Annotated in this window: 51 protein-coding genes (1 of these 51 running past the window's edge); 44 read left to right on the top strand and 7 right to left on the bottom strand. The window is 66.4% G+C overall.

What is annotated here, in order from left to right; genetic code table 11:
- From ligA to VGL40_13795, 6 genes are all read left to right on the top strand, one after another.
- Positions 1-1,869, top strand: the 3' portion of a protein-coding gene (gene ligA / locus VGL40_13820; protein HEY3316342.1) for an NAD-dependent DNA ligase LigA. It extends 333 nt beyond the left edge of the window; the window shows 1,869 of its 2,202 coding nt (coding positions 334-2,202); its start codon lies off the left edge, out of view; the stop codon is at positions 1,867-1,869.
- Positions 1,870-2,125: 256 nt separating this feature from the next.
- On the top strand, positions 2,126-3,931 hold the full coding sequence (locus VGL40_13815; GenBank protein ID HEY3316341.1) for a methyl-accepting chemotaxis protein: 1,806 nt from the start codon (positions 2,126-2,128) through the stop codon (positions 3,929-3,931).
- Between the two features lie 283 nt (positions 3,932-4,214).
- Complete coding sequence (gatC, locus tag VGL40_13810) at positions 4,215-4,517, top strand: Asp-tRNA(Asn)/Glu-tRNA(Gln) amidotransferase subunit GatC (protein ID HEY3316340.1); 303 nt, start codon at positions 4,215-4,217, stop codon at positions 4,515-4,517.
- Between the two features lie 3 nt (positions 4,518-4,520).
- Positions 4,521-6,068, top strand: a complete 1,548-nt coding sequence (gene gatA, locus VGL40_13805; protein HEY3316339.1) for an Asp-tRNA(Asn)/Glu-tRNA(Gln) amidotransferase subunit GatA — start codon at positions 4,521-4,523, stop codon at positions 6,066-6,068.
- On the top strand, positions 6,065-7,501 hold the full coding sequence (gatB, locus tag VGL40_13800; GenBank protein HEY3316338.1) for an Asp-tRNA(Asn)/Glu-tRNA(Gln) amidotransferase subunit GatB: 1,437 nt from the start codon (positions 6,065-6,067) through the stop codon (positions 7,499-7,501). Before gatA ends, gatB begins: the two co-directional genes overlap by 4 nt.
- Positions 7,502-7,566: 65 nt before the next feature.
- Positions 7,567-8,307 carry a type II CAAX endopeptidase family protein gene (locus VGL40_13795; protein ID HEY3316337.1) on the top strand — a complete coding sequence of 247 codons (741 nt, stop codon included), beginning with the start codon at positions 7,567-7,569 and terminating at the stop codon, positions 8,305-8,307.
- Positions 8,308-8,433: 126 nt separating this feature from the next.
- Here VGL40_13795 and VGL40_13790 read toward each other — a convergent pair whose 3' ends face one another.
- The gene (locus VGL40_13790) at positions 8,434-10,446 is read right to left on the bottom strand and encodes an EAL domain-containing protein (protein HEY3316336.1); all 2,013 of its coding nucleotides are present in this window, start codon (positions 10,444-10,446) and stop codon (positions 8,434-8,436) included.
- A 739-nt stretch (positions 10,447-11,185) separates the two neighbouring features.
- On the opposite strand from VGL40_13790, the gene VGL40_13785 reads away from it, so the two are divergent.
- Positions 11,186-11,884: a hypothetical protein gene (locus VGL40_13785; protein ID HEY3316335.1), complete on the top strand. Its 699-nt coding sequence runs from the start codon at positions 11,186-11,188 to the stop codon at positions 11,882-11,884.
- 563 nt (positions 11,885-12,447) lie between these two features.
- Here VGL40_13785 and VGL40_13780 read toward each other — a convergent pair.
- Positions 12,448-12,972: a class I SAM-dependent methyltransferase gene (locus VGL40_13780; protein ID HEY3316334.1), complete on the bottom strand. Its 525-nt coding sequence runs from the start codon at positions 12,970-12,972 to the stop codon at positions 12,448-12,450.
- A 212-nt stretch (positions 12,973-13,184) separates the two neighbouring features.
- Between VGL40_13780 and rlmD the strand changes: the two genes are divergently transcribed.
- The 3 genes from rlmD to VGL40_13765 all read left to right on the top strand — a co-directional run bounded on the left by rlmD (position 13,185) and on the right by VGL40_13765 (position 16,482).
- Positions 13,185-14,681, top strand: coding sequence for a 23S rRNA (uracil(1939)-C(5))-methyltransferase RlmD (gene rlmD / locus VGL40_13775; GenBank protein ID HEY3316333.1), 1,497 nt, complete (start codon positions 13,185-13,187; stop codon positions 14,679-14,681).
- Between the two features lie 5 nt (positions 14,682-14,686).
- On the top strand, positions 14,687-15,577 hold the full coding sequence (locus VGL40_13770; GenBank protein ID HEY3316332.1) for a hypothetical protein: 891 nt from the start codon (positions 14,687-14,689) through the stop codon (positions 15,575-15,577).
- A gap of 68 nt (positions 15,578-15,645) precedes the next feature.
- Positions 15,646-16,482: a DegV family protein gene (locus VGL40_13765; protein HEY3316331.1), complete on the top strand. Its 837-nt coding sequence runs from the start codon at positions 15,646-15,648 to the stop codon at positions 16,480-16,482.
- Between the two features lie 72 nt (positions 16,483-16,554).
- On the opposite strand, the gene dat is transcribed toward VGL40_13765, so the two are convergent.
- Entirely contained in the window at positions 16,555-17,391 is an 837-nt protein-coding gene (dat, locus tag VGL40_13760; protein HEY3316330.1) for a D-amino-acid transaminase, read from the bottom strand.
- An 87-nt stretch (positions 17,392-17,478) separates the two neighbouring features.
- Between dat and VGL40_13755 the strand changes: the two genes are divergently transcribed.
- The 5 genes from VGL40_13755 to VGL40_13735 all read left to right on the top strand — a co-directional run bounded on the left by VGL40_13755 (position 17,479) and on the right by VGL40_13735 (position 21,273).
- On the top strand, positions 17,479-17,970 hold the full coding sequence (locus VGL40_13755) for a DUF5063 domain-containing protein (protein HEY3316329.1): 492 nt from the start codon (positions 17,479-17,481) through the stop codon (positions 17,968-17,970).
- The gene (locus tag VGL40_13750; protein HEY3316328.1) at positions 17,951-19,255 is read left to right on the top strand and encodes a hypothetical protein; all 1,305 of its coding nucleotides are present in this window, start codon (positions 17,951-17,953) and stop codon (positions 19,253-19,255) included. The genes VGL40_13755 and VGL40_13750 overlap by 20 nt, the downstream gene beginning before the upstream one ends.
- A 293-nt stretch (positions 19,256-19,548) precedes the next feature.
- Positions 19,549-20,220, top strand: a complete 672-nt coding sequence (locus tag VGL40_13745; GenBank protein HEY3316327.1) for a hypothetical protein — start codon at positions 19,549-19,551, stop codon at positions 20,218-20,220.
- 161 nt (positions 20,221-20,381) lie between these two features.
- On the top strand, positions 20,382-20,774 hold the full coding sequence (locus tag VGL40_13740; GenBank protein HEY3316326.1) for a hypothetical protein: 393 nt from the start codon (positions 20,382-20,384) through the stop codon (positions 20,772-20,774).
- A 40-nt stretch (positions 20,775-20,814) separates the two neighbouring features.
- Positions 20,815-21,273, top strand: coding sequence for a hypothetical protein (locus VGL40_13735; protein ID HEY3316325.1), 459 nt, complete (start codon positions 20,815-20,817; stop codon positions 21,271-21,273).
- Between the two features lie 50 nt (positions 21,274-21,323).
- Here VGL40_13735 and VGL40_13730 read toward each other — a convergent pair whose 3' ends face one another.
- Together VGL40_13730 and VGL40_13725 are read right to left on the bottom strand one after the other, a co-directional pair.
- On the bottom strand, positions 21,324-23,327 hold the full coding sequence (locus VGL40_13730) for a DUF255 domain-containing protein (GenBank protein HEY3316324.1): 2,004 nt from the start codon (positions 23,325-23,327) through the stop codon (positions 21,324-21,326).
- A gap of 127 nt (positions 23,328-23,454) precedes the next feature.
- Entirely contained in the window at positions 23,455-23,685 is a 231-nt protein-coding gene (locus VGL40_13725) for a hypothetical protein (protein HEY3316323.1), read from the bottom strand.
- A 157-nt stretch (positions 23,686-23,842) separates the two neighbouring features.
- Here VGL40_13725 and VGL40_13720 point away from each other — a divergent pair, with 157 nt between their 5' ends.
- Positions 23,843-24,955 (top strand): aldo/keto reductase, encoded by a 1,113-nt coding sequence (locus VGL40_13720; protein ID HEY3316322.1) that lies wholly within the window; start codon positions 23,843-23,845, stop codon positions 24,953-24,955.
- A gap of 49 nt (positions 24,956-25,004) precedes the next feature.
- Here the strand turns inward: VGL40_13720 and VGL40_13715 are convergent, their stop codons facing one another.
- The gene (locus VGL40_13715; GenBank protein HEY3316321.1) at positions 25,005-25,448 is read right to left on the bottom strand and encodes a DMT family transporter; all 444 of its coding nucleotides are present in this window, start codon (positions 25,446-25,448) and stop codon (positions 25,005-25,007) included.
- A 53-nt stretch (positions 25,449-25,501) separates the two neighbouring features.
- Here VGL40_13715 and VGL40_13710 point away from each other — a divergent pair, with 53 nt between their 5' ends.
- From VGL40_13710 to VGL40_13695, 4 genes are all read left to right on the top strand, one after another.
- Positions 25,502-26,605: an aldo/keto reductase gene (locus VGL40_13710; GenBank protein HEY3316320.1), complete on the top strand. Its 1,104-nt coding sequence runs from the start codon at positions 25,502-25,504 to the stop codon at positions 26,603-26,605.
- A 71-nt stretch (positions 26,606-26,676) separates the two neighbouring features.
- The gene (locus tag VGL40_13705; GenBank protein ID HEY3316319.1) at positions 26,677-27,147 is read left to right on the top strand and encodes a hypothetical protein; all 471 of its coding nucleotides are present in this window, start codon (positions 26,677-26,679) and stop codon (positions 27,145-27,147) included.
- A gap of 19 nt (positions 27,148-27,166) precedes the next feature.
- Positions 27,167-27,841 (top strand): DUF3786 domain-containing protein, encoded by a 675-nt coding sequence (locus VGL40_13700; protein HEY3316318.1) that lies wholly within the window; start codon positions 27,167-27,169, stop codon positions 27,839-27,841.
- A gap of 188 nt (positions 27,842-28,029) precedes the next feature.
- On the top strand, positions 28,030-29,496 hold the full coding sequence (locus VGL40_13695; protein HEY3316317.1) for a tetratricopeptide repeat protein: 1,467 nt from the start codon (positions 28,030-28,032) through the stop codon (positions 29,494-29,496).
- 94 nt (positions 29,497-29,590) lie between these two features.
- Here the strand turns inward: VGL40_13695 and VGL40_13690 are convergent, their stop codons facing one another.
- A complete protein-coding gene (locus tag VGL40_13690; GenBank protein HEY3316316.1) occupies positions 29,591-30,067 on the bottom strand; it encodes a hypothetical protein in 477 nt (158 codons plus the stop codon).
- A 198-nt stretch (positions 30,068-30,265) separates the two neighbouring features.
- Between VGL40_13690 and VGL40_13685 the strand changes: the two genes are divergently transcribed.
- The 24 genes from VGL40_13685 to VGL40_13570 all read left to right on the top strand — a co-directional run.
- Positions 30,266-31,189 (top strand): DMT family transporter, encoded by a 924-nt coding sequence (locus VGL40_13685; GenBank protein HEY3316315.1) that lies wholly within the window; start codon positions 30,266-30,268, stop codon positions 31,187-31,189.
- A 48-nt stretch (positions 31,190-31,237) separates the two neighbouring features.
- On the top strand, positions 31,238-32,218 hold the full coding sequence (locus tag VGL40_13680) for a DMT family transporter (GenBank protein HEY3316314.1): 981 nt from the start codon (positions 31,238-31,240) through the stop codon (positions 32,216-32,218).
- 195 nt (positions 32,219-32,413) lie between these two features.
- Positions 32,414-32,776: a hypothetical protein gene (locus VGL40_13675; GenBank protein ID HEY3316313.1), complete on the top strand. Its 363-nt coding sequence runs from the start codon at positions 32,414-32,416 to the stop codon at positions 32,774-32,776.
- Positions 32,777-33,147: 371 nt separating this feature from the next.
- Positions 33,148-34,416, top strand: a complete 1,269-nt coding sequence (gene serS / locus VGL40_13670; protein ID HEY3316312.1) for a serine--tRNA ligase — start codon at positions 33,148-33,150, stop codon at positions 34,414-34,416.
- Complete coding sequence (locus tag VGL40_13665; protein HEY3316311.1) at positions 34,413-35,180, top strand: PHP domain-containing protein; 768 nt, start codon at positions 34,413-34,415, stop codon at positions 35,178-35,180. Before serS ends, VGL40_13665 begins: the two co-directional genes overlap by 4 nt.
- 36 nt (positions 35,181-35,216) lie before the next feature.
- Positions 35,217-36,395: an ATP-dependent 6-phosphofructokinase gene (locus tag VGL40_13660; GenBank protein ID HEY3316310.1), complete on the top strand. Its 1,179-nt coding sequence runs from the start codon at positions 35,217-35,219 to the stop codon at positions 36,393-36,395.
- 112 nt (positions 36,396-36,507) lie between these two features.
- A complete protein-coding gene (locus VGL40_13655) occupies positions 36,508-37,035 on the top strand; it encodes a hypothetical protein (protein ID HEY3316309.1) in 528 nt (175 codons plus the stop codon).
- 68 nt (positions 37,036-37,103) lie between these two features.
- A complete protein-coding gene (locus tag VGL40_13650) occupies positions 37,104-37,805 on the top strand; it encodes a response regulator transcription factor (protein HEY3316308.1) in 702 nt (233 codons plus the stop codon).
- Entirely contained in the window at positions 37,802-39,301 is a 1,500-nt protein-coding gene (locus tag VGL40_13645; protein ID HEY3316307.1) for an ATP-binding protein, read from the top strand. The genes VGL40_13650 and VGL40_13645 overlap by 4 nt, the downstream gene beginning before the upstream one ends.
- 460 nt (positions 39,302-39,761) lie before the next feature.
- Entirely contained in the window at positions 39,762-40,493 is a 732-nt protein-coding gene (locus tag VGL40_13640) for a GntR family transcriptional regulator (GenBank protein HEY3316306.1), read from the top strand.
- A 196-nt stretch (positions 40,494-40,689) separates the two neighbouring features.
- The gene (locus tag VGL40_13635; protein ID HEY3316305.1) at positions 40,690-43,287 is read left to right on the top strand and encodes an FAD-linked oxidase C-terminal domain-containing protein; all 2,598 of its coding nucleotides are present in this window, start codon (positions 40,690-40,692) and stop codon (positions 43,285-43,287) included.
- A complete protein-coding gene (locus tag VGL40_13630) occupies positions 43,284-44,642 on the top strand; it encodes a (Fe-S)-binding protein (GenBank protein HEY3316304.1) in 1,359 nt (452 codons plus the stop codon). Before VGL40_13635 ends, VGL40_13630 begins: the two co-directional genes overlap by 4 nt.
- The gene (locus tag VGL40_13625) at positions 44,632-45,864 is read left to right on the top strand and encodes a M20/M25/M40 family metallo-hydrolase (GenBank protein ID HEY3316303.1); all 1,233 of its coding nucleotides are present in this window, start codon (positions 44,632-44,634) and stop codon (positions 45,862-45,864) included. Before VGL40_13630 ends, VGL40_13625 begins: the two co-directional genes overlap by 11 nt.
- Positions 45,865-46,065: 201 nt before the next feature.
- Positions 46,066-47,364, top strand: a complete 1,299-nt coding sequence (larA, locus tag VGL40_13620; GenBank protein HEY3316302.1) for a nickel-dependent lactate racemase — start codon at positions 46,066-46,068, stop codon at positions 47,362-47,364.
- Between the two features lie 53 nt (positions 47,365-47,417).
- Positions 47,418-48,566, top strand: a complete 1,149-nt coding sequence (locus VGL40_13615; protein HEY3316301.1) for a M20 family metallopeptidase — start codon at positions 47,418-47,420, stop codon at positions 48,564-48,566.
- A gap of 20 nt (positions 48,567-48,586) precedes the next feature.
- Positions 48,587-49,846, top strand: coding sequence for an ArgE/DapE family deacylase (locus VGL40_13610; GenBank protein ID HEY3316300.1), 1,260 nt, complete (start codon positions 48,587-48,589; stop codon positions 49,844-49,846).
- Positions 49,847-50,025: 179 nt separating this feature from the next.
- Positions 50,026-51,216 (top strand): ABC transporter substrate-binding protein, encoded by a 1,191-nt coding sequence (locus VGL40_13605; GenBank protein HEY3316299.1) that lies wholly within the window; start codon positions 50,026-50,028, stop codon positions 51,214-51,216.
- Between the two features lie 88 nt (positions 51,217-51,304).
- Positions 51,305-52,174, top strand: coding sequence for a branched-chain amino acid ABC transporter permease (locus VGL40_13600; protein HEY3316298.1), 870 nt, complete (start codon positions 51,305-51,307; stop codon positions 52,172-52,174).
- 23 nt (positions 52,175-52,197) lie between these two features.
- Entirely contained in the window at positions 52,198-53,172 is a 975-nt protein-coding gene (locus tag VGL40_13595) for a branched-chain amino acid ABC transporter permease (protein ID HEY3316297.1), read from the top strand.
- Positions 53,173-53,178: 6 nt separating this feature from the next.
- Entirely contained in the window at positions 53,179-53,958 is a 780-nt protein-coding gene (locus tag VGL40_13590; GenBank protein ID HEY3316296.1) for an ABC transporter ATP-binding protein, read from the top strand.
- Positions 53,942-54,652, top strand: a complete 711-nt coding sequence (locus VGL40_13585) for an ABC transporter ATP-binding protein (protein ID HEY3316295.1) — start codon at positions 53,942-53,944, stop codon at positions 54,650-54,652. The genes VGL40_13590 and VGL40_13585 overlap by 17 nt, the downstream gene beginning before the upstream one ends.
- 37 nt (positions 54,653-54,689) lie before the next feature.
- The gene (locus VGL40_13580; protein HEY3316294.1) at positions 54,690-55,865 is read left to right on the top strand and encodes a M20 family metallopeptidase; all 1,176 of its coding nucleotides are present in this window, start codon (positions 54,690-54,692) and stop codon (positions 55,863-55,865) included.
- 449 nt (positions 55,866-56,314) lie between these two features.
- The gene (locus tag VGL40_13575; GenBank protein HEY3316293.1) at positions 56,315-56,554 is read left to right on the top strand and encodes a hypothetical protein; all 240 of its coding nucleotides are present in this window, start codon (positions 56,315-56,317) and stop codon (positions 56,552-56,554) included.
- 475 nt (positions 56,555-57,029) lie between these two features.
- The coding region (locus VGL40_13570) for an ABC transporter substrate-binding protein (GenBank protein HEY3316292.1) at positions 57,030-57,671 on the top strand (642 nt) is incomplete at its 3' end.

Raw genomic sequence — 57,671 nt, 5'->3', positions numbered from 1 at the left:
GAGACCGTGGAGTACGTGGCCGAGCTGAAGATCGACGGGTTGTCGGTGGCCCTCCGCTACGAGAACGGGCGCTTCGTCCAGGGGGCCACCCGCGGCGACGGCGAAGTGGGCGAGGATATCACGGCCAACGCTCGGACGGTCAAGACCGTCCCTCATCGCCTCAAGCCCCTCAGGGAACTGGCCAAGAAGCTGACCAAAGACCCCGACCTCTTCAACCCGGAACCGACCCCGGCGGGGTGGACGGTGGCGGTCCGGGGCGAAGTCTTCATGCCGGTGGCCGCGTTCGAGAAGGTCAACCAGGCCCGCGGGGAGGTCGGTGACCCGTTCTTTGCCAACCCGCGGAACGCCGCCGCAGGCTCCCTGCGCCAGCTCGACCCGGCCGTCACCGCCGGTCGGGAGCTCGACGCCTTCCTCTACGAGATCATCTACAGCGAACCGGCCGAGGTGGCCCCGGCCACCCACTGGGAGACCCTGAAGTTCCTCGGAGCCCTGGGCTTCAAGACCAATCCAGAATCTCGCTTCTGCCCGACCATCGCCGAGGTCGTCGCCTACTGCCGGGACTGGGACGAGAAGCGCTGGGACCTGCCGTACGAGATCGACGGGGCCGTCGTCAAGGTCAACTCCCTCGACCAGCGGGTCCGCCTGGGGGTCAGGTCGAAGAGCCCGCGCTGGTCGATCGCCTTCAAGTACCCGGCGCAGAAGGCCGAGACAGTGGTCCGCAACGTCGCCGTCAACGTCGGCCGGACCGGCATCCTCACTCCCGTGGCCGAGCTCGAGCCGGTCCGCCTGGCCGGCTCGACGGTCAGCCGGGCCTCGCTGCACAACGAGGACATCGTCCGCGACAAGGACGTCCGCATCGGCGATACCGTCGTCATCCAGAAGGCCGGGGAGGTCATCCCCGAGGTCGTCGAGGTGGTCAAGGCCAAGCGCACGGGGACCGAGCGGGTCTTCGAGATGCCCAGCCGGTGCCCGGTCTGCGGGGCGCCGGTCGTCCGCGAGCCGGGCGAGGCCGCCCACCGCTGCACCAACGGCCTGTCCTGCCCGGCCCAGATCTGGGAGTCCCTGATCCACTTCGGGTCGCGCGACGGGATGGACATCGAGGGGTTCGGCCCGAAAATCATCGACCAGCTCTTGAAGACGGGGTTGATCCACGACCCGGGCGACATCTATGCCCTGACCGTCGAGCAGCTGGTTGAGCTGGAACGGATGGGGAACAAGTCGGCCCAGAACCTGATCGAGGCGATCGACGCCAGCCGACGGCAGCCGTTGAATCGGCTCCTCTTTGCCCTGGGCCTGCGCCACGTGGGCGACCGGGCGGCCTTCCTCCTGGCCCGTCACTTCGCGACGATGGAGCGGCTGGCCGCGGCCTCCGAGGCCGAGCTCCAGCAGGTCCCCGAGATCGGCGAAAAGATCGCCGCCAGCGTGGTCGAGTTCTTCTCTCAGGAGATCAACCGGGGACTGATCAGGCGGCTGGCCGAGTCGGGGGTGAACATGACCATGCCTGGCGCGGCCGGGGTCGCGGGAGAACCGGGCGAAGCCGGCCCGGGTGCGGGCGAGGCCGATGCCGGCGCCGGGCCGGGTCGGGCTCTCGGGGAACCGCTCCCTGGACCGGCCCATCCCCTGGCCGGGGTGACCATCGTCCTCACCGGCACCCTGGCCACCCTGGAGCGTCGGGAGGCCGAGGAGATCATCCGCAACTTCGGCGGGCGGCCTTCCTCGAGCGTTAGCAAGAAGACCGACTACGTGGTGGTCGGGGAGAACCCCGGTTCAAAACTGGAGAAGGCGCGCGAACTGACCGCCTCGGGGCAGGCCCCGGACCTGAGGATCATCGACGAAGACGAGTTCAAGCGGCTCATCGGCCGGGCCTGAGGGCTGCCCGCGGGACTTGGGTGACCCAGGGGAGCCGCGGGGACCGGGCGGATCGGGCGAGTCGGCCACGGCGTCGGCCCAGCGACGGCCAATTGTCGGAGTTGCCAGATATGAGCGACTAAAATGTTGGCCCGAGATCGCCGATTCCCCCAGAAGGGAAAGGGACTTCGGGCCTGTTTCTTTCCCTTGCGTCCCCGGGCACCGATGACCGGGGGACCGTGAGAAGGACCCCTGAATTCCAGCGGGGGGCGAGAACTTGTTCAAGGGCATCTTCAACGTGTGGCATAACGCCAGCTCCAAGGTCAAGGTTGCGGCTCTTGGCCTGATCATGCTGAGCATCCTGGTGACCGTTGCCCTGAGCGGCTTGATGGGGATGAGCGACCTGAAGGGGATCATCTCGGCGCTCTACCAAGGACGCGTCGCGGACCTCGTCCAGGTCAACACGGTCGTCAGTGAGCTGGCCAAGTACCGGCCCCTGACCCTGGGGACCGAGGTGGTCATGCGCGGAGGCAATGAGTCGTCGATCCAGGTGGCCCTCCAGGCGGTCGAGAAGAAAGCCACCAGACCCGAGGAAATCCAGGGCCTCAAGTCCACCAGGGAGGCCTTCGAGAAGTTCCAAAAGAGCGGTACCGACGCCGACCACCGGGCCGTCCTCGACCAGGCCCACCAGTTGGTCGTGGTCTCGCAGGCCGCGGCCAACGAGGATGCCCTGCAGTTCGACCGGATCTACCGCTCGAGGGAGATGGCCGCCGGCGCCCTGTTCATCTTCGGAGCCCTGGTCATGGGCGCAATGGGCCTGGCCGTGGCCAGGACGGTGACCAAGCCGGTCGGCCTCCTCAAGGCCGCCGCCGAGGAGGTGGCCACCGGCGACCTGACGGCCATTGATCGCCGCCAAATCATTGTCAACAAAGATGAGAGTGGGCGGCTGGGAGTCGCCTTCAAGCACATGGTCCAGTCCTTCCGGGGGGCCCTCGCCGAGGTCGCGACGGCTTCCGGTCAGGTCCGGGAACGCAGCTCCGTGGTCTCCAGACTGGCCGCCGAATCGGCCGACGAGGCCAAGGAAATCAACGACGCCATCGTTGAGATCGCCAAGGGCTCGGCCGCCCAGTCCAAGGCGGCGGGGGAGGGGGCGACCCTCATCGACACGCTCCGGAAGTCCATCGAGCAATTGTCGCAGGGGGCCGCCCGCCAGGCCGAGGTGGTTTCCAAGACTTCGCAGCTGGTTGCCGAGGTGGCCAACGCGATGCACGGTGTAGCCGAGAGCGCCCAGAGCGTCGCCCAGGCCTCAGCCGGCACCCGGGAGGCAGCCAAGAAGGGCGGCGCGGCCGTCGACCGGACGGTCAAGGGTATGGAGCGGATCAAGGACCGGGTCTACGCCTCGGCCGCCGCCATTAGGGAGCTCGGCCGGCACTCCCAACAGATCGGCGAGATCATCCAGGTGATCGAGGACATCGCCGGGCAGACCAACCTCCTGGCCCTGAACGCCGCGATTGAAGCCGCCCGAGCCGGCGAGCAAGGTCGGGGGTTCGCCGTCGTCGCCGAGGAGGTTCGCAAGCTCGCCGAAAGGTCGAGCCGCTCGACCAAGGAGATTGCCGGCCTCGTCGAGACGATCTGGAAGGTGACCGACGAGGCGGTCAAGGCCATGGAGGCGGGGACCCAGGAGGTCGACGTCGGGTCGGAACTGGCCGAGGCGGCGGGGCGGGCCCTGGGAGAGATCCTCGAGACCGCCGGGACCACCGACGACCAGATCCAGACGATTTCGTCCGCGGCCCAGCAGGTCCTGGCCTCCAGCGAGCAGTTGGTCGAGGCGGTCGAGGCCATGGCCCAGGTCACCGAGGCCGGCAACGCTGCGGCGACCTCGATGGCGGGCGACAGCGCTAAGGCCACCCAGGCGATGGAGTACATCGCCAGCGTTTCCGAGGAGAGCGCGGCTGCCAGCCAGCAGGTCACCTCGTCGACCCAGTCGGTGGCGGCGGCCGTCGGCCAGATGGCCGGTGCCGCGCAGTCGCTGGCTGAAGAGGCTGAGCGCTTGGTGGGGTTGGTCGGTCGGTTCAAGGTCTGAGCTTCAAGGCCAAGGCCCCCGGTCAGAGTCGCGGTCGGTCTCCGAGGCCCGGCCCGGGGATAAGCAAAGGAAGGGGCGTCGCGCCCCTTCCTTTGCCGCAAGATGGACCCCCGGCTGGTGGTCGGCCAGACCACCACGAAGTCGCGCTCGCCCGACCTCCAGGCCCCGCCATTCGTGGCAGGGCGGTGGGAAAGATGGTATACTAAGGCTTGTACGTATGGGGGGCAGGGCTCGCTGGCCGGAGTAAGCCCGCCGGTCCCGGCCCCGACAGGAGGAGAACACCATGCCCATCACCAAGGAAGACGTACGGCACGTCGCTCTCCTGGCCCGACTGGAACTCGACCCGAAGGAAGTCGACCGGTTGGCCGGCCAGCTTGGGCAGATCCTCGAGCACATCGCCAAGATGGACGCCCTCGATACCAAGGATGTCGAGCCCACCTCGCATACCCTGCCGTCGATGGGCAACGTCCTCAGGCCGGATGAGGTCCACCGCGGACTCGATCGGGAGGCCGCGCTGGCCAACGCCCCATCGCGCGAGGGCGGCTTCTTCAAGGTGCCAAAGGTCATCGAGGAGCAGGAGGGTTAAGTCTTGTCGCTGATCGGCTCGACCGCCCACGTCCTCCAGGAACGGCTGGAGCGGGGGGAGGTCACTGCGGAGGAACTGACCAGGGCCTACCTGGAGCGCATCGCCGCGGTCGAGGCTCGGGTCAAGGGCTTCATCACCGTCACCCCTGAGGCTGCTCTGACCCAGGCCCGCATGGTGGACGAGGCCAGGCGCCGCGGGGAGAGACTCTCGCCGATGGCCGGCATCCCCGTTGCGGTCAAAGACAACTTCTGTACCAAGGGAGTGCCGACCACTTGCGGGTCGCGCATCCTCGAGGGTTTCGTCCCGCCTTTCCAGGGCACCGTGGCCGGCCGGTTGGCCGACGCCGGCGCGGTCATCCTCGGCAAAACCAACATGGACGAGTTCGCCATGGGTTCATCCACCGAGAACTCGGCCTTCTTCCCGACCCGGAATCCCTGGGACCTGGACCGCGTGCCCGGCGGATCGAGCGGCGGTTCAGCCGCGGCGGTTGCCGCCGGCGAAGCGGTTATCGGTTTCGGCTCCGACACCGGCGGTTCGGTTCGCCAACCGGCCTCCTTCTGTGGAGTGGTCGGCCTGAAGCCGACCTACGGACTGGTCTCCCGGTTCGGGCTGGTCGCCTTTGCCTCGTCCCTCGACCAGATCGGCCCGCTCGCCCTCGACGTCACCGACGCGGCCCTAGCCCTTCAGGTCATCGCCGGCCACGACCCCCTCGACTCGACCTCGGCCCGCTACCATTCCCCCGACTACCGGGCCGGCATCGACCGCGGGGTCAAGGGCCTGAGGATCGGCGTGCCCAAGGAATACTTCGGGCCTGGCACCGAGCCGGCCGTGGAATCGGCCGTCCGCGAGGCCATCGACCGCCTGGTCACCCTGGGAGCCGAAGCCGAGGAGTGCTCGCTGCCCCACACCGATCACGCCCTAGCGGCCTATTACATCATCGCCCCGGCGGAGTGCTCGGCCAACCTGGCCCGATACGACGGGGTCCGCTACGGGCTCAGGGCCGCCGGCGCCGAAACCCTCGGGGAGATGTACGCCAAGACGCGGGCCCAGGGCTTCGGGGCCGAGGTCGAGCGGCGGATCATGCTCGGCACCTACGCCCTCAGTTCAGGGTACTACGACGCCTACTACCTGAAGGCCCAGAAAGTCAGGACCCTCGTCCGGCGCGACTTCCAGCGGGCCTTCGAGAAGTATGACCTGCTGGCCGCCCCGACGTCTCCGACGGTGGCCTTCAAGCAAGGGGAGAAGACCGACGACCCGCTGGCCATGTACCTGGCCGACGTCTGCACCATCCCGGTTAACCTGGCCGGCTTGCCCGGTCTGTCGCTGCCCTGCGGCGAGGCCGGCGGGCTGCCCATCGGCCTCCAGTTGATCGGCCAGCCCCTCGACGAAGCCACCCTCTTCCACGCGGCCTACGCCCATGAGCAGGCCTCCGGGTTCAAGCCGCGGGTGGCACCGCTGGCCGGGACCGGGGGAAGCGCGGGCCTGGACGCCGCGGAACGCACCGGCCAGGCCGTCGCGGAACGTACCGGCAAGAGGGGTGAGCGGGCATGACCGCCGAACTCGAGACGGTCATCGGCGTGGAGGTCCACGTCGAGTTGTCGACCAAGACCAAGATCTTCTGCGGGTGCCCGACCACCTTCGGGGCCGAGCCCAACACCCATGTCTGCCCGATCTGCCTGGGCATGCCGGGATCGCTGCCGGTCCTCAACGAGGCCGCCCTCGAGGACGCGGTCAAGGCCGCCCTGGTTCTCGGCTGCCAGGTGGCCCAAAGGACCAAGTTCGACCGGAAGAACTACTTTTACCCGGACCTCCCCAAGGGTTATCAGATCTCCCAGTTCGACCAGCCCGTGGCGACGGGCGGCCTGGTCGAGTTCGAGGTCGACGGCGAACCCCGCGAAGTCCGCATCCACCGCGTCCACCTCGAGGAGGATGCCGGCAAGTCGCTCCACGACGCCGCGGGGGACTCGACCCTGGTCGACTTCAACCGGACCGGGGTCCCGCTGATCGAAATTGTCTCCGAGCCGGACCTACGTTCGCCCGAGGAAGCCCGGGTCTATCTGATCAAGCTGAAGAGCCTGATCGAGTACACCGGGGTCTCCGACGTCAAGATGGAGGAAGGGTCGCTTCGCTGCGACTGCAACGTCTCCGTCCATTCGCCGGGGACTGAGTTCGGCACCCCGGTCGAGCTCAAGAACCTGAACTCCTTCAGGTCTGTCAGGCTGGCCTTGGACTATGAGGTCGAGCGGCAGAAGAAGGTCATCGCCGAAGGCGGCACAATCATCCGGGAGACCAGGCTATGGGACGAGCGGGCCGGCCAGACCCGGTCGATGCGGGCCAAAGAGCAGTCCCACGACTACCGCTACTTCCCCGAACCGGACCTAGTCCCCTTCGTCATCGACCGGGCCTGGGTGGAGAAGGTCCGCCGGGGTCTGCCGGAGATGCCCGCCGCCAAGCGCGACCGCTACGTCCGCGATTGGGGCCTGCCCCCGTATGACGCCGGCGTGATCACCGGCTCCCCGATCCTGGCGGCTTACTTCGAGCGCTGCGCGACCCTGGCCAAGGAACCCAAAAAGGCGGCCAACTGGATCATGGGCGAGCTGATGGCTCACCTCAACGCCAAGGGCCTGGGTTTCGGGGAAATCCCCATCAGCCCGGAGCACCTGGTCGGCCTGATCGACTTGATCGACCGGGGGGTCATCAGCGGGACCATCGCCAAATCCATCTTCCCCGAACTGTGCGCAACCGGCCGGGAGCCAGAGGTGATCGTCAGGGAAAGAGGACTCTCGGTCATCAACGACGAAGGGGCCATCGTCGAGGCCGTCGAGCGGGCCATCGCCGACAACCCCAAGGCCGTCGCCGAGATCAGGGGCGGTAAGGACCGGGCCATGGGCTTCCTGGTCGGCCAGGTGATGAAGGCCACCAAGGGACGGGCCAACCCCGAACTCGTCAACAAGCTGGTCCGCGAGAAGCTCAGCCAATCCTAGAGGAGCTTTCAACGACCGGCCGGCCCAGAGCGATCGGCCGGTGGCCATAGAAGGGAGTCCGCGCGTTGTCCACGGAGATGAAGATGACGGAGGGGCCTTCCCGCCCGGCCCACGGGGCCAGGTGGAACCTCATCGAAGTGCTCCTCGTCTATGCCGCCATCTACGCCCTCGGTTTCGGCTACAATATTCTCGTCAATTTCATGTTCGATCGCTTTGGTGAGAACTGGCCGGATAACGCCGGGACGATGTTCTTCGTCGCCTCCATCGTCGTCGAGGCGACCCTCCTCCTGGTGGCCCTATGGTACGTGGTGGTCGTCCGCCACCGCGGCCGGCTCAGCGAAGTCGGCTTCACCGCCAAGGCTTGGCCCCGTCAGATCATCACCGGCATCCTGGCCGGTCTGGCCATCTTCATCGTCGTCTACGCCGCCGACACCTTGACCTTCTGGCTCACCGGCCCGCGACAGGCTCCCAACCCCCTGGTCGACCTGGCCGGCGCGGCCCGCGCGCCGCGCGAGCTCTTCCTCCCGCTCTTCCTCGGTTCGCTGCTCGTGCCGATCAGCGAGGAAAGCTACTTCCGGGGCTTTGCCTACCCGGCCCTGAGGGACCGGATCGGCAAGCCTTGGGCGATGATCCTGGTGACGGTCTTCTTTGCCCTGATCCACCTGGACCCGTGGGGCCTGCCGGCCCTCATCCTGGCCGGCTTCGCCCTGGTCTGGCTGTACGATCGGACCCAGTCGATTTGGCCGCCCATCATCGCTCACGCCATTTGGAACGGCCTGGTGACGGCCCTCGTCTATCTAGGTTGACGTCGCCCGTCGACCGCGCCATCGGCCCACCCCGTGGTAAGGGAAAAGCGCCCGTCCGCCTGAAGCGGTACGGGCGCTTGATTCTTGCCGGCCGCAGTGACTGAGAGGGACCTTCGCCTCGGGTCATCAGGCCCCGTGGCCCGGGCAGCCGTGGACGGCGGCGCACCCGGCGCAGTCCTGGCTTTGGTTTTCGACCCGGTACGGCGCCGGTTTTCCCAGGTGATAGCCCTGGGCGTAGTCGACCCGTAGGTCGCGGAGGATTCCGAGGACGGCTTCGTTCTCGACGAACTCGGCGACGGTCTTCTTGCCGAGGGTGTGGGCGATCGTATTGATGGCATCGACGAAGGCCCGGTGGGTCGGCTCAGTATCCATGTTGCGGATGAAAGCCCCGTCAATCTTGACGTAGTCGACAGGAAGCAGCCGCAGGTACGAGAAGGACGAGAAGCCCGAGCCGAAGTCGTCCAAGGCGAAGCGGCATCCCAGCTCTTCGAGGCGCCGGATCCAGGTCTCGGTGCTGGCGAAGTCTCTGATCGCCGCGCTCTCGGTGATCTCCAGGCCGAGCCTCGAGGGGCTGACGCCGCTGGACTTGATGGCTTCCTCCAGCCGGGCCAGGAGTTCCTCGTCGGCCAGGCTGGTGGCTGACAGGTTGACGAAGAGGCCGATCTTGGGGTTTTCCTTCAGGGTCCGGAGGGCCGACTCGACCACCCACCGGTCGATCTGGGACATCAGGCCGAAGCGCTCGGCCACAGGAAGGAATCTCCCCGGCGGGATCAGGTCGCCGCCCTCGTCCTGCAGGCGGATGAGGGCTTCGTGGTAGTCGATCTGACCACCCTGGATCCTGACCACCGGCTGATAGTGAAGGATGAAGCGGTCTTCGCGGAGGGCCGTCTTGACCAAGGCGGCCATTCGGGCGGCCTCAGACAGCTCCAGCGTGGCCGGATCGTCCGGACCCAGGAAGACGACCCGGTTTCGCCCACGCTCCTTGGCCGCGTGGAGGGCCGTGTCGGCGGTGATGAGGATCTTATCGGCGGCCATCGCCCCGTCGATGGCCACGAGGCCGATGCTCAAGCTGACGTCCACGGTCTGCTGACCGATGACGAAGCGGTGATCATCGACGGCCGCTCGGAGCCGCTCAGCGACGACCTTGGCGGCCTCCAGGGACGAGCGGTCCAGGAGGACGGCGAACTCATCCCCGCCGAGGCGGGCGATCAGGTCCTCGTCGCGCAGGTTGCGCCGGAAAACGCCGGTGAGGGTCGCCAGCATCTCATCCCCGGCGGCGTGGGTGAAGGTGTCGTTGACCAGCTTGAAGTTGTCCACATCGATGAACAGGAGGGCGCTCGGGGTGCCCCGCCTGGACGCGGCGACGGCTCGCCTGAGCATTATCTCCAAGACATAACGATTGGGGATGTCGGTCAGGAAGTCATGGGTGGCTAGGTGGCGAAGTTCGACTTCCTCCCGACGCTGCCGGAAGAGCACCGTCCCCAGCATCAGGACGCCCGACACGGTCATCAAGGGGATGGTGGGAACCCGGTAGGGGGCGACCAGGGTCGGCCAATCCGCGGCGTCGATGTCCAGGCCGAGGGCGGCCACCACCTGTCCGCCCGGGCCCAAAATGGGGACGAGCCCGGAGACCCAGGTTCCCCAGTCATCCCGCATGGGCCCCTCGGTGAAGCCTTGACCGCTCTGGAAGACGGCCTTCAATTCGGGGGATGCCTCTTCATAGACCTCGCCGGGCGCGGAGTAATCCTCGGAATTCGCGGGCTCGGCGTCGGCCAGGAAGACCACCTGCCCGTCCTTCATCCCCAGCAAGTAGGCGAAGCGGCAGTCCTTGTTGACTGAGTGGACGGCGATCAGGCGGGCCCGGACGTACTCGAAGGTCGGGCTACCCTCATCCTCGGGTCGGCCGGTCAAGCCGGCGACCATCGCCGGATCGAGGGCCGCGGCCGCCCCACCGGTTCGCATGAGCAGGCTCTGCCTGGCCTCTTTCTCCGCTCGACGGGCCGACAGGTAAGTCGTACCGGCCCCCGCCAGGACCAGGATGAACATGGCGGCCAGCATGGCCCAGACCGTGAACCATCGTTCTCGCCGCAAAGGCGGCGGGCCCCTGAACTTGAATGACCTGCGGGACAATCTCTCCATTGATGAACCCCCCGAAGCGGGGCACGGATCAGATGATCCGAAACCTCTCTTCCACGGTTATCGTCAAGACCGCTCTCACCCTTCACTCACATTTTTGGGCGGGTGAGCCCGGTTGATGGGCTGCTCGGTCGGCCCCCGGCCGGGTCGAAGCCGACAGGATTGCGCCGCGGCGGTCGAGAATCCGTCTCCTGGCTGCGGACCAAGCTACTGGACACCGACGGCCCAGGTGATGGCGGAGGCCCAAACCCAACCCCAAGCCGAAGCGCAACTCCAACCTACCCGGCCGCTCGAGCGGGCCTGCCCGTCTCGGCCTTCTTCCTTGGTCAGGTCTTGGCGGCCACGCCGGCGGGCTTCCTGGCTGACCGCTGGGGGACCCGAGTCACCCTTCCCCTGATGGTCCTAGCCCTGGCCGCCGTCCGTGCCGCCGCCATCCGGCGTCGGAGGCCGTTGGTCACCAGATGAATCAGGGTCCCAGGCGACCAGCTCCGGTCATTCCGACCGGGGCTGATTCCGTTTCCAGCGGGACCCGCCATTCCCAGCCGAGCCCGCCGCTTCCAGGCTGAACCCGTCCCATCCCAGAAAGTCACTGACCGACCATTTTTGCCCTCCCTTGCCAACTGCCCTCACCGTCAGACGGCCGAGCACATATTCTGTAAACAGGGCTGGGAGCCTCTCTCAGTCCGGGCGAGTCAACGCAACCCGGTTCGCCATACCAACCCGAAAGGAGGTGCAACCAAGAGTGCTTGACCCAATGTTTCCGATCGCCGGAGGTCAGCCGATCGTCCCCGGTCCGTGCACCCCGACGCCCTGCCCCCCGATCACCGAGATCGTCTGCGTCGACGTGAATAAGGTCTTCGACTCGTGCTCCAACGCGGAGTGCACCGAGTTCTGCGTGCCCCTGACGAGTACGACCATCACTCCAGCCGTGCCGGCCCCGGTGCCGCCGTTCACCTTCGTCAGCTGCACGGCCGGCCCGGCTACGGTGGGGCCGATCACCATCGTCGCCGTTCCCGGACAACCGCTCCTGCAGCGAGTGATTGCTCAGATCTGCGGCCCAGCTTCGGTGACCTTCACCGATAGCCTCGGCAACACCTTCACCGCTACCATCGCCGCCGCGAACCTCTGCTTCAACAAGGATGTCCTTCTCTTCATGCCCAACCCGAGCATGATGTTCGGCAAGATCGAGGTCGTCACATTCGCCTGCCTCGGCGCGCGGTTCGCGACCATCAACAACATCCCCAATGTCTGCGTGACCATCGGCCTGCGGGCGATCGTCAAGAGCGAGGGCCAAGTCCAGCTGATGGTCGGAGCTTTCGGCTATTGCCCGGTCCCGCCGACCTGCCGCGAGCTTGGCACCATCTGCGAAGGCTTCATCGCCGCTCCGTTCCCGAGCGTCTTCCCGCCGGAGATCTTCCAGGTGCCCCCGACGGTCATCTAGAGGCCCGGAGGCCCAGAGCGACCGCCGAAAAGGGCATGAGCCACGACAGAGCGAGCCCGCGAGGGCCCGCTTTTTTTTGCGACTGGCAGTCACGTCAGCCTGGAGGTGAAAGTCCTGCCGCACACCGCATTCAGTCGGAAGTGCCAGCAGAAGGGCAGGGCGTCACTGCGAAGTGGGGTCAACCCCAAAGGGGAAGATTGCCTTGATGGGCCCGAGAGGCGACAGCGGCGGAGGGGGTTGTGAGCCCCGGGGAACTGGCCCACGTCATTCACCTGTTCCGCCAGGGCTGGGTTGGTTACTTCGGCAAGGGGCAGAGCAAGAAACGCTTTGAGGGAATCGACGCCTGGCTGCGGCGACGGTTTGGGGGATGGGAAAGGGGAGAAGCTGGTAAGCTTCTCCCCGCATCGATGGCGCAACTCCAGGTGCCTGATGGTTCATGCCGCCCGGGACACTCGGCGGCTCAAAGCGGTTGGTTTCGCCGTGTGCCTGGCCGGTACGCACGGTTCCGGGAGAGGGGCGGGAACCCGCCCCTACTCAATCATACCTGGATTCGACAATCCAACTCACCGAGGGCTCGGAATCGTCGGGCACCGGGCGACCAGCCCGGCCACGCGGCCGTTGGCCGTCAGCCGCCAGTCGGCCCCGGCGGTCGCCAAGTGCGCCTGGATCCAGCCGGCCTTGAGAATCAGCACTTCCGAACGCCAACTGGCGAGGAAGAGGAGGGCCCCCCCGGGGCGGGTCACCCGCAGCATCTCCGAGACGACCCGACCTGGATCAGCGAACCCGCCCAGGCTATTGAACTCGCCGGTCGCGTCGAAGAGCTGGTCGGGGAACTCCAGGCGGTGGGCGTCCATCACCAGGAGGGAGACCGCCGGTCCCGGCAACTTCGGACGGGTGGTGATCAGGCTCCTCGGATCCCGGTCGATGCCGACCACCCGTCCGAAACGCCGGGCCGCTATGACGGTCAGGCGGCCCTCGCCGACCCCCAGTTCGAGGAAGGAAGCCGACGGGTCGATCTGTTCCAGGAAGGTCCACAGGGATCGATCCAGAGGGGAGCAGTCCTCGCTTGGCAGCACCCTGGGCGGCATGGCCTCGTCTCCTGTCTCTGTCGAAAAACCGGTCCCCTCGTTCGACAGTAACCTTTTCGCCCCGAGGCCTGGGAATCCTTCCGGTCGGCGCCGGCCGCCGGACCGGGCCGTTTCGACTGACTTAGACCCGCTTGGGCGGGGCGCCAAACCCCCGTCTGGGGAGGAAAAGCCCCGGCTTTGGGGAATCCTTACCAACCAGGGAGGGGCGATGCGTGATGACCGATCGGGACAAGGCGGCGGTCGCCACCAACAGCCGAGGCCCCCGCGGACGGGACAGGCCCGATGGTCCAGGGGCCGGGGACGGTCGTGGGGGTATTCCCCTGGCTAAGGGGCGGACCGTCCGCATCCAAATCGCCGGACTTTCGCACAGTGGTGAAGGGGTCGGACGGTTCCGCAACTTCACCATCTTTGTCCCCTATGCCGTGCCGGGGGACACCGCCGACGTGCGCATCGAGGAGGTCCACACCAACTATGCCCGCGGGGAGCTGGCTTTCGTCCGGTCGCCTTCCCCGAACCGGGTCCAACCTCGTTGCGGCCTATTCTACGATTGTGGCGGCTGCCAGCTCCAGCAGGTCGACTACCGGACGCAGCTGGTTCTGAAGACGAAGGTCGTCGAGGACGCCGTCACCCGGTTGGGCCGGCTGGAAGGGGTCGACGTCAAACCGTGCCTTGGGGCCAAGGATCCATGGTACTATCGCAACAAGGTCCAGTTCCCCGTGGGGACGACCGAAGGACGCCTGATCGTCGGTTGCTATGCCAAGGGCACCCACGAGATCGTGCCGGTCGAGGAATGCGCCATCCAGCATCAGACGAACAACCGGATCATGCGGGAGTCGCGGATCCTGGCCGAGAAGTACAACCTACCGCCCTATGACGAGGCCACCGGGAAGGGCGTCCTCCGGCACATCCTCAGCCGGGTGGCGGCCAAGACCGGTCAGGCCATGGTCGTCTTCGTCACCGCCACCAGGGACCTCCCCCAGGGCCGCCAGATCGCCGATGAGCTGATGCTGCTCCTTCCCCAGGTGGTCGGGGTTTTCCAGAACATCAACCCGGCCCGAACCAACGTCATCATGGGCCCCGAGACGCGTCTCCTGGCCGGCCAGGAGAGTATCGAGGACACCATCCACGTCGGCGGGCTTTACGAAGACCTGCGTTTCAAGATCTCGCCGCAATCCTTTTATCAGACCAACCCGGAGCAAACCGGGCTCCTCTACCGGCAGGTCCTGAAATACGCCGACCTGACTTACCGGGAGACGGTCATCGACGTCTATTCGGGGATTGGGACGATCGCCCTTTTCCTGGCCCAGCGGGCCCAGAAGGCCTACGGCATCGAGTCCGTCGCCGAGGCGGTCAACGACGCCAAACGCAACGCCCGTCTCAACCGGATCGAGAATGCCGAGTTCCTGGTCGGTGAGGCCGAGAAGATTATGCCCCAGATGAGGCAGGGCGGGGTGACCCCCGACCTCATCGTCGTCGACCCGCCCCGCAAGGGTTGCGACGAGCGAGTCCTCAGGGCGATGGCCGAGATGCATCCCAAGCGGATCATCTATGTCTCCTGCAACCCGGCCACTTTGGCCCGTGACCTGGCCGCCCTGGCGCGGCTGGGGTACCGAACGACCGAGGTCCAGCCGGTCGACATGTTCCCGATGACCGGACACGTCGAGAGCATAGCGCAGATGCGGCAAGAAGAGATTAAGAAAGTGGGGTGAAGTAAGTGTCTAAACAACAGCGCAATTGTCGCCCGCAAGCAATGAAACAAAGTCTTGCAAGGATATTGGATAACAACAAGAGGCTCGGCATTGCCGCAATATGTATTGTCTTGTTAGCGATTACAGTCACCGCGTGCAGTCAACCGCAAAATAACGAACCTTCTGGAAGTAACCCGCCCAATGATGCCCAGAAGCCGGTTAAAGCTTGTGATCTTCCGCGGATAGAGGGCTTACTCGGGGCACTGGCGGACAGCCATATCGCCGGAGATGGCCGCATCGACATCACCGTCGATATTAAACGGCAATTCAACCAAATGGGTACGGATTACCGTTTCTTCTTCATGCCTGTGGTAAATTGGTATGATTTCGAGTCCACCGGGACAGCTTTGGCCTATTTGTTCTTTACATGGACCGGTGACTTTGGGACTTTCCCTGAGAGTATCCCCAAGAATGAGGCTGAAGCACGACTGCGCAAGATCTTTGCCGCACCCAACAATGTGTATCCGCAACTTGAGCATCAACCTTACCGCAAGAGTGTGATGTTTGACGGCGAAGCATATACCCCTTGGCCGGAAAGCTATAATGATAGCACCATGATCTATAATCTGGTAGACTTGAGGGTGCGGCAGGATGGGGATTACACCTACTATGCCGCCTCTGCCGATGAATATCAGTTTGATCTAGCCGGTCACTATGAGCCGGGGGAAAATGAGAAATTCCTCTTTGCTCGGGCTGAGACTCTGGGACTGGATTATCCCGCGACTCTGGCCAAGCTGCTGGAAACCGGGGAAATCAGCGCCGCCCATAAGAGCAGAACTTATGCCATAGAGTTCCGGATTGAGGGCAGTAATACCGTCCCGATGTTTGTCTCTGTCGATAAGCTCGAAAACGGATAGTCATTGCTTTGGGGGGGCTCAATCGCCGGCTCCCATGACCAACACCTGAAGCCGAAGGCGGGGGTGCAATGAGCGTGAAAGTGGTCGCCGACAGCGCGGCCGACCTGCCCCGCGAAATCGTTGAAGGATTGGACATCCGAATCGTCCCCTTGACCGTCCGCTTCGGGGATGAGGAGTTTGTCGAAGGGCGGGATCTCGACCCGGCCGAGTTTTACCGGCGGATGGAGGCCAGCCCGAGCCTGCCCAAGACGGCCCAGCCGACGCCGGCCCAGTTCGCCAAGGCCTTCACCGAGGCCCACGAGGCGAGCGGGGGCGACGGCGTCTTCTGCGTGACCATCTCATCCGGCCTCTCTGGCACCTACCAGTCGGCCAACCTCGGCAAGGAGATGTCCGGCCGGCCGGTGGTTATCCTCGACTCGCTGGCCGCCTCGCTCGGCGAGGGCGTCCTGGCCTTCCGAGCGGCCGAAGCCGCCCGCGACGGGCTCAGACTCCAGGCGCTGACGGGCCTTTTGACCAAGCTCCGCGACGAGCTGACCGTCCTCATCGGTCTGGAGACGCTGGAGAATGTGGTCCGAGGCGGTCGGTTGAGTCCGGTCAAAGGCTTCGTGGCTCAGCTCCTGAACTTCAAGGCGATCCTTCACAACATCGACGGCCGACCGGTTCCCCTTGAACGCGTGCGGGGGACAAGGAAGCTCCTCGAGCACCTGGTTGAACTGGTCGGCGAGCGCGGGCGGGACTTGGCCGACAAGGTCATCGGCATCACCCATGCCGACAACCTGGCCGCCGCGATTGAGCTTCGCGACCGGCTGATGGAGCGGTTCCGGCCCGGGCGGATCATCGTCAGCCAGATGGGTCCGACACTCGGGACCTACGCCGGCAAGGGCGGCCTGATCATCGCCTTCTAAAGCAAACGCCCCGGCGGTCGCCGGGGCGTTTTCGAGGGCGCGGGTATGGTCTGGTGGGGCGCCCAGGGCGGGTCAGCCTCTAATCTCCTTGGCCAACTCCTCCTGGAGGCGTCTGGCGATTGGGCCCCGGCGGCCTCCGCCGGCCGGGCGGCCGTCGATCTGGGTGCACGGCATGACCTCCACGGTCGTGCTGGTCCAGAAGAGCTCATCGGCCTTGCCCAATTCGGCCAGGGAGATCGCCTCCAGACGGACGGGAAGGCCGAGACGTTCGGCGATCCGCAGGAGGCGCAGGCGGGTGATCCCGCCGAGGATCCTCGGCCCGGCCGGATGGGTGACCAGCGTCCCGTCAAAGACGGCGAAGAAGTTGGACGACCCTCCTTCGACGGCCAGGCCGTCCCGGGTCAAGATGGCCTCGAAGGCCCCGGCTTTGGCCGCCGCCTGCTTGGCCAGGATGTTGGGGAGCAGGTTGATGCTCTTGATGTCGCAGCGTCCCCAACGCAGGTCGGGCACGGTCAAGGCGCTCCGCCCGGCCTCACGCTGTTCGTCGGGAATGGACGTCGCCCCGCGGACGATGATCAGGACGGTCGGCCGGGCGGCGGCCGGAAAGGTGTGCGTCCGCGGCGCCACGCCTCGGGTGATCTGCAGGTACATGGTGGCATCGGTGAGGCTGTTCTCGGCCAGGAGGCGCTCGGCGACGGTGGCATAAGCCGACGGGTCATCGGGCAATTCCAGCTCGATGCCATCAGCACTGTGCCTGAGTCGCTCGACGTGGTCAGCGAAGGCGTATGGACGACCGCCGCTGATCCAGACGACCTCGTAGATGCCGTCTCCGAAGACGTACCCGCGGTCCTCCACCGGGATCAAAGCCTGTTCATACGGGACGTAGTGGCCGTTGAGATAAACGATCACGTCGACTGCCCCTTTCGGATTCCTGGGACATTGTTCGCCGTGACGCCGTGAGCTCCTGCCGACGCAGGTCCGATGGAGGTGCGCAGCTTGCCGAACAGACCGCGAGGCAGGTCGGAGAATGGGGCCGAGGCCGTCTTCTTGACCGAGGCCCGGGAGTTGGTGTCGTTGGTCGAGGGCTCGGCGGGGTTTCCCGAAGAAGCCCGCGGAGCGGACGCCGAACGCCTCCTCATCCGCCTGCAGTCCATCCTCTGTCGCCTGCATTGGGCCTTCCTGCATCTACCGGAGGCCCGGGAGGTGGCCCATTGTCCGCCCTCCGAAAGCCACCTCGCCGATTCCAGTTCAGTCTACGAGGCCTGGAAGACCCTCGGCCCGCGGTTGGCCGACGCCCTGGCCGGGGTCTATCGAGACCTGATCGACGGCCTCGAACTCTACCGGCGGGGGACTGAGGACGACCGCCAGGCCGCCCTTTGGGCCTGGCAGAGCCTCTACTGGCAACATTGGGGGGACGAACTCCTGAAGGCCCAGGCGGCGGCCTACCGCCGCCTGGCCCGGGAGCGTTTTGACCGGGAGCTGTCATGAGCCGGCCGACAAGGATAGGGAGGGACCACGCCTGAGGGAGATCGCCTTGGTCCCCATCTTCTCCATCCTGCACGACGAGGCGGCCGTCGGCCGGACGGTCGATGAGTATGCTGCCATGGTCGAGGGGATTCCCGACCTCCACTTCCGGCGTCGGGAGGCGGCGGAAGTCCGGCCGGAGGAAGAGGCCGTCTTCTTCGTCGTCACCGGCGGGACCGAGGGATTGATCCTCGACGCCGTCCGGCAGCGGAACGGGCCGGTCGTCCTGCTGGCCCACCCGGGGCAGAACTCGCTCCCGGCGGCGCTGGAGGTCCTCGCCCGCCTGGGCCAGACGAAGCGGGTCGGCAAGGTCGTCTATCTGACCGGGGACCGCCGGGCGGACCACCGTGAGCTCGGCCGGGCCCTTCGTCTTGCGGCCACCCGGCGCCGCCTGGGCGCGGCCAGGATCGGCCTCATCGGTGAGCCCTCGGATTGGCTGGCGGCCAGTTCACCCGACCCCCGGCGGGTGACCGAGGGATGGGGGCCGCAGGTCGTCCGGATCGCCATCGACGACCTCGTACAAGCATACGAGGAGGTCGCTGGAGGCGGCCCGCTGCCGCCGGTCGCCGCCGAGCTGAAGGAGGCCTTCGTCAAGGGCGCCCGCGAGGTCCGGGAACCCAGCGACGAGGACCTCACCCGGGCGGCCGCCGTCTATGCCGCCCTCCGCCGGCTGGCCGACGTGCACCGGCTTGACGCCATGACCGTCCGCTGCTTCGACCTGGTGCTCAAGGCTGGCACCACCGGCTGCCTGGCTCTCTCCGCCCTGACCGACGAGGGCCTCATCGCCGGCTGTGAGGGCGACCTGCCCTCCACCCTGACGATGATGCTCCTGGCCTATGTCAGCGGGGGCACCCCGTTCATGGCCAACCCGGCCCGGGTCGACCGTGCCCGGGGCTCGCTGTGGCTGGCCCACTGCACTGTCGGTCGGAGCCTGCTCGACGACTACACCGTGCGGTCGCACTTCGAGTCGGGCCTCGGCGTCGGCATTCAGGGGACCCTGCCGCTCGGCCCGGTGACCCTGGCCCGTATCGGTGGCGGCGATCTGGACCGTCTTTACGTAGCTGAGGGAGAACTTACCGCCAACGGTCGCGAGGAAGACCTCTGTCGTACCCAGGTCCAGGTAAAGCTGGACGGCGGAGTGGATTACTTCCTCCGCCGTCCGCTGGGCAACCATCATGTTCTGGTCAGGGGGCACTGGCAGGAAGACCTGGCCGCCTACGCCGAGCTAATCGGGGTGGCGATGGTGTAAGGGCCCACCCCCTGCTGTTCGTGGGTTCATAGGGATGTCCATCTTCCACTGCGAAAAGAACTGCGAGCGGACGCACGAAAGATGTCGACATTTGCCTAACGGTTATTTCCAATAGTGCAAGGAATTGAAAGAATAGTCACAGAACCGACAATAGGGGCGCGTTTGGAAACGGTATCCTAAAAGTCCTCGGTTTTGGATTCCGTTTGCGCTAGCGGCTCAGAGGAGGTGAAACAGACTAACGGACCATTGGCAGCCCCCGTCTTCCCGGAAAGGAAGCAATCCTATCGGAGGTGATGGCCCGTGTTTCGACTTTCCGAACGGACAACCCTGGTTCTGACCAAGCCATATCCGGCGAGGTCGTTAGCGACCTAAAGCTGACAATCAACGAGACCACAGACGTTGCAGACACTGACCTTACTCGGTGGCTGGGACTACACCATTCACTCCTAACGAGGGAATTCGCGTCGGATGAGGCGCAGGAATTCGCCGTCCTTCAAGCAAAGATGCAGGCCGCTTTCCCGAAGGGGATTAGATGGTCCAGTCTCAAGATTCCCACCAACCAACTGCCCTTCATCATACAGGATTACACAAATTACCCGCTAACCATCACCGTCGGTCAGGGGGCCCAGGTGGCATCCTCCAGCATGGTGATCGTCATTCAGAGCCTGCCCACCGATTCATCGTGGAGCCCGGCCGACCTGCACATCCATTCCACATTGTCTGACGGAAGCCAAACGCCGGGACAGATCAGGGATACACTAGCGACTAAGGGCTACCGCATCGCCTACATCACGGACCACACGGATCTGATCCAGACAAAGACTACTGGTTGGGCCGACTACAGTTCACAGGTGACCGGCATAACAGGAATCACGGCTTCTTATCCAGGTGCCGAGTTTACTGTCGGAGCATTGGTCCATACGGGGTTTGGCAGAATCAAGGAGATCTTCTGGCCTACGGTATAACAAGTCTCACCGGTCTCGACAACAAAACATATAGTCCTCAACAAGGCATCTTCAATGTCAAACACAACAACTTCCCGGTGTCTTCGGCCAGCATAGCTCACCCTTATTCGGTAACGGCTTGGCTGGATTGGAACGCAACCGACTATAGGGGTCTGGAGTTGATGTCTGGCGTCCAGACGAACTTCAGCGACTCCGCCAATCCGATGTCCCGGTGGAGAACGGAACTCACCGACATGATCGGATCGACCTTCTCCAGCGGTTGTTTCCCTTCCGCTCGAACAGGCAGCGATTGGCATGGCGGTTCGTACCCTGGTTACGTCACCAGCCTCTCCATCACCTTCAAACCCGTGCAGTCCGGGATATACACGCTCGTTGTTTATCGAGACAACAAAGCTCAAAGCGTTTTCAGCTGGACAGGCGACTACGCCGCAGGTACCACCTACAACCTCTCTGGCTCTTTCAGCTTCTCCACCTCCGGGCAACACTACTACTATCTGTACGTTGACGGCCTCTCGGACTACATCTACTCCAGCCCGATCTTCCTGAGCAACTAAAGCCCCAAGCTCATCTGCTGTGGGGAGGTGAGCAGGCACGGTGGACAGGCGAATATTACGCCTACGGATCATGATTTTCGGGGCGGTGACCGGACTGGCCAACGCTTTGTACCTCCTTGGCTTGTGGTACAGCCAGTCCGGGGCGGCTTTCTTCTACACATGGATCGTCCCGTCCCAACCATGTTCGCTTGCCATCCGGTCCCTAACCACGCATGCCTACTGGGAGAAACTGTTCGCCCTCTTCTACCTTGGTCAGGATGTGCTGCTCTGGCTCTTCGGCTTGATCGCGTGGCCATTTTACGCGCACCGAGCATCATGGCCCGGGGCGGCTTTCGCCCTGCTGGTGTCGTCTCACCCCACCCTCGCGACGGTCGCTTTTCTGCTGGGCGGGGTCATTGGTGGCCTGGTGGTCGCGGCTGCGGTGTGGGGGCTGGTTCTCCTGCAGAAGGCTGTAGGAGCGCCCAACGAAACCCCCAGTGACCAAGTCCCCAAGCGGTGAGCCGCGGTCCGACCGCGCAAATGAGCCTGATGGCCTGGCTTGCCCTAGGTTCAAGGACGCTTGCCGCCGTCGGCCCCGATGCCTTCCCCCTCGATTCCGAGCATCTTGACCGGCCCGTCGGCCACCTCCCGGACCGATTCTTTCTCCAGGATCCCTCTCAGAATGCTGGAGTCGGCCACCGGCGGCAGGCAGCGGGTCCCGACGCAGACATAGGCCCGCGGGTCCGGGTCCCGTCCGAAGCCTATCGCTTCGATCTCATCCGCCTTCTCGACCGGGTCGAGGAGGCGGATCGCTTTCTGCGGCCGGAAGGCCGCCCAGGTCACGTCCTCGAGGGCAGTCGTCCGCTCGTTCCGCCGATCGCCGATGATCGTCACGACGGTCCACGGACGGATGGCCTCGGCGACGGCCAGGGCATAGCCGGCGGCCATCACACCGTGATCGCGGTAGGACCCGGTGAAACGCCCCAGAGCGGCGACGGCCTGACGACGGTATTCCTCGGCCTTGGCCTCGTCGGTGATGACCGCCACGAGCTCCAGAAGGAAGCGGGCGGCCCGGGCGTTGCCGTCCAGGCTGAGCCTCGGGCGAGCCAGCTCTCCGGGGGCCTCCGGGTCGGGCCTGAGGTCGTAGAAACCCCCGCCCGGGGCGGCCAGGTCGGCGATGACCAGGTCGGCCAGGTCCCCGGCGGTCTTAAGCCAGCGGTCGTTGCCGCTCGCGTGGTAGAGCCGGAGGAGGGCCCGGCCGCAGGCCACCTGGTCGGCCAGGAGGCCCCACAGTTGTGGCTTCCAGTTCCGCCGGCCCTCGGGCGGCTCGGGGATGGAGGCCCCGAATTGAGACGGCGCGTCTAGGCGGACCACCCGTTGCGGCGGCGCCGGCAGGTAGTGAGCCATTCCGTGGCCGCGGTCGTGGGCGTGCTCGAGGAGGAAGTCCATCACCTCGACCGCCCGGGTCAGGTGGTCGATGCGGTCGAGGACCCAGGAGGCGTCGACCATCGCCCTGACGACGTCGGCGTTCCAGTTGACGTAGATGTTGCGGTCGATGGCCGGTGCCCTGCGCTCGGCTCGTTCCTTGCGGTCCAGCGAATAATACTCCTCGTCGGCGTCCTGGGTTCCGGCGTAGACCCCGAAGTCTTTCTGGTAGAGGACGTCATCGAGGAAGCGGACGACGTCCTCGGCCACCCCGTAGAGCTTCGGCGTGCCGACGATCCGGACGGCCCCGAGGACGGCATCGAGAAGAGCGGCGTTGTCCTCGAGCATCTTCTCGAAGTGGGGGACCGACCAGTCTCGAGTGGTCGAGTAGCGGAAGAAGCCCCCCTCAACGTGGTCGAACATCCCGCCGTCGGCCATCGCTTCGAGAGACCGGGCGAAGATGTCGCGGAGGTCCTCGTCGCGCGTGGTCACATAGCCGTCCATGGCCAACTCGATCGCCTCGACCATCGGGAATTTGGTCGCCCGGCCAAAGCCGGCGTGCTCGTCGTCGAAGCTCTTCTTGATGATCCGCAGGACGTCGCCGTAGATGTCCATGGATAGACGCTCACCGCGGCTCTCGTCCCGGGGGGCCGCCGGGACGGCCGCCAAGGGAGCGCCGCGGGCGGTCGTCCGGGGAGCCCGGCGCTCCGCCAGTTGCCGTTCGATCTCCTCGCGGCCGTCGCGCCAGGCCTCGACGACCCGCTTGAGCCAGGGCACCATCTGCTCCGGCGGGACGTAGGTCCCACCGCCCATGACCCGCCCGTCGGGGCTGAGGAGGGCGGTGGTCGGCCAGCCGCCGAGGTTGTACCGCTCGTTGACGTCGGGGCGCTGGTCGGTGTCCACCCGGACGGGGATGAAGTGCTCGTTGACCAGCTTGATGACCTCGGGTTCGGAGTACGTCCGTTCATCCATCACGTGACACCAATGGCACCATACCCCGCTGATCGACAGGAGGACCGGCCGGTCGGCCGCCCTGGCCTCGTCGAAGGCCGTCCGGCCCCACTCCCGCCAACGGATTTCGTGGGCCCGGTTCGGCCGGGGCGAGAAACGGAACGGCTGGATCCATTCCTGATCAAAGACATCACCCAAACGGCGCACCCCCTCTGAGCCAGAGTGCCTAGGACGACGCGCCCTTATTCCTTGAATAGAGGTCGAGGGTCTTGCCCCACTTCTCGACCTGGGCCTCGAAGCTCATCCCGATCCGCCGGGCTACCCGCTAGGACGGCTCGTTCCCGGGGTCGATCAGGGAGACCAGCCGGCTCAGCCCGAAGCGGTTGAACCCCAGGTTCCGGCCGCCCCTCAGTTCCACCCCACCGTGTCCGTCCCGGCCCTTCGTCGACGGGTAGTATCGCATCGCCACCGGGTCGGAAAAAATCAGGAGTAGGTTGTCGACATCACCGGAGTTCATCCGGCGGAGGACCATCCGTTCCGTCTCCAGGACGATCATCGGCTTCACTCCCAAGAAGGCAGGCTGCGGATTGGTTTCCCGGCGAGCAGGAGGAGTCCTTCGCCTGACGAACAAATAAGAAAACCGCCTTGTACCGGACTTTGAACGGCGCGTCGGGGAGCCGGTCCAGACGGTGGGAGGACCCAGGGAGGCTGCCATGGAGTATCGCGACTTCGGTAAGCTTGGAATCAGGGTCTCGGCCCTCGGCTTCGGGGCGATGCGCCTGCCGGAAGACGAGGACGAGGCGGTGCGGGTCATCCGTCGGGCCATCGACCTCGGGGTCAACTACCTCGATACGGCCCCGAGGTACTGCCAACAGAGAAGTGAGGGGATCCTCGGTCGGGCGGTCAAGGGCTACCCGCGGGAGAAGCTCTATCTCTCGACGAAGTACCCGCCGGACGAGGCGGCCACGGCCGACGACTGCCAGAAGTACCTCGAGCAATCCCTCCGGCGAATGGGGCTCGACTACATCGATTTCTACCACATGTGGGGGATCAGTTGGAAGGTCTATGAGGAGAAATTGTCGGTCAAGGGCGGTCCATTGGAGTACGCCCGCAAGGCCAAGGACGAAGGACTCATCCGGCACATCTCCTTCTCCTTCCACGACACCCCGGAGGCCCTTCACAAGCTGATCGACACCGGCGAGTTCGAGTCGATGACCGTCCAGTACAACGTCCTCGACCGGGCCAACGAAGATGGGATCCACCACGCCCATGAACAAGGGATGGGCGTGGCCATCATGGGCACGGTCGGCGGCGGCCGGCTGGGCTTCCCCTCGGAGACGATCATGAAGGCCGTTCCCGGCGGGGTTACCAGCACGCCGGAGTTGGCCCTCCGTTTCGTCCTGTCCCACCCGGGGGTGGGGACGGCCCTCTCGGGGATGGGGTCGATCCGGATGGTCGAGGAGAACGCGGCTACGGCTTCACGGGCCGAGCCGCTCTCTGAAGATGAGCGGCGGCGGCTGCGCGAGATGTACGAAGAGAACAAGAAACTGGCCGACCTCTACTGCACCGGCTGCGGTTACTGTCAGCCGTGCCCGAACGAGGTCAACATCCCGGAGAACTTCCGGTACATGAACTACCACCGGATCTGGGGGCTGACCGAGTACGCCAAGCGGGAATACGCCGTCCTCGGCACGGGGAAGAACCAATTCGTCAAGGGTTTGCCGGCCCACGAGTGCATCGAGTGCGGCGAGTGTGAGCCGAAGTGCCCGCAGAAGCTCCCGATCATCGCCCAGTTGAAGGAGACGGCCCAGGCCCTGCGGCCCTGAGCCGGCCGGCGAGGCCGCCCTGGGCCTTTCCGGGGCCTCCCCGGGCCGGTCACCGCCGGGCCATGAGATAGGTCCCGGTGATCATCATGGCCAGGCCGAGGAAGCGCAACCAGGTCATCGCCACCTGCTCCGACTGGAACAGGCCGAAGTGGTCGACGGCCAGGGCCGTGGCCAGTTGGGCGGTGATGATCGAGGAGATGGCCAGGGCCGTGCTGACCTGCCTGATGGCGTAGGCCACCCCGGCGATGATCGCCACGCCGATGGCCCCTCCAAGCCAGCCGTACCAGGGGACCTTGGTCATCTGGAGCAACTTGGACCAACGGCCCCAGGCCAGGAAGGTCCCGAGGGCGACGATGAATCCCGTCGCCGAGACGAAGAGGGCCATATTGGCGAGGCCGATCTTCTTCAGCAGGGCGGAATTGAAGGAGCCCTGCAGGGTCATGAGGGCGCCGCTCAGCGCGGCCAGGGCGACGCTCAACCAGATCTTCGACAACGGCATCCCTCCACGAAAAGAAGCGCGGGGCTAGTCTGCCCGACCCCTATGCCTTGCATCAGGTCATTTGCCGGCTTCAGAAATGGTCAAGGAGGTCTGACCTTGGAGCGCACGTCGCTCGGCAAGACCGGTCTGAAGGTGACCCGTCTCGGCTTCGGAGGCATTCCCATCCAGACCGTCGGGGATCGCCGCACGGCCGTGGCGGTAGTTCGCCATGCCGCCGACCGGGGGATCAACTTCTTCATACCGCCAGGGGTTACACGGTCAGCGAGGAGATCATCGGTGAGGCCCTGGCGCCCCGCCGCGACCAGGTGATCATCGCCACCAAGACCCCGGCCCGGGACGTCGACGGAGTCGCCGCCGACCTCGAGGCCTCCCTCGCCAAGCTGCGGACCAACTACATCGACCTGTACCAGTTCCACAACGTCATGAACGACCAGTCGCTGGAGAAGATCCTCGCCCCGGGCGGGGCCCTGGCCTACCTGATCCAAGAACAACGGCGCGGGCGCATCAGCCACATCGGGATCACCAGCCATCGTCTGGAGACGATCATCAAGGCCGCGGCCACCGGTCGCTTCGCCACGGTGCAATTCCCCTTCAACTTCATCGAGACCGGGGCGGCCAAGGACCTCCACCCGCTGGCCCACCGGCTCGGGCTCGGGATCATCGTCATGAAGCCTCTGGCCGGCGGGATCTTCCGCAACCCGGCGGCGGCCGTCCGTTGGGTCCTCGCTCAACCCATCGACGTGGCCATCCCCGGAGTGGCCTCCATCGAGGAGGTGGAGGCCAACCTTCAGGCCGCCTCCGCGGGGGCACCCGGTTCGGAGGACCTGGCCGACCTGCAGAGCGACGCGACCGAGCTCGGGCCGACCTTCTGCCGCCGCTGCGGCTATTGCGTCCCTTGCCCGGAGGGGATCAAGACCAACTTCATCGCCTCTTCCGAGCTGTTCTTCAAGCGCTCCGGTTGGGGGCGGGTGAACCCCGGCCACGTGGCCACCTTCCGCCAGGGCCTCGAGTGCCGGGGCTGCCGGACCTGCGAGGAGCGCTGCCCTTATGGGCTCCCCCTGTCTGAGCTCGTCCCGGCCATCAGCCGGAGGATGCTGGCTCGAATCGACGCCCTTGACCCCAGACCTTGGCTGAAACAAAATGGCGGGTGAGGGCGTTAACAGGGTGACCCGAGTGAACCGGTGACGAACCATTTTCCATTCATCGCTTGGAGGTAACACTGATGGACGACCGACGAAGAGGCCTCATCCTGGGAGGCGTCCTCATCCTCATCGGGGCGCTGACCTTCCTGTCCAGGTTCTTCCGCGCCGACCTTGGCGAGATCACCGGCGGGGCCTTCCTCTGGCTCATCGCCGCCGGCTTCTTTGTCGCCTATTCCAACCGACGTCAACTGGGCTTCCTCATCGCCGGAAGCATGGTCGCCGCCGTCGGCACCTTCACCCTTCTGCAGGCCTGGCGCTTGCCGGGGGTGCAATCCGGCGGTCTCTTCTTCGTCCTCATCGGGCTGGCTTTTTTCTTCGTCTACGCCATCGGGACGAAGCCCAACCCCTGGCCGATCTTTCCGGGGCTGGCGACCATCGCCTTCGGGGTGGTGGTCTTCGGTCTGGAGACTCCGGGCCTGCGGCTGATTGCCCTGCCGGTCATCCTCATCGGCCTCGGCCTGTGGATGGTCTTCCGACCGAGGTTCTGGTAGGCCCGGTGAGGTCAGGGGCTTGATCCGCCTCGACCACTACCAGCGCACCCGGGTCGGGTGCTATGCGGCGGCCCTCGACAAGGCGGTCCGCGGGTTCGCCGCCGCAGATCCGTCCGAGATGGCCGAACTGGCCGGCGGGGCCCTCGCCGACGGCCGCCTGGCCATCGCCTGCCTCGGCCATCGGTTCGAAGTCTCCCATCCCGACGGGCGAATCCGCTTCCGGGGGACGGACTTCGAGCCCAACGTTTCCCTGGCCATCATCACCCTGAACCATCTGGCCAGGGCCGACGGCGCCGCTCAGACGGGGCGGCTGGTGCCCTACCGGGAGTTGCCCGACGGACAGGTCTTCTACGGCGCCTTCACGCGCTACGCCCTGGCCACCTTGCTGGCCGGCTTCTCCGGTGCTCCGGCGCGCCTCGCCGACGCGGCCCGGCTCCTCGGCGGGGAACCCGCCGTGAGCAGGGCCGACTGCACGGTCAGGGTGCCCTTCTTCCCCCGACTGCTCCTGACCATCCAGGTCTGGGGGGCCGACGAGGAGCTTCCCGGGTCGGCCAACATCCTCTTCGACGCCGTCGCCCCGCACTACGTCCATACTGAAGACGCGGCGGCCGTCGGCTCCTATGTCGCTCATCTGCTGGTGGCCTTGAACCGGGGGGCCCATCCCCGGGACCTCGCCGACCTGGGCGTCGTCTGAGCCCGGCGAGCGGCCCAAGGACCCGGGGCTCGGGCCGACCGGGGCCCCGGCCAGACGCCTCAGCGTGACCCGCGAAAATCAACGGGGACGGCCTCTCAGGGCCGCCCCCTAAAATTTCCCCCCCGCTTTGTCGATTATTTGGGTGCCGGTATCCGTGCCGGACATCCAGGGGGCAAGGCGGTGGAAGTTTGACTTCGAAGTGGTTGCGGGGCGTCCTGGGCGGCTTGGGGACCCTCCTGACCGGATTCGTCCTGCTGGCCCTGATCGACGGCCCCGAGGGGGCGGTGGACCAGCTACCGACGATATCCATCCTGGCCGTCGCGATCGGACTGATCCGGTGGCGCCCACGGTCGGGTTATCTGCCGGCCCTCCTGGCGATGGCCATCCTGCAGTGGCCGCTGGTCGTCCCGGACGACTCAATCGCCGCCGCCTTGACCGGCCGGTCGTACGGGCTGCTCAAGACGGCCGAGCAGGCGGCCATGTCCGGACAGGTCGAGCCGGCCGCCAAGCTCTACGAACGGGCCATCCGGCTGAACCCCCGCAACGCCAAGGCCTGGGCCGCCTCGGCCGCCTTGGACCTGGCCATGGGGAAGCCGGACGTGGCCCATCAGAAGGCCGATGTAGCGGTGACTCTCTTCGGGCAGCCCTACGTCACCCTTGCCCGGCACCGCTCGGACAACACCCTCAACATGGCTCTCTATGTGGCCGGGAAGTCGGCCGTCGAGAACGGTGACTTCGACGAAGCCAGGGCCCGGCTGACCCAGGGCGCCCAAGCCGACCCCGGGAACGGCCTCGTCCACTGGGAACTGGCCGCCCTGTACGCCCGCGGCGACCAGTGGGAAGAGGCGCTCAAGGCCTACGAGCGGGTCATCACCCTGGCCGGCTCGGTCGACCGGACGATGGTCGCTCAGGCCTACCGCTTCCGCGGGGAGGCCCTCTTCCGCCTCGGCCGGCCGGGTGACGCCATCACCTCCCTCCAGGTCTCCCTGGGGCGGAACCCGACTGACGCCGTCACCCGCCTGGATCTTGGGGCGGTCAAGATGTCCCTGGGACGGATCAACGAGGCCGTCATCGACCTGGAGGCCGCCCGCGCGGCCCTCAAGGCCAGCGGCGACCCGGCCGGCGCGCAGGCCGATGGGCTCCTCAACTTCGCCTTTCAGTCCATCTACGCCGACTATGCCGGCCGTGGCAAGGCCCTCCTGGACTCCGGCGATTTCGCCGCCGCCATCCCTTGGCTGAGGCGGGCCCTGCCCCTGGCCTCCCGGTCGCAACAGGCCGAGCTGCAAATGGGGATCGGCCGGGCGTGCTGGGAACTCGGTCGCTATGAGGAATCGATCGCCGCCTACCAGGCTTCGGTCGAGGCGGCTCCCGGCAACCCGCGGGCGCTGCATAATCTGGGTTGGGCCCTCGGCGCATCCGGCCAGTTCCAGGAGGCCGAGGACAAAGTCAGGAAGGCCATCTCGCTCTACCCGAAGGGGGACCCGGAGCTGTCCTCGGCCCACAGCTTGCTCGGCCTGATCCTGGAGGTCACCGGACGGCGTGAACAGGCCAGGCTGGAATACCTGGCGGCCTTGTTGCTCGACCCGTCCAACGCCAAGGCCCTGACCAACCTGCAACGGGTGCAGGCGTCACAGGTGAAGCCCGGCGGGCAGTGAGGCCGGAAGGCCCCGGTCGCGGAACTGACTGAACGACGAAGGAGAGGCCGCCGGCCTCTCCTTTTCTGTGCCGACTTCAAATCCCCCGGCCGGCTCAACCCCCGCCGCCACTGCTGCCGCCCCCGCTCCCGCCGCCCGAGGAACCACCGCCACCGCCAGACGTACCGCCGCCCCCACCGCTCGAGCCTTTCTTGATGATGTCCGTCAGTGAACTGGTGACGGCGTCGGCAAGGGCCTTCTTGACGTCCGCAGAGGACATCAACTTGGTCACGATGTCGGTCAGTTGCTTCTTGGCGTCCGGGCCGGTCATCAGCTTGGTCAGGGCCTGCTGCAAGACCTTCTGCATATCGGGCGAATTCAGAGCCTGGGTAATCAAGGGTTGGATCTCTTCGCGGCTGGTCGCCTTCTTGATGGCCTCCTGACCGCTGGGGCCGCTGAGCTCATCCTGAACCATCGTCCGAATCTCGTCGGTGGATGGGGATGGCTTCTGCGAGCCGCGCGCGAGGGAGCACCCGAAAGTGACGGTGATCATCGCCAGGACGACGATGATGATAGCGATTCTTCGGGCCAACGGCGACCCCTCCTGCCTTCGTGCCCGGACGCCTTCAGCGCGCGTCTCGGGTCGTGTCAGGCTTAATATCTCCCCGGCCCGCCGGCGGCATGCGATGCTGGGCAGGTAACTGGGCCGTAGCGGCGAATAACCACGCCCTGATGGCCGGTCGAGAGCGAAGGGCCACGTAACCAAAGGTTGGAGGCGCCACCGCAGACCTTGCCGTCCAAACTACCCTCCAAGACACCAGGCTACCTATGCGTATTTGCCGCCGCCACCCTCTGGGGCGTCGCCGGGAGCCTCGCCAAGTTCTTCTTCAACCGAGCCGTCGACCCGCTGGTCGTGGTGGAGTTCCGCCTGACCTTCGGCGCCCTGGTGGCGGGCCTGTTCCTTCTGGTCTATGACCGCCGCCTCCTGGTGGTCAGGCCGAAAGACCTCCCTTACCTGGCGATCCTAGGAGTCTTCGGTTTGACCGGGGCTCAGGCGACGTGCTACTTCACGATCAGTCAGACCACCGTGGCCACGGCGATCTTCCTGCAGTTCCTGGCACCCGTGCCGATCGCCATCTACTCGTCCCTGGTCCGACGGGAACCACTGGGCCCGGCCGTCCGCAACGCCGCCTTCGTCGCCGTCTTGGGCTCCGGGCTCCTTCTTCTGGGCCGCCAGGGCCGACTGGTGATCACCCCGGCCGGCCTGGCGACCGGGCTTTTGTCAGCCTTCTTCCTGTGCTTCCACACCCTTTGGGGGAAGCGCCGGGCCGGCGTCATCCACCCCTGGACCACGCTCTTTTACTCGCTGGTCTTCGGGGCCATCGGGTTTTCCATGGTCCGTTCACCCTTGACCGCCTTCCGCTCCGGGCTGGGTGGGGCCGAATGGGCCTACCTTGCTTACACCGTGGTCTTCTCGACGGTAATCCCCCACGGCCTCTACTTCATGGGGCTGCGGGTGCTGAGCGCCACCGAGACCAGCATCGTCTCGACCCTCGAACCGGTCATCGCCTCGCTGGCCGCCTTCATCGCCCTGGGGGAGACTCTGACCGTGGTTCAGGTCCTCGGGGCCGTCCTGATCTCGGCCTCGATCATCTACATCCAGTCCGCGCCGGCGTCCGCTGGACGGGCGGCCAGGGCGGCTGGCGCGGGCTGATCTCCCATCGGCGGTGGAGGAGGGTCAAGTCCACGGGTCGAAGAACGAATGAGGCCGATCCATCGCGCCGGGAGGTGCCCGCGGACGTCCACCCCCCAACCGTCGTCCTCCAAGACCTTCTCCAAGATCGGCGGCTATCTCAGCATCTTCGCCGGGGCATCGCTGTTCGGCATCGGTGGGATGGTCGCCAAGTATCTCTCAAACCGTGAGGTCGACCCGCTGATCATCGTCGAAGCCCGCCTGCTCCTGGGGGCTCTTTTGACGGGTCTGATCCTCTTGGTCTCGGATCGCCGCCTTCTGGTCGTCAGGCGCAGCGACCTGCCTTACCTGATCCTTCTCGGGATCGTCGGGATGGCCGGCGTCCAGGCCTCGTACTACTTCACCATCACCCAAACGACCGTGGCCACGGCCGTTTTCCTGCAGTTCCTGGCGCCCGTGCCGATCGCCGTCTATTCATCGTTGGTCAGCCGTGAGTCGATGCGGCCGGCCGTGCGCAACGCGGCCTTTGTCGCCGTCCTTGGCTCGGGGCTCCTCCTCCTCGGCCGCCAGGGCCGGGTGGTGATCACGCCGATCGGCCTCCTGACCGGCCTATCATCGGCTTTCTTCCTGAGCTTCTACACGATCTGGGGGAAGAAGCGGGCCGGCGTCATCCCCCCGTGGACCATGCTCCTCTATTCGCTGATCTTCGGGGCCGTCGCCTTCTCCCTCGTCCGTTCCCCGCTGACCATCATCCGAAGCGGGTTCGACCGGTCAGAATGGGCCGTCCTTCTTTACACCATCACCTTCGGGACGGTCATCCCGTTCGGCCTCTACTTTTTCGGGCTGAGGGCCCTGACGGCCACGGAGACGAGCGTCGTCGGGACCCTCGAGCCGGTCGTCGCCTCCCTCGCCGCCTTCATCGTCCTGGGGGAGGTCCTCACTTCCATCCAGATCGTCGGAGCGGTGCTGATCACGGCGGCCATCGCCTATCTCCAATCCGTGCCGGCGACGACCGGCCGACCGGCGCGGGCCGAGGGCGGGTCCCCGTAGCCGATCGCCCGGGCTTCTCCGCCGGATGGGTCACCGCCGCCGGCACCCTTCCCGCATATTCCGCCCGCCTAACATATTTCGCACTCAAGAAAATTCAGTCAAACGCCGATATCCAAGACAGGGACCAAAGCCGGGCGATCCGGGGTCCGAACCGGACGTCCCGGGGCAGTCAAACCCCTGAAAGGCGGATTGACCATGGGGCGAATCGGGTTCATTGAACACAAGGGCAAGCGGATGATGAGGCTCGATTTCAGCCATTCGGGCGACGGCAGGGCCATCTTCGGGGCGATGGACGAGGCCAAGCAGCTCATCTCGAAGGAACCGCCCAACTCGGTCCTGACCGTCACCGACGTGACCGGCGCCCATTACGACGGGGAGATGGCCGCGGCCATGAAGGAGTTCACCGCGTTCAACAAGCCGTACGTCAAGGCGGCGGCGGTGGTCGGGGTGACCGGCCTGTTGAAGATCCTCTACAGCGCGGTGGTCCGGTTCAGCGGCCGGCAGCTCGTCCTCTTCGACGACCTCGAAGCGGCCAAGGAGTGGCTGGCCACCAGGTGACCTGAGGGTCGCCCGACGCGTTTCCCTGCCTACCGGACGCGCGACACCTGCCTACCGGACGCGCTTGCAGACCCCGGGGTGACGTGTTATTATAGTGACACGATTTGGTAAGGCCAGTGAAGGGGTCAAGTAAGCCTGAAGCCAGAGAGCCGGCGGCTGGTGCGAGCCGGCAACGGGCCAAATCCGCCCCGGAGGTATCGGCGAAAGCCGCACGGTCCCGGCCCGTTAACGCCGGGATGAGGGCCGGTCCGACTCCGCACCATAGCGGTGGGGGCCGATCGGCTGGAAAGGGTGGCACCGCGGGAAGTTACCCGCCCCTTGCGGCCTGTGTGGCCGTGGGGCGGGAATTGTTTTTTTAGGAGGGACAAAGCGTGCTGGACATCGCCTTTATCCGGGAGCACCCGGAGGTGGTCAAGCGGGGGGCGGAGAAGAAGCGATTCGAGGCCCCGGTGGACCGGCTGCTCGAGGTCGACCGTCTGCGGCGAGAGATGCAGCGCCGGGTGGAGGAACTGAGGGCCGAAAAGAACCGCCGCTCAAAGGAGATCCCCGGCCTGGCCGCGGAAGAGCGTCAGGCGGCGGTGACGGCCATGCGTCAGGTCGACCGGAACCTCAAGGAACTCGAGCCCGAGTTGGGCCGGCTCGAGGCCGAATTCGATGGGCTGATGCTGCAGATTCCCAACGTGCCGGCCGACGATGTCCCAGAAGGCGCCGACGATAAGGACAACGTCGAGATCAAGCGCTGGGGGGAACCGCGAAGCTTCGACTTCACCCCACTCGACCACGTCGCCCTGGGCGAGAAGCTCGACATCATCGATTTCGCCCGCGGCTCGAAGGTGGGGGGCAGCCGTAGCTACTTCCTGAAGAACGAGGGGGCCCTCTTAGAGCTGGCCTGCCTGCGTTTCGCCATGGACCGCCTGGTCCAGCGCGGGTTCGTCCCGTTGCACGTGCCGATGCTGGTCAAGCCGGAAGCCATGGTCGGCGGTGGCTTCCTCCCCGGCGGCGAGGACGGCGTCTACGCCCTGGACAACGGGATGGACCTGGTCGGGACGGCCGAGGTCTCGCTGGTCGCCTATCACGCCGGCGAGATCCTCGACCAAGCCGAGCTGCCCAAGCACTACGCCGGTTTCTCGGCCTGCTTCCGACGGGAGGCGGGGGCCGCCGGCAAGGACACCCGCGGGCTCTATCGGGTCCACCAGTTCTACAAGATCGAGCAGGTCGTCATCGGCCGCAACGACGAGGAGGAATCCCGCCGCCAGCATGCCCTCCTGTTGAACAACTCGGAGGAGCTGGTACAGGCCCTCGATCTGCCCTACCGGGTCGTCTACGTTTGTGGCGGGGACCTGGGCCGGCCCCAGGTCCGCAAGCACGACATCGAGACGTGGATGCCGAGCCGCGGCAACTACGGCGAGACCCATTCCTGTTCGACCATCCACGAATTCCAGGCCCGCCGGTCGATGATCCGCTACCGAGACGAGGACGGCAAGGTCCGCTATTGCCATACCCTGAACAACACCGCTCTGGCCAGCCCACGGGTCCTCATCCCGATCCTCGAGAACTACCAGCTGGCCGACGGTAGCGTGGTCATCCCTGAGGTCCTGCGGCCTTACCTGGGCGGAATGGAGGTCATCCGGCCGAAGTGAGCACGAACGCGACCGACTCGCCGACCCTCGACCTCCACAACCACTCCAACTTCTCCGACGGTCAGATGCCCCCGGAGGGGGTGGCCCAGGCCTTGGCGGCCAAGGGTTTGCGCGGCGGACTGGCCGACCATGCCCTGGTCCACGGGCGCCTCAGGTCGGCGGCCGACTTCGCCCTCTACTACGCGGCGGCCGACCGCAACGTTCTCCTCCGCGGGCTCGAGGTCGACCTGGGGATCCCTCTGACCTGGCCCATCCGCGTCCTCGAGGAAGCCGACTACCTGATTGGCAGCCTCCATGGACTGACCATCGGCGGCGAGTACCATTCGCTGATCAACTACTTCAACCACCGGCTCGGGTACAACCCCGAATATCAGCCCTCGCCGGCCTTGGCCGACCGCCCGCGGGTGCTCGACGCGGCCCTGGCCGCCTTCCGCCAGGGGCTCGACGACTGGCCCATCAACATCCTGGGACACTGCACCCTCCTGCCGTCGCTAGAGGATGAGGTTCCGGTGGACTGGGCCGAGGCGGTCATCCGCTTGGCCGTCGAGCGCGGGGTGGCCATCGAGATCAGCGGCCTCTGGCGCCTGCCGAGTGAGGCCTTCCTCGAGCGGGCCCTCGAGCTCGGCGCCACCTTCTCGGTGGGCAGCGACGGCCACACCAAGGGCACTCACGGCCAGGTCGGCTACTGCCTGGAGATGATCCAGCGGCTGGGGATTCCGTCGGGGCGCCTCTTCGCCCCCACTCCACGCCGCCGGACAAAGTAACCAAGGGCCAAACCCGATGATCATGGAGATGATCGAATGTCAGTCGGACCGAGTGACCGTCCCTCAGTCGCCCAAGTGGGTGAGAAGAAACGAATCGTCGGTGTCCTCACCGGCGGGGGCGATTGCCCCGGCCTCAACGCCGTCATCCGCGCGGTGGTCAAGGCGACGGTGGCCGCCGGCATGGACGTCATCGGCATCGAGGACGGCTTCAAAGGGCTGATCGAGAACCGCATGCGGCGGCTGGCCCTGAAGGACGTCTCCGGGCTGCTCCCGCGAGGCGGGACCATCCTCGGGACGACCAACCGCGACAACCCCTTCCGCTATCCGGTGGAGGTCGCCGGGGAGACGGCCTTTCGCGACGTCTCCAAGGGAGCCATCGCCAACCTCGTCGACCATGGGGTCAGCGCCCTCATCGTCATCGGCGGGGACGGCACCCTGTCCATCGCCAGGGACCTATCGCGCAAGGGGGTCAACATCGTCGGGGTGCCGAAGACCATCGACAACGACCTTTCGGCCACCGACGTGACCTTCGGCTTCGACACCGCCCTGGTGACCGCGACCGAGGCCCTGGACCGCCTGCACAGCACGGCCGAGTCGCATCACCGGATCATGATCCTCGAACTGATGGGCCGTTATGCCGGGTGGATCGCCCTCGAGGCCGGCCTGGCCGGTGGGGCCGACGTGATCCTCATCCCGGAGATCCCCTTCAAGATCTGGAAGGTGGTCGACAAGATCAAGGAGCGCCGGGCCTACGGCAAGAAGTTCAGCATCGTCGTGGTGGCTGAAGGCGCGGCCCCGGTCGGCGGGCAGATGGTCGTCCACCGAGTCGACCCGGAGAGCCCGGACCCCATCCGCCTCGGTGGCATCGGCGAGCAGGTCGGCCGGGAACTCGAAGAGTTGACCAAGAGCGAGACCCGGGTCATCGTCCTCGGACACCTGCAGCGCGGGGGTTCGCCGACACCCTTCGACCGGATCCTGGCCACTCGCTATGGGACGGCCGCCGTCCGCTTGGTTCAAGAGGGACGCTTCGGCGAGATGGTCGCCCTGCGCGGGCAGAACATTGTCTCGGTGCCGCTGGACGAGGCCGTCGGGACGCTCCGTAGGGTGCCCGACGACAGCGACTTCATCAGGGCGGCCAGAGCCATGGGAGTCTCCTTCGGCGACGGGGAAAAGCCGGGGAATGACGGAGAGAACGGCGCCTTGACGAAATCTTGACAAACCGTCGACCGATCCTTGACGCCCGCCGTTTATCCTGAAACCGCCGGCAGACCAGAACCCCTGCCGGACACCGACAGCGGGGGTGTGGACACTGAGAAACAAGCGATGGTTGAGGGTGGTTGTCGCCGCGGTCGCCGTGGTCGGTCTGGTCGTCGCGGCCGTGCCGGCCATGGCCGGCACGAGGGGCGGCCAGGTCGCCGGGGCGGGACCGGGGCATCTCGGGATGATGGGCGGCCGTTGGGGCGGCTCGATCATGGCCAGCGTGGCCGAGCTTCTCGGGATGACCCAGGCCGATCTGGCCGCCGAGCGCCAAGCCGGGAAGTCCCTGGCCGACATCGCCGCCGGCAAGGGCGTGGATGAGGCCAAGGTGGTCGAGGCCGTCGTCGCCGATCGCAAGGCCAATCTGGATGGCCTGGTCAAGGCCGGCCGGATCACCCAGGCCCAAGCCGACGAGGCCCTGAGCGCGGTCAGGGCCGACGTTACCGCGAACATCGAGCGGACGACCGTCGGTCGGCCGGAGAACGCCGGGCAGGGCTACGGGCGCGGTGGCCGGGGCCGCGGGATGGGCCCGGGCGCCAACGGGATCTGCCCCTTCCACGAGGTTCCCAGCCAGACGCCAAGCCAGTCGAACCAGTGAGGTAACGAAACCGATGGGGGGAGGAGACGAGACTCCTCCCTTTTTCCCTTAGAGAGGGGGTGAGCCGGGTGGGCCCGACGATCCTGGTTATCGAGGATGAAACCAAGCTGCGCCAATCGGTTCTGGAATACCTGGGGCGTGAGGGCTTCACCACGCTGGGCGCGGGGGACGGTGAGGCCGGCCTGAGGCTGGCCAGGGAACATTCCCCCGACCTCATCCTCCTCGACCTGATGTTGCCCAGTCTGCCCGGCCTGGAGGTCCTCCGCAGGTTGCGCGGGGACAGCCGGGTGCCGGTTATCGTCATCACCGCCAGGGCCGAGGAGGCCGACCGGGTAGTCGGCCTGGAGCTGGGGGCCGACGATTACGTATCCAAGCCCTTCAGCCTGCGCGAGCTGACGGCCAGGATCCGGGCGGTCCTTCGGCGGGCGGGTGGCGGCGGGGAAGAGCCGCCGGAACGGATCCAGCATGGTCCGGTCGTCATCGACTTCGACCGCCGGAGCGTGGAGGTTCAGGGCCGGTCGATCGAACTGACCCCGACCGAGTTCGCCATCCTCGGCGTCCTCATCCGCCACCCCGGCAAAGTCTTTTCCCGGCTGCAGCTACTTGAGGCGGCCTTCGGCTACGCTTATGAGGGTTACGAGCGGTCGGTTGACACCCACGTCAGCAACCTGCGCCGGAAGATCGAGGTTGACCCGTCGGTTCCCAGGTTTGTCGTGACCGTCCATGGGGTGGGCTACAAGTTGGCCGGACCCGCCGGTGATTCGACGTGAAGGAGCACGCCCGGATCAGGTCCCTGGCCGGCCGGCTGAGCCTGGCCTTCATCGCCGTGGTCATCGTCACCACCTCCGTCGTCGGGCTGGTTTCCGGGCTGTCCACCCAGGGCCTCATCGCCCGCTACATCCAGACCCAGCGGTCGGCCCGCCTCGGACAATGGGCGGCCAGCCTGGCCGGCTACTACGCGGCCAGGGGCAGCTGGGACGGGGTTCAGACGATGATGTCCACTCCCGGCTGGGGCCCCGGCCACATGATGATGGGTGGGGGCGGCGCCGGCGCCGGGCAACCGCCCGGGGACGCCGGACCGGGCTCGGGGACGGGCATGGGGATGGGTTTGGGTCGTCGCGGGTGGTGGTGGTCCGGCGTCACCGCCGGAACCGAGACCCTTTACCTGGCCGATTCCAGCGGCCGGGTCGTCGGCAGCACGGACGGTTCGAGGCTCGGTGACCCGCTCAGCCCGGCCGAGCTCTCTTCAGGCTACGGCATCGCGTCCGGGGGTAGGACCGTTGGGACCCTGGTCCAATCAGGCGGCGCGGCCGGTCTGGCCCCCCTCGACCTGAACTTCTCCCGGTCGGCCCTCCGGGTGACGATCATCGGCGCCGCCCTGTCGGCCCTGGCCGCCGGCCTTATCGCCGCCTGGCTGGCCAGACGGATGACCCGTCCGCTCGTTGCCCTGGCCGCCGGAGCCCATCGCCTGGCCGCCGGAGACCTCGACCACCGGGTGCCGAAGGCCGGCGGCGACGAGATCGGTGGTTTGGCCCGGGCCTTCAACACCCTGGCCGAGAGTCTGCAGAGGAACGAGGAACAACGGCGGAACATGGTCGCCGACATCGCCCATGAGCTCCGGACCCCCTTGGCCATCCTCCGCAGCCAACTCGAGACGGTCCAGGAGGGCCGGTCGGAGCTTGGCCCGGCGGCCCTGATGTCGCTGATTGACGAGGTCCTCAGGATGAGCCGCCTGGTCAACGACCTTCAGGAGCTGACCCAGGCCGAGGCCGGGCAGTTGGGGCTGCGCAAGGAACGGCTCCAACCCGGGGCACTGGTCCGGGCCGTCGTCGGGGTGGTCGAGCCGGAGGCCCAGCGGCGGGGGATCCGCCTTGATGTCAGGGAAGGTGATGGCGTTCCGATTGTCGAGGCCGACCCCGACCGCCTGCGCCAGGTCCTCCTGAACCTGCTGACCAACGCCTTCCGCCACAGCGGGGACGGCGGCCGGGTGAGCATCGAAATGAGCCGGGACGGCGACTGGGCCACCGTGGCCGTGGCCGACACCGGTCCTGGGATCGCCCCCGAAGACTTGCCCCACCTGTTCGATCGCTTCTACCGGGGCGATAAATCCCGGACCCGGACCGGCGGCGGGGTCGGCCTGGGTCTGGCCATCGTCAAGGGCTTCGTCGAGGCTCACGGCGGTCGGGTCGGGGCGGAGAACGTCCGGGGGGGCGGGGCCCGCTTCTGGTTCAGCCTGCCGGGGGGGCCGCCTCAGGTGACCGCCTGAAGAAAAGCGTCCCGGCCGATCCAAGAAGAGCGTTCCGCCGCGGCGGGGGCGCTTTTTTTGTCTGGCCGTGCGCCCAGATAAGCTTCTGTTCACTTTACCGTATTTCTTTTTTGTGACCAACGAGCAGGAATTGGGCCACAATGGGGGTATTTGAATCAGCAAAGATTGTTGACAATCAACATATGACAATCTGACCTTCGATGATCTCGCTCCAACGCCAACAGTTCCACTCTAGTCGGCGCACGCAGGCAGAACGGATATTGCTCACCCGAACCGGCCCGTCCGGATTTGGTAATCTCCGTCTGCCTGTTCTCTTTGCCCGTCATCTCTTGGCGTGCCTTAGTCACGCGTACGCCCACGCGGGTGCCTTATCGCGCGGGTCAGAATCGTGAGGGTCAGAAGTCCGGCGCCAAGTCCCGGGGTCCGTCCGAAAGACGCCCCGAAAGAGGGGGAGAAAACCTTGCCGAGGTTTCAGCGGGTGAAAGCCAATAACCTGAGGGACAAGGTGGTAGCCCAGCTGCGGCAGGCGATCATCAACGGTGAGTTCCAGCCCGGCGACCATCTTGCGGAGACCGAAGTGGCCAGCCAGATGGGGGTAAGCCGGGGCCCCGTGCGGGAGGCCATCCAGAACCTCGAAAGTGAGGGCCTGGTGATGTCCATCCCCAATCGGGGAACTTACGTCGCCACGTTTTCCGCTGAGGACATTCACGAGTTGACCTCCCTGCGGTCAGTCCTCGAAGCCCTTGCCGTCCGGCTGGCCCTGCCCAACATGACCGACGAAGACGTGGCCGAGTTGGAGCGCTTGGTCAAGGAGATGGCCCGGGCCGGCCGCCAGGGCGACCTGAAGACCGTCGTCCAGCGAGACCTCGACTTCCACGAGCTCATCTTCAAGAGGGCTCACCACCGTCGCCTGTATGGCGTCCTGCGCGGCCTGCACTTCCAGATCAGGTTGTTCATCAGCGCCAGCAGCCTGCTGTACACCAGCCAGGAGAGCGTAGCCGAGACCCACATCCCGATCATCGAAGCGGTGAAACGCCGCGACCAAGCCTACGCCGAAGCCACCGTGGTCCGCCACATCTACGACGTGGGCGAGCAGATGGAACAGGCCCTCCGGGAGAAGGATGGCGCGGCCCCAGAACGCCGGGCCACCCGCGGCCGCCGCGCGTCCGGACGGGACGGCGCCGCCGGCTGACCGAGCGTGACGACTGACGCCGCGGACCCGCCGGCCGAGGTCGCCGGCCCGCCGGCGCCCAATCCGTCACCGCAGGAAGAGAGAAGGGATTCCCACGCTGTCTGAGGTCAACGAACCCAATCGCCACAACAACTCCCATGATGAACCCACCCCGCAGACCCTTCCGCCGCAGGTGTCGAAGGAGCTCTCGCGCGTCGTGGGCCGCGATGGCATCCTCAGCCGCGTCATCGACCGGACCGTCTATCAGTATGACGGCACGAGCCTCGGCCGGCTTCCCCTGGCCGTGGTCCTGCCCCGCACGCCCGAACAGGTCGCCGCTTGCCTCGCCATCCTGACGAGGAGCGGCTTCCCCGTCATTACCCGCGGCGCCGGGACCAACCTGAGCGGGGCGACCACCTTCGTCAAGGGCCAGGCGGCTATCCTCGAGACGAGCCGGATGAACCGGCTCCTGACCGTCGACGACGGGAACGCCCGGGCCCTCGTCGAACCCGGCCTCCGCAACCAGGAACTCCAGGACGCCGTCGCCGCCCGGGGCCGCTTCTTCCCGCCCGACCCGGCCAGCATGGCCGTGTCCACGCTCGGCGGGAACGTCGCCGAGAATTCCGGCGGCCCGAAGTGCGTCAAGTACGGGGTCACCAACCGCTGGGTCGTCGGCCTCGAGGCGGCCCTGTCCACGGGCGAGGTAGTCCACACCGGCGGCGTCTCCGACTACACGCCGGGCTATGACCTGACCGGCGCCCTCATCGGCTCCGAGGGCAGCTTCGGCGTGGTCACCAAGGCCCGGCTGAAGTTGTTGAACCTGCCGGTCGAGGCCCGCACCCTGATGGCCATCTTCAACCATCTCGATGATGCCGCGCACACGGTCTCGTTCATGATTGCCGCCGGCGTGACCCCGGCGACCATCGAACTCATCGACGACATCGTCCTCCAGGCCGTCGAGCAGAACGTGAAGGTCGGCTATCCCCTCGACGCCGAGGCCGTCCTGCTGATCGAGGTCGACGGGACGCCTGAGGCCGTGGCCGAAGATGCTGCCCGGGTCGACCGGATCTGCCACGAGCACGGCGCCCGCGAGGTCCGGGTGGCCGGCTCAGAACCGGAGAGGGAACTCCTGTGGCGCGGCCGCCGGGAGGCCGTGGGTTCCCTGGCCCGGTTGCGGCCGTCCTATGCCGAGGAAGACGTGGGCGTGCCTCCGAGCCTGCTCCCGGAGATGTTGCGGACGATCAAGGACATCGGAAAGCGTCATGACTTGGTCATCGGCAACGTCTTCCACGCCGGCGACGGCAACTTCCACCCGGTCGTCCTCTACGATGAACGCGATGCGGCCGAGACCGCGCGAATGCACGCCGCCAACCTCGAGATCATGAAGGCCGCGGCCCGGATGGGCGGGACCATCACCGGTGAACACGGCGTCGGCCGCTTGAAGCTGCCGGGCATGCCGCTCATGTTCAGCCGCGACGAGATGATCTTCATGGCCGGATTGAAGCGGGTCTTCGACCCCTCGGGACTCCTCAACCCGGGAAAGGTCATCCCGCCTGAGGCCATCGAGAGGGCCCCGGCCGCGAACGCCCCGGGCGCCGTGACCAGGGACCCCGCGCCCCGGGAGGTCGTCGAAGCCCTGGCCGAGGCCAGGGCCAAGGGCCTGACCCTGGTGCCCTCGGGCGCCGGGACCAAGCTCGCCGTCGGGCCCCGCCAGGACACCCCCGCGGGGGCCGTCCGGCTGGACCTGACGCGGCTCCCGAAGGTCCTCGACCTCGACCGCGAGAACCTCATCGTCCGCGCCTCCGCCGGCGTCAGTCTGGCTGAGCTCCAGGCGGCGCTGGCTTCCGAAGGCTTCTTCTTCCCGGCCGACCCTTACTGGGCCAGGCAGGCCACCCTCGGCGGCATCCTCGCCACCGGGGACGCCGGCTCCTACCGGCCGCGTTACGGGGAAATCCGCGATAACGTCCTCGGCCTCAGCGTGGCCGTGGCCGACGGGCGCAGCCTCCACTTCGGCGGGCGCACGGTCAAGAACGTCGCCGGCTTCGACGTCAAGCGGCTGCTCATCGGGTCCTGGGGCACCCTCGGCGTCATCCTCGACGCCACCATCCGTGTCTATCCCATCCCGGAGACGGAGACGCTCCTTGTCTCCTTCGCCTCGGTCGACGTCCTGAGCCGGTTCGCCGGGTCCCTGCGGGCCCAGAACGACATCATCCCCGCCGCCCTCGACTTCGCCGACTTCGACCCCCGCGCCGGCGCCGCCTCGCAGGCGAACAACGGCAAGCCCGCAGTCCGGCTGATTGTCCGCTTCGAGGGCAGTCAGTCCGGGGTCGCGGCGCAGGTCGCCAGGCTCGAGACGATGGCCGAAGCCCCCGGGGCGTGCCTCGAGCGGCTCTCCAAGGACGGGGCCGCGGCCTTCTGGGAGGCCCGGACCGAGTCCGCCGTCAGGTTCACCGCTTCTGGCCAGGCCGCCTGGCTCAGGATCGGCTTCCCGCCCGCCGGGCTCACCGAACTCCACGGCGGCCTCACCCGGTTGGCCGCGTCCGCCCGGGCCGGGCTGGCGGTCTACGCTCACGTCACCAACGGCGTCGCCGACGCCTTCATCATCCCGGACGGGCAGGGCGCCCTGAGTGGCCTGGCCCCTCTGGCCGAAGGACTGGGCCGATCGGGCGGGGCGATCTATCCCATGATCCGCGGCCGGGCCTGGCCGTCCTCCGCCTTCGAACCTCTGTATGGCCGTCGGGACGACGCCGGCCTCGCGGCCGGGGTCAAGGAGTACTTCGACCCGACCAACATCTTCGGGGTGTATCGCGTATGAGCCTCAAGACCATTTACGAAGAGGTCGCGAAGTGCAACCGGTGCGGCGGCTGCCAGGCCGTCTGCCCGACGTACGCCGAGACGCGGGTCGAGTGGTCGGTCGCCCGCGGCCGCATCGCGCTTGTCCGGGCGATGATCGAGGGCAAGCTGCCTGTCGGCCCCGAGACCTTGGCCCCCATCTACGAGTGCCTCCTGTGCCAGAAGTGCGTCGCCGCCTGCCCTTCGGGCGTCCGGACGGACCAGATCATGCTGGCCGCCCGTGAGGAACTGATGAAGACCCAGGGGAAGCCGGCCGTCGCCCGGGCGGTGGTCAGGATCCTCCGCAACCCCAGGCACTTTAACACGGTCGTGACCCTGCTCGGCTATTACACCAAGACGCTTCGGCCGGTGACCATCGTCACCCGGCTGGAGCGCGTCGCCGGTATCGTCGCCAAGGCCAACCGGCTGGTCGAGAGGACCGAGCGGCGAAGCCTGCAGTCGCAGTCGCCGCGGTATCTGAAGGTCGTCGACGGACCCGCCCACAAGGTCGCCTATTTCATCGGGTGCGCGACAAACCGTCTCAACCACGCTCCCGGGATCGCCACCATCGACGTCCTCCAGCGGAACAGGGTTCGCGTCGAAGTGCCCGAGGCCGTCTGCTGCGGCCTGCCGGCCCTGGCCTATGGGGACACGGAGACGGCCAAAGAGATGGCCCGACGGAACCTTGACCGCTTCGCCGGTCTCGACGTCGAGGCCGTCGTCAGCGATTGCGGCAGTTGCACCTCGACCCTGGCCGAGTACGCGGAACTCCTGGCCGACGACCCGGATTACCGGGCCAAGGCCCGGGCCTTGTCGATGAAGGTCCGGGACATCTCCAAGTACCTGGTGGAGATCGGCTTCGCCAAACCGCGGGGCGAGGTCAAGACCTCGGTCACCTACCACGACCCGTGCCACCTCTGCCGTCATCTCAAGGTCACGGCCGAGCCGCGGGCCGTCCTGAAGAGCATCCCGGGCCTCGACTTCCGGGAGATGAAAGAAGCCGACGCCTGCTGCGGCGCGGCCGGTTCCTACATGCTGACCCACGTTCAGCTCTCCGACGAGATCCTCGGGCGCAAGGTGGCCCACGTGGCCGAGACCAAGGCCGAAATCCTGGCCACCGGTTGCCCGGCCTGCCAGCTCAATTTGGGCTATGGCCTGAAGAAGCACGGGGTCCCGGCCAAGGTGGTCCACGCCGTCGAACTCTTGGCCCAGGCTTATCGGTCCGAGGAGGGCGCGGGGACTGGGCCCGCGACGGGGGAGGCCGAGGATGGGCGAACCACGGGCGTGCGCACGACCAACGCACCGAAAAAGCAGGAGGCGGCCGGCAGTGACCGGTGAGGGGCTCCGCGAATTGGACCGCTATGTCGACGCAGCCTGGGACGACCTGGTGGACTTCGCCCGGCGCCTGGTCCGTACGCCAAGCATCAGCGGACAGGAACGGGTCGTCGCCGAGCTCATTCGGGCGGAGATGACCCGGCTGGGCTACGACCAGGTCTTCGCCGACTCGACCGGCAACGTCGTCGGGGTCATCCGCGGCGACGGGCGCGGCGAACATGTCCTCTACAACTTCCACATGGACCACGTCTCCCCCGGCAACCCCGAGGCCTGGACCTACCCGCCCTACGAGGGTCTGGTCCGCGACGGGTACCTCCACGGCCGTGGCGCCAGCGATGTCAAGGGGGCCATCGCCGCCCAAGTCTACGCGGCGGCGCTGGTCAAGAAGGCCGGCCTGGCCCACGGCGGCGACATCATCGTCACCGGCGTGGTCGACGAGGAACCCGGCGACATGTGGGGGATGCGCCGCCTGGCCGGCGAGGTCCTGAGCGGCTATTTGGGCCGGATCGGCCTGGTGGTCCTGGCCGAGGCGACGAGCCTCGACATCTACCTCGGCCACCGGGGCCGGGCCGAGTTCGAGATCTCGACCTTGGGCCAGATCGGCCACAGCAGTTCGCCTTGGCGCGGGGTCAACGCGGTCTACCTGATGGCCCCGGTGGTCGAGGCCGTCCGGGCGATGGCCGACGCCTTGCCGGAGGACGCCTTCCTCGGGAAGTCGAGCGCCGCGGTGACCAACATCCTCGCCTCCCCCGGCTGGGGCAGCATCATCCCCGACCGCTGCACCATCTGGGTCGACCGCCGCTTCCTTCCTTCAGAGGACAGACAGTCAACAATCGCTCAATTCAAGGAGATCCTCGCCCGGCAAGTCCCCGAGGGCCGGGCCACCGTGGCCTTCCGTCAGCTGGCCCATCGCAGTTACATGGGCATCGAGGAGACCATCGAGCTGTACAAGCCGGCCTTCCTGACCGACCGGTGCGAGCCGCACGTCGAGCGGGTCCGCGGGGCCCTCACCGGCCTGGGCCAGAACCCCGGCTTCGGCCGCTGGGACTTCGGCACCGACGGCGCCCTGACCGCGGTCGAGCTGGGCCTGCCGACCATCGGCTACTCGGCCGGCGAAGAGCAGTACGCCCACCAACCCACCGACCGGGTCAGCCTCGATCTCCTGCGAAAGTCGGTCCACGGCAACGTGGCCATCTCCATGGCCGTGACCGGCGCGGGGGCCTGATAGTTCTAAAGGCCCCGCTTTCCAAAAAGCTAATAGGCCAGGCTTGTGGAATCGTCACCCCCCATCGGAACCAAGGGCGGTCGCCGCCTCCTGCGGACAGATTGTTAACAGTTGGCAAATGTTGGGCGCGGGCAATCCGGGTGGCCGTAAGACCGGCGGAAGCGCGAGGAAGATACCGCCGGCCGGGAAAGGAGCAAGGCCGTGTACTCTGTCAGACGCGATGGTCCGCGGGTTGTATATCGGGACGAGCTCGAGGGCGTGACCATGAACGTCGGCGCCGAGCTGTCTACCGGGCTGGCGAGGATGGAAGAACCGCCGGCCATCGACTCGGCGGCCTACGAGGAAGCCCTGCGGCGTCCCATCGGCGCAAGGCCCCTGGCCGAACTCGCCGGACGGACCCGGCGGGCCTGCGTGATCGTCCCGGATTCGACCCGCAACGCCCCCTCCGGCCGGTTCGTGCCGCTCATCCTGGGTGAGCTGCGCCGCGGCGGGATGCGGCTCGAGGACATCGTGATCATCGTGGCCATCGGCGTGCACCGGCCGGCCACGCCCCAGGAGATGGACGAGATAATCGGCCCCGAGTTCCGCGGCCGGGTGCGCGTCGTCAACCACGACCCGTACACCCCCGAGGCCCTCGTCAGCCTGGGACGGACGTCGCGGGGCACCCCCGTCGAGGTCAATCGAACGGTCTACGAGTGCGACCTCCGCGTCGGCCTGGCCAAGGTCGAGCCACACGAGTTCGCCGGCTTCTCCGGCGGCCGCAAGCTCGTCCTGCCGGGCGTGGCCGGTGAGGAGTCGATTGTCGCCAACCACCGGCCAGAGATGATTCTCAGCCCGCGCGCGTCCATCGGCGTCCTCGAGGGCAACCCGGTCAGTGAGGACATGGAGGAAGCCGCGGCCCACCTCGGCCTGCACTTCGTGGTCAACACCGTAATCGACAAGGCGGGGGAGCCCATCGGCGTCTTCGCCGGCGACCTCAGGGCGGCCCACCTAGCGGCCGTCGACTTTCTGCGGTCCTTCAGCGTGGTGGCCCTTCAAGAACAGCCCGACGTCGTTGTCACCACGCCGGGCGGGCCCATGAACATCAACCTCTATCAATCCCTGAAGCCCGTCTTCGCCGTCGAGCCGGTCCTCGCCAGGGGTGGGGCCATCGTCCTGTACACCTCCTGCCCTGAGGGGGTCGGGTCGGTCGACCTGCTCAAGCCGTACGCTGGGGAGACCACCCCGGACGGCGTGATAAGACGCCTCGCGCAGGCCTACAAGATCCAGATGGACCACGCCCTCCTGCTCTCCCGGGTCCAGAACAGGGGCATCAAGCTCTTCGCCTCCTCGCCCGGCGTCCCGGCGGCCACCTTCGAGAAGATGTTCGTGGACGCCGCGGGTTCGCCCCAAGAGGCCCTGGAGAGGGCCATCACCCACGCCCGGAAGGGCGGCCGGCTCGGCCGCGTTCTGTTCTTCCCGCAGCCACAAAGGACCCTGCCCACGCTCAACCCGTCCTGACCCGACCCGTCCTGAGCCGACCAAGCCTGACCCAAGGAAGGAGCCCCGTCCTGATGTCGGTCACTGAACTGACCCAAGCCCTCGTCCGTATCCCCAGCGAGAACCCGACCGGGAGCGAGGAGAAGATCGGCGAGTTCGTCGCCGGCTGGCTCAAGAGCGTCCCCGGGGTCGAGGCCATCACGTACGAGGTCCGGCCCGGCCGGCCCAACGTCATCGGCGTCCTGCGGGGCGAGACGCGGGAGCCCGGACTGGCTTACCTCGGCCACATGGACACCGTCCCGCGCGGCGAGGGTTGGGTGCACGGCCCGTTCGACGGGACCATTGATGGCGGCAAGCTGTACGGCCGGGGATCGACGGACATGAAGGGCGGCCTGGCCGCCATCCTCGTGGCCCTCAAGAACGCGGCCGCCTCGGGGCGCCGTCCCCGCAAGGACTTCCTCGTCTGCGCGACCATGGATGAGGAAGGCTCGGACATGCTCGGCGCGGTCGACCTCGTCAAGCGGGGCTACGTGGGCCGAGAGACGATGGTCGTGGCCACCGAGCCCACCGGTCTCGAGCTCCTCACGGCCCACAAGGGCGTCATCTGGTACGAGATAGTCACCCGGGGGAAGAACGCCCACGCCGGTAACCCACAGCACGGCGTCGACGCCATCCACGGGATGGCCAGAGTCCTGGCGGCCCTGAAGGACCGCGTGGCCGCTTTGCCTCATGACCATGCCATCCTCGGCCGGCCGGCCGTCACCTACGGGAAGATCGAGGGCGGGGAGAAGACCAACGTCGTGCCTGACCGCTGCCGGGTCGAGGTCGACATGCGCCTCGTCCCGCCGATGACCATCCCGTCCTCGGCCGACTTGCTGCGTCAGGTCACGAGCGAGGTCACCGCGGGCTTCCCGGGGCTCCGGGCCGAGTTCAGGCAGATCAACATCGACCGCCCCCCGGTCGAGACCGACCCGGCGTCGCCGGTCATCGACGGCTTCAAGTCGGCCTTCGCCGCCGTCACCGGGACGAAGATGAAGGTCGCCGGTTTCCCGGCCTACACCGACGCGGCCATCATCTCGGCCATCACCGGCAACCCGCACTGCGCCCTTTTCGGGCCGGGTCGCCTGGAGCAGGCCCACACCGTCGATGAGTTCGTCTCGCCGGCGGAACTGGAGACGGCCGCGGCCGTCCTCACCGAGGCCGCGCGGAGACTGATCTTCTAAGGAGGCGTGACCAGCAGGTGATGGCCGACCACCGCGATGTTCTTGATTACGTGGACGCGCATCGGAATGAGCTGTTTTCCCTGTTACAGAAGCTCGTCTCGTTCGACACCCAGAACCCGCCGGGGGGCAACGAGAAAGCGGCCCAGGGATGGGTCGCCGGCCGCCTCAAGGACCTGGGGATGAAGGTCGATGTCTTCGACGCCCTGCCGGGCCGGCCCAACGCCGTCGGCGTTCTCGAGGGCCGGAGCGGCGGGAGGTCGGTGGTCCTCAACGGGCACCTCGACGTGGCCGAGGTTCTCCTGCCCGGGTCCTGGCGCCACCCGCCCTTCGGCGGCGAGATCGACGGAGACCGGATGTACGGCCGGGGCACCAGTGACATGAAGAGCGGGCTGGCCGGCTTCATCTTCGCCCTCCAGGCCCTGAAGGCCCTGGGCTACAAGCTCAAGGGCGACGTCACCGTCCAGAGCGTCATGGGCGAGGAGCGCGGCGAGCCCGGCACCAAGGCCTGTCTCGAGCGTGGTTACGGCGGCGACTTCGCCATCGTCGGGGAGTGCGCACGGGGCCGCGACGTCTTCGTCACCTCGATCGGGGTGATGAACGTGGCCGTCCGGGTCAAGGCCCCGTACAGCCAGCACCTGGTGGCCCGGCGTGAGTTCAACAACGCCGGATACGGTCGCGAAGGGGCCAATTGCCTCGAGAAGACGGCCACGGTCATCGTCCCCGCCCTGCTGGCTCTGGAGCGGCACTGGGCCGCCTTCAAGACCCACCCGCACCTCCCGCCCGGGCAGGCGATGATCAATACCTTCGCCATCCACGGCGGCGGCAACATGGCCGTCATCCCCAGCTCGTGCGAACTCCTGGCGACCGTCTTCAGCCTGCCTAACGAGACGGTCGAGGACGTCCGGCGGGAGTTCGAGGAGCACGTCCTGGCGGCTGCCAAGGCCGACCCATGGCTACGCAAGCACCCGCCGGAGATTGAGTGGCTGCCGGCGGCCGACCCGGCCGAGTTCCGCCCGTGCCGGACGGACCCGGACGACCCCGGGGTGCTGGCCCTGGCTGCGGCCATCGAGACCGTGCGCGGCGAGCCGGCCCGGATCACCGGCCGCGGCGCCATCGTCGACGGCGGCTGGTTCGCCGAGCGGGGCATCCCGGTCGTCGTCTACGGCCCCGGGGACGTCTCCCACATCCACTGCGTCGACGAGTACCTCGAGCTGCGAGACCTCTTGGACTTCACCAAGAGCGTCGCCTTGTTCCTGTTGCGGTGGAGCGGCGCCGCTTAGCTTCCTCTCTGTCTCCACTACATAGGCCGCTGAATCGCGCCGGGAAAGGGGGGCGGTGGATCGGAGCACCAGCGCAGGGCCGGGGGACGAAGGATCCCCGGGTCAAGCAGTCTCCTGGAGAGCGACCCTAATAGTAGTGTCATCGGGCTTTACCTAGGCTCCAAGGGAGGTAACGAGGAATGAGCTTGAAGTCCAGGCTTATGGTCCCGGTGGTGCTGGCGATGTTCGCCGTCGGCACCGTCGTCTCCGGTTGCAGCGGGGCATCCTCCGGCAAGACCGTCCAGATCGGGCAGCTCCAGGCGACGACCGGCTCCTTCGCCCCCGGCGAAGAGTACGCCGTCAACGCCACCAAGCTCGCCGTCGAAGAGATCAACGCCAAGGGCGGCATCGACGGCAAGAAGATCGAGCTCGTCTACGAAGACACCGCCAGCAAGGCGGCCACGGCCATCAGCTCCTTTCAGAAGATGATGTCCGAGCACCCGAAAATCGTCGCCGTGGCCGGTTCTGAACTCAGCTCCATCTCCATCCCCATCATGCCCTACATCGGCCAGCTCAAGGTGGCCTACCTCAGCGGGGCCACCAGCGCCAAGCTCAACAAGGTCCCGGACTGGAACAACTTCTACTTCCATACTGTCGCTGACGACAGCGTCAATGCCTCTCTTACCGTCAAGTACCTCGTCGAAAAAGAGAATCGCAACAAGTTCGCCATCATCTACGACACCGACGACTTCGGTCAGGGCGGTATGGAATCCCTGAAGGCCGCGCTCGCCAACTACAACCTCCAGCCCCTGACGGTCCAAGCGTACACCATCGGCGACAAGGACTTCACCGGCCAGCTCATGGCGATCAAGAAGTCCGGCGCCGACACCCTCCTCGGCTGGTCGCACCCGACCGAGGCCGGCCTCATCGTCAAGGCGATCGGCGAGCTCGGTCTGACCAGCCAGATCAAGACGGTCATGGGCAGCTACTACGCCCATCCGCAGGTGGTCGAACTGGCCGGCAAGTACGCCGCAAAGATCGAGGTCCTCAGCGTCACCGACAACAGCCCGGGCAACCCCGACCAGAGGGTCCAGGACTTCGCCAAGGCCTACCAGACCAAGTACAACAAGATCCCGGACCGGACGGCCATGCACAATTATGACCGCATCTACATGCTCGCCGACGTCATTAAGCAGCTCGACGCCGACAAGAAGCCGCTGACCGCTCAGAACGTCCGCGACGGCCTGGCGGCCCTCAAGAACTGGAAGGGCGTCATGACCAACTACTCCTTCGACGACAAGAACCTCGGCGTGTGGGCCGGCGTCATCGTCAAGATCGATCCGACGGGCGTCGGCGGCCTCAAGTACATCGACAACATCGCCTGGAAGTAAGCTGGCGGATCGGTTTAACACCGGTGGACCCGGCGGCGGGCGCGTCCCTCCGCCCGGGCCCCCACCGAGACTGATTGGAGGCACGCCAATGGCCAGCCTGGTCCAGATCGCCGTCAACGGTTTGGCGCAGGGAAGCATCTACGCCCTGATGGCCCTAGCCATCGTGGTTATCTACAACACCACTGAGACGTTCAACTTCGCCCAGGGAGAGTTCGTCCTCCTGGCTGCCTACGTCAGCGCCAGCCTGATGGGCATTATACCCTGGTACCTGGCCATGCTGGTGGCCGTCGCGGTCATCGCCCTCTTCGGGGCGACCGTCTTCCAGCGCGTGGTCTACTGGCCGCTGCGCAATGCGACCTTCGAGTTCGTCATCGTCAGCACCCTGGGGGTCGGCCTGTTCCTCCGGAACATGGTCAAGATCATCTGGGGAGCCATTGCCCGCCCCTACCCCGAGTACTTCGGGGGCGTCTGGCGGGTCGCCGGGGTCAGCATCGTCAAGCAGCACGTCCTCATTCTCGCGATGACGGGCGGCCTGATCCTCCTGTTCTATCTGTTCATGATGAAGACGACGGTCGGCGCGATGATGCGGGCCACCGCCCAGAACAAGCGGGCCGCGACGCTGATGGGGATCAAGGTCTCCCAGATGGTCGCCCTGACCTACTTCTTCGCCGCTCTGCTTGGGTCAGTCGCCGGCATCCTCGTCGCCCCGATCTTCTTCCTGACCATCGACATGGGCATGGCCACGATGACCAAGGGCTTCGCGGCGACCATCGTCGGCGGGTTCGGCAGCATCCCCGGGGCCATCGTCGGCGGGCTCCTCCTGGGCCTGGTGGAGGCCTTCGCGACGGCCTTCATCTCGCCAGTCTACAAGGACGCCTACACCTTCGTCGCGCTCCTTGCCATCCTTGTCTTCCTGCCGCGGGGGATCTTCGGCGAACGGATCGCCGAGAAAGTGTGAGAGGGGGAATGACCTTGCGGTTCATGCGCTCGTATCTCTGGTACCTCATCGGCCTGGTGGCGCTGCTGGTCCTCCCCCAGGTGGTCTCTTCGCCGTATATCATGTTCCTCCTGAACATGGCGATCATCTTCGTCATCCTGGCCCTCGGCCTGAACGTCGTCTTCGGGATGACCGGCATGCTCAATCTGGCGTCGCTGGCCTTCTCCGGCATCGGGGCCTACACCAGCGGCATCCTGGCGGTCAGGCTCGGGCTCCCCTTCCCGCTGGCCCTCATCGGGGCGGTGGTTGTGGCCATGCTCTTCGGGCTGATGGTCGGCCTCCCCACGATCCGCATCGGCGGACATTACCTCGCCTTCATGACCATCGCCTTCGGCGAGATCATGCGGCTCATCTTCCAGAACTGGACCCCGGTGACCGGCGGCGCCCTCGGGCTCTCCGGCATCAAGTACGCCAGCATCGGGCCCCTGGTCTTGAAGACCCACTGGTCCTATTACTACCTGTCCCTGACGCTGCTCATCATCATGGTCTACGTCGCCAACCGCATCCGCGTCTCGAAGCTGGGACGGGCCTTCGAGGCCGTCCGCGGCAGCGAGGTCGCCGCCCGGGCCCTCGGCATCAACACTTACTACCATAAGGTGCTGGCCTTCGTCCTCGGGGCGGCCTTCGGCGGCGTGGCCGGCACGCTCTACGCCTTCCTGATGCGCTACGTCGACCCCGGCACCTTTACCTTCGAGGAGTCGGCCCGCGTCCTGACGATGGTCATGGTCGGCGGCCGCGGCTCTATCCCCGGCGTCATCATCGGGGCCTTCTTGCTGACCTTCCTGCCGGAGTGGCTGCGCTTCCTGAAGGACTACTACATGGCCATGTATGGTCTTGGTATCCTGCTCATCGTCCTGTTCCTCCCGGGCGGTGTGATCAGCTTGTGGGACAAGGTCCGTTCGCGTTTCGCCGCCGGGCGGCGCGCGCCAGCGGCCCAGACGTCCGCGGGAAAGAGGTGATCGAGCTTGGCACTGCTTGAAGTGACTCGGGTCAGCAAGCGCTTCGGCGGCCTCGTGGCCGTCAACGAGGTCGACGTGACCATCGAACCGGGCGAGATCCGCGGCCTCATCGGGCCGAACGGCTCCGGCAAGAGCACCCTGGTCAACCTGGTCAGCGGCGTCTACCGCACCGACGGGGGCGAGATCAAGCTGGAAGGCCGGAACATCACCAACCTGCCGGCGCACACCATCTCCCATCTCCACGTCAGCCGGACCTTCCAGACCATCCGTCTCTTCGGGACCCTGTCGGTGCTCGAGAACGTGATGGTGGGCTTCTACTCGCAAAGCAAGACCAACCTCACCGATGTCATCCTGAACTCGCCGAGGCTCGCCAGGGAGGAAGCCGGACTCCGCAAGCGGGCCGAGGAACTCCTGGAACTGGTCGAACTGAAGCCGTTCAAGGATCAGCCGGGCAAGAGCCTGACCCTGGGTCGGCAGCGGGTCCTGGAGATGGCCCGGGCCCTGGCCACCGAGCCGAAGCTGCTGATCCTGGACGAGCCGGCGGCCGGCATGAACCCGTCCGAGAAGGAATGGCTGGTCGACGTGATCAGGCGGATCAACCAGTCCGGCGTCAGTATCCTGCTCATCGAACACCACATGCCGGTGGTCATGGCGCTGGCCAAGCGGATCGCCGTCATGAACTTCGGCCTCAAGATCGCCGACGGCGTCCCTGAAGAGATTCGGAACAACGACGCCGTCATCGAGGCCTACCTGGGGAGGAGGGAAGACAATGCTGCTATCAGTTAACGGTGTCTCCCTCGCCTACGGCCCGGCCCAGGCCCTCTTCGACGTCTCCCTCAAGGTCGAGGAAGGCGAGGTCGTAACCCTCCTCGGGGCCAATGGCGCGGGCAAGTCGTCCATCCTCAAGACGGTCGTCGGGATGTACCACCCGTTCGCGGGGACCATCGAGTTTGGCGGCCAGCGCATCGAGGCCTTGCCGACCGACAGCATCGTCCCCATGGGGCTGGCCCTCGTCCCCGAGGACCGCGGCGTCTTCCCGGGCCTGACCGTCTTCGAGAACCTGCAGATGGGCACGGTCAGCTGGCGGCGGCGGGGGATGAAGATCGACGCCGACCTGGACAAGGTGTTCGCCCTCTTCCCGCGCCTGAAGGAACGGCGGAACCAGCTGGCCTGGTCGCTCAGCGGCGGCGAGCAGCAGATGCTGGCCACCGCCCGCGGCATCATGAGCCGGCCCAAGTTGCTCATGCTCGACGAGCCGTCCATCGGTCTGGCCCCGCTCCTGGTGGGCCAGGTCTTCAAGACCATCAGCGAGATCCAGAAGACCGGGACGAGCATCCTCCTGGTCGAGCAGAACGCGCGGATGGCCCTCAACGTGGCCACCCGGGCCTACGTCTTGGAGACTGGCAAGATCGCCCTCGAGGGCTCGCCGAAAGAACTCCTGCAGAACGAAGAGGTCAAGAACGCCTACCTGGGCGCCTGAGGCCGGAGTCCCAACAAGGGAGGCTATCGTTCAAGCCATGGCTTATACCGGTGCCGACTCGGAAGTCGTCGCCCTCGCCAGGCGGCTCATCGCCATCAACAGCGAGAACCCCGGGCATACGGAGGGCGAAGTGGCGGCCTTCGTCGCCCAGTGGTTCAAGGAGAACGGGATTTCCGACGTGAAAGTGATCGTGGCCGCGCCGGGCCGTCCCAACGTCATCGCCCGCATTCCGCGGAGCGGCGGCCCGGCCGTTCCGGCCCTGGCCTTCGTGGGCCACATGGACACCGTCCCGGTCGGGAGCGGGTGGACCGTCGACCCCTTCGCCGGGGTGATCAAGGACGGCCGCCTCTATGGGCGAGGCTCGGCCGACATGAAGAGCGGCCTGGCCGCCTCGATGGTGGCCGCCCGGAACATCGCCCGGAGCGGGCGACCGCTCAAGCGGGACCTCCTCGTCTGCGCCACCGCCGACGAGGAAGGCACGCACATGCTCGGGGCCATCGGCCTCCTGGCCGGCGGGACGGTGGGCAAGGACACCCTGATCATCGCCCCGGACGGGACCGGGATGGAGGTCATCGTCGCCCACAAGGGGGTCATGTGGTTCGAGCTGGCCACCAGGGGCAAGATGTCCCACGCCGGTTCGCCGGAAGTGGGCGTCGACGCCGTCTACGGCGCGGCCGAACTGATCCGGGAGATCAAGCGGCGCTTCGCCGAACTGCCGTATTCGCATCCCCTGACCGGCGGGCCCACGGTGACCTTCAGCGTCATCGAGGGTGGGGTCAAGACCAACGTCGTCCCGGACCGCTGCCGGGTGGAGATCGACGTCCGGGCGGTCCCGCCGATGACCGTCAAGAGTGTCACCGACCTGCTGCGGGGCGTGGCCGCCACGGCCTCCAGCATCCTCCCCGGCCTGACGGCCGAGGTCCGGCAGATAAACATCGACCGGCCGCCGGTCGAGAGCGACCGGGACTCGCCACTCTACAAGGCCTTGACCGACGCCTACCAGGAGGTCCTGGGCGGGCGGCCCGAACCCCGCGGCCTCCGGGGCTATACCGACGCCTCCATCGTCTCCTACCGCACGGGGAACAAGGACGCCTTCGTCTTCGGCAGCGGCTCCATCCGGCAGGCCCACACGGTCGACGAATGGAGTTCAGTCGACGACATCATGGCCACCGAGAGGATCTTTACCAGAGTGGCCGAAATGCTCTGCCTGTAAGGTTCGAGCGGACCGGCCGGGCGGGGAGCGCCTCGACTGGCCAAGCCCGAAACGGCGCGTATTGTGATTGGCCTTCCAAGGAAAGGGCCAAGTAAGCCTGGACCCGCAGAGAGCCGGCGGTTGGTGCGAGCCGGCGCAGCAGGCTGAATCCACCCTGGAGGAAGCGGCGAAAGCCGCACGGGTCCGGCCCGGTAGCGCCGGAGCGAGGGCCGGTCAGCCCCGTCCCAACACGCGCGGGCCGGCGATCGGCTGAAACAGGGTGGCACCGCGGGAAACAGCCCCGCCCCTAGCGGCCATGTGGCCGTGGGGCGGGAGTTTGTTTTGGAGGGGCAGACGTTGCGGCCAAGAGCGCTTCCAGGCCCACATCGACGGGCTTCTCGAGATCGACCGGCAGCGGCGCCGAGCGCCAAGCCGGGAAGTCCCTGGCCGACATCGCCGCCGGCAAGGGCGTGGATGAGGCCAAGGTGGTCAAGGCCGGCCGAATCACCCAGGCCCAGGCCGACGAGGGCCTGAGCGCGGTCAGGGCCAACGTCACCACGAACATCGAACGGACGACCGTGGGACGGTCGGAGAACGCCGGTCAGAGCTACGGGCGAGGTTGTCGGGGCCACGGGATGGGTCCGGGCGCCAACGGGACCTGCCCCTTCTACGAGGTTCCCAGTCAGACGCCAAGCCAGTCGAACCAGTGAGGTAACGAAACCGAGAGGGGGGCGGTCCCGGCCGATCCAAGAAAAGCGTTCCGCCGCGGCGGGGGCGCTTTTTTTGTCTGGCCCGGACCGGCCCGTTCGGACCGCAGCGCCGCGGCCGGCCAAGATAAAGTCAAGCTAAATGGGACTTCTGTCAAGGCTGTAACCTTTAGGAAGGAGCGCAGGAATTCCTGGAATTAGGAGCGAATTAGATACCTTGTGTCAAAACCGTGGCAAGGGCCACAATTCCCGCAAGGTCCACCGCAGGGGGTGAGAGGTCGGGGGTCAATAGGATAACGGTTTCTTTCCCTGGGTCCCTGTCGGCGATGAAAAGGGGACGGTAAGTCCGGGGAATACGCGGCAGTTCATCAGCCTTGATCGCACTTCAAACGCAGCAAAGGACGCCTGAGAAGCCCAAGCACACCCCGCAGACTTCCGTCGGAAAAAGAGAGATTCCGAAGGGGGTCGTAGGAACCTTATGTCCAAGCGGTTGTTTGCTTTTGTGTTGATTTTCAGTATGGCCATCGCGCTGACCGCGGGCTGCGCCAAGAAGCCGGCCCAGGTCACCGGGGATGTGGCCACGGACCAGACCCTCCGGTACAACCTCGGCGTGGCCGAGCCGGAGACCCTTGACCCGCACCTGCAGTCGGGCGTGTCTGAGTTCAACGTGGCTTCCCAAATGTACGAAGGCCTGACCAGGATGGACGCCAACAACACACCCATCCCCGGGGTGGCCGAGAAGTGGGACCCCTCGGCTGACGGGAAGTCCTATACCTTCCATCTCCGCAAGAACGCGAAGTGGACCAACGGCGACCCGGTCACCGCGAAGGACTTCGAGTGGTCCTGGAAGAGGGCCCTCGACCCGCGGACCGGGTCTGGCTATGCCTATCAGCTTTACTACATCAAGGGCGGGACGGCCCTGAACACGGCGGACGCCAAGGATGAGGCGAAGATCAAGGCATTGACCGACGCCCTCGGCGTCAAGGCCAAGGGCGACTACACCCTCGAGGTCACCCTCGAGGCCCCCACCCCGTACTTCCTCGGCTTGACCTCGTTCCCGACCCTCTATCCGCTCCATCAGGCGGAGGTCATCAAACTGGGTGACAAGTGGGCCGCCGAG

It is taken from the genome of Bacillota bacterium, from assembly GCA_036504675.1.
GTDB lineage: Bacteria > Bacillota > Sulfobacillia > JAJYWN01 > JAJZPE01 > DASXUT01.
This window is presented reverse-complemented; position numbering and strand designations above follow the sequence as displayed.

What these genes read in the sequence shown, in the direction of transcription:
- gatC (HEY3316340.1), top strand. Translation starts at nt 4,215, where the DNA reads ATGCCCATCACCAAGGAAGACGTACGGCACGTCGCTCTCCTGGCCCGA.
- gatB (HEY3316338.1), top strand. Translation starts at nt 6,065, where the DNA reads ATGACCGCCGAACTCGAGACGGTCATCGGCGTGGAGGTCCACGTCGAG.
- VGL40_13790 (HEY3316336.1), bottom strand. Translation starts at nt 10,446, where the DNA reads ATGGAGAGATTGTCCCGCAGGTCATTCAAGTTCAGGGGCCCGCCGCCT.
- VGL40_13780 (HEY3316334.1), bottom strand. Translation starts at nt 12,972, where the DNA reads ATGCCGCCCAGGGTGCTGCCAAGCGAGGACTGCTCCCCTCTGGATCGA.
- VGL40_13765 (HEY3316331.1), top strand. Translation starts at nt 15,646, where the DNA reads ATGAGCGTGAAAGTGGTCGCCGACAGCGCGGCCGACCTGCCCCGCGAA.
- VGL40_13745 (HEY3316327.1), top strand. Translation starts at nt 19,549, where the DNA reads ATGGCCCGTGTTTCGACTTTCCGAACGGACAACCCTGGTTCTGACCAA.
- VGL40_13740 (HEY3316326.1), top strand. Translation starts at nt 20,382, where the DNA reads ATGTCTGGCGTCCAGACGAACTTCAGCGACTCCGCCAATCCGATGTCC.
- VGL40_13725 (HEY3316323.1), bottom strand. Translation starts at nt 23,685, where the DNA reads ATGATCGTCCTGGAGACGGAACGGATGGTCCTCCGCCGGATGAACTCC.
- VGL40_13720 (HEY3316322.1), top strand. Translation starts at nt 23,843, where the DNA reads ATGGAGTATCGCGACTTCGGTAAGCTTGGAATCAGGGTCTCGGCCCTC.
- VGL40_13705 (HEY3316319.1), top strand. Translation starts at nt 26,677, where the DNA reads ATGGACGACCGACGAAGAGGCCTCATCCTGGGAGGCGTCCTCATCCTC.
- VGL40_13680 (HEY3316314.1), top strand. Translation starts at nt 31,238, where the DNA reads ATGAGGCCGATCCATCGCGCCGGGAGGTGCCCGCGGACGTCCACCCCC.
- VGL40_13675 (HEY3316313.1), top strand. Translation starts at nt 32,414, where the DNA reads ATGGGGCGAATCGGGTTCATTGAACACAAGGGCAAGCGGATGATGAGG.
- VGL40_13660 (HEY3316310.1), top strand. Translation starts at nt 35,217, where the DNA reads ATGTCAGTCGGACCGAGTGACCGTCCCTCAGTCGCCCAAGTGGGTGAG.
- VGL40_13630 (HEY3316304.1), top strand. Translation starts at nt 43,284, where the DNA reads ATGAGCCTCAAGACCATTTACGAAGAGGTCGCGAAGTGCAACCGGTGC.
- VGL40_13615 (HEY3316301.1), top strand. Translation starts at nt 47,418, where the DNA reads ATGTCGGTCACTGAACTGACCCAAGCCCTCGTCCGTATCCCCAGCGAG.
- VGL40_13610 (HEY3316300.1), top strand. Translation starts at nt 48,587, where the DNA reads ATGGCCGACCACCGCGATGTTCTTGATTACGTGGACGCGCATCGGAAT.
- VGL40_13605 (HEY3316299.1), top strand. Translation starts at nt 50,026, where the DNA reads ATGAGCTTGAAGTCCAGGCTTATGGTCCCGGTGGTGCTGGCGATGTTC.
- VGL40_13600 (HEY3316298.1), top strand. Translation starts at nt 51,305, where the DNA reads ATGGCCAGCCTGGTCCAGATCGCCGTCAACGGTTTGGCGCAGGGAAGC.
- VGL40_13595 (HEY3316297.1), top strand. Translation starts at nt 52,198, where the DNA reads ATGCGCTCGTATCTCTGGTACCTCATCGGCCTGGTGGCGCTGCTGGTC.
- VGL40_13585 (HEY3316295.1), top strand. Translation starts at nt 53,942, where the DNA reads ATGCTGCTATCAGTTAACGGTGTCTCCCTCGCCTACGGCCCGGCCCAG.
- VGL40_13580 (HEY3316294.1), top strand. Translation starts at nt 54,690, where the DNA reads ATGGCTTATACCGGTGCCGACTCGGAAGTCGTCGCCCTCGCCAGGCGG.